This is a genomic window from Solidesulfovibrio alcoholivorans DSM 5433 (assembly GCF_000702665.1).
GTDB classification, from domain to species: Bacteria; Desulfobacterota; Desulfovibrionia; order Desulfovibrionales; family Desulfovibrionaceae; genus Solidesulfovibrio; species Solidesulfovibrio alcoholivorans.
In genome coordinates, this window is sequence record NZ_JNJA01000002.1 from 453,504 (window position 1) to 508,607 (window position 55,104).

Sequence of the window (55,104 nt, forward strand, 5' to 3'; positions counted from 1 at the left end):
CCGGCCCGGGTGGCCTATGTGGCCATGCGACTGGCCCGGGGCGAGGCGGGCAGGCTCGCCGGCGCGGCCGTGCCCGGTTACGAACTCTCCGAAAGCGCCCGCGATGCCCTGGGGCTCTATTCCCTGCGCCCCCTGCGCCCGCAGCCCGGCCCCGACGCCCGGGAAACGACGGGGATGTTCTGGCGTGCCATGTTCGGCTGGCTGTTCGGCGCCTGGGGCGAAGCCCCGGCCCGGGCCGCCTGGGACGCGCTCGTCGCGGCCCAGCCGCGCATGGGGGCGCATTTCGCCCGGGGGCTGGCCTCCCTGGCCGCGACCCTGCGCAAGGACGCCCGCGCCAATGTTGTGCCCGATACCAGCTTCGCCTTGGGGTTCGCGCCCTGCCTGCGGCCCCTGGCCGGATTCTTCGAGCGCGTGCTGCAAAACGGCGACGGTGACGCACCCTCCCGCCTGCGCTGTCTCGCGCTCCTCGAGCGCGTGGCCGCCCTGGCCGTCCACGCCTGATCAGGGCGGAAAAAAACTCCCTGCATTCTGGCAACAATTCTCGCTAACTCGTCGTAATATTGCCGTTTCGTCATTTGGAACGGCTCTTGAAGAATTCCGGGCGTCAGGAGGTCCGGTATGCAGATTCTTCCCCTCGTCACCGCACGCGATGCCTCTTCCGTCAATGGCGGAAGCCTGGACGCCGCGCTGACCAGCCGCAAGTCCGCGATGTTCGCAAGCCTGCTCGATAACGCCCGGGCCAGCGCAGCCACGAACTCCGGCACGTCCGTGACGGACACGGCCTCGGCCGGCAGCCTCGCCGCGACGACGTCGGAAGCGGGCGCGGCGCAGTCGGAAACGCGGGCGACAGGGCAGGATGCGGTTTCCGCCCACAGCGACGACGACCTCATGAACCTGCGCATGACGCGGGAAGATCTTGCCGCCCTGCGCGACGACCTCAAGAACCAGGGTTTCTCCGACGACGAACTGGCCGCCATGGAAACCAAGGTGGACAGCGAATCGGGCATGACCTGGGGCGAGATGATGCAGACCGTGGAAAAGAAGATTTCCAAGACCGAGAAGTCCTCCAAGAAGGAAATTTCCAACGACGACACCGTCCAACTGCTGGGCCTTTTCGGCAAGCTCGGCTTCACCGCCGAGCAGTCCCAGAAGATGATCGATTCCCTGGCAGCCGGCGACACCCAGTCCGTGCTTTCGGCCATAGACGCCAAGGTCGCGGAACATGGCGCAGACACCTCGGTGAGCCTCGGTTCCGACGAAATGAAGGCCCTTGGCCGGGCCATGAATCTCTCCGACGAGGCGCAATCGCGCCTGGCCGCGCTGTTCGACAATTCGAGCGCCTCCTCCGGTCTTTCCGGCCAGGGCCTGACCACGGCGTTCGGCCTGGTCAAAAACGAACTGCTCGCCCAGCTCCACCAGGAAAACCAGGCAATGGCCGAATTCCGCCAGTCCGCCGCCAAGGTCATGGACCAGGCTTGGCTGCGCGAATCGGGCAAGCTCAACGCCGGCCTGCACAACGACGACGTGGCCCGCAAGGCCGCCCAGGCCGTGGCCATGGGCGAAGCGGTGGGCGCGAAGAAGAGCGAAACCCCGACGGCCGCGACCCAGGGCGTCGATGTGCTCGCCGACGTACCCAAGCAGGGCCAGGGCGTCGCATCCAAGGCCGCCGCTTCTTCCGAGAGTGGCACCACGACGGAACTGCATGGTCGGGCCGGGGCCGTGGCCGCCGAACAGGCCGGCCTTGCCGGGCAGGGCGAGAACGCCGCGCAGGCCGGGCAGACCGCCGACGCGGGGCAGGTGCGCCAGGACGCGGGCGGCAAGACCGCCGGCCAGGCGACGCAGCTTGCCTCCGATCAAAACGCCGCCGGCCAGAATGCCGGCCAGAATGCCGGGCAGAGCGGGCAACAGGGCGGCGCGGCAGGCGGCTTCTCCCACCAGACCGGCCAGGAAGGCGCATGGGCCGAACTGGCGGGCAAGATTCGCATGGAAAAGGGCGCGGGAACCGCCGCCGGCGGGACAGCGACCGGCGCGAACGGCCAGACCGCGGCGACCATGGCCGCCATGGACGCGGTCAATGCCCAGACGGCCGGCAAGACCACGGGCAAGGCGTTCGACGCCGCCATGGCCGCCCGCGTGGCGCGCCAGGTCGAGACCGGCATCCTGCGCAACGTCGGCCAGGACGCCAAGCAGCTCACCCTGGAACTGACGCCCGAAGACCTCGGCAAGCTGAGCGTCACACTGACCGTCAAGGACAAGGAAGTCCGTGCCGTCATCGCGGCGGACAAGGCCGACACCGCGGCCATGCTCAACGAGCAGGCGGCCAAGATCAAGCAGACCCTCGAGGACCAGGGCTTCAAGGTGACCAAGCTCGAAGTGCAGACGGGCATCGCCAAGGACAACCAGAACGCCTGGCAAAGCCCCGAACAGCACAACATGGCCCGCGAGCAGCGCGAGTCGGCAGAACGCATGCGTTCCGGCCAGCGGCTGCTCCAGGGCGGCGTGTCCGATTTCACCGGCGACGGCGACGGCTTCGTGCCTCCCACCACCGCCGGCCGTGCCCAGGGCCTCGATCTTTTTGCCTAACGTGGGGAGAACGTCATGAGTTACGTCAGCAGCCTTCTTGGCACCAGCAGCGCATCGAGCTCGTCCGCGTCCAAGTCGAGCGCCAATTCCCTGGGGCAGGACGCCTTCCTGCAACTGCTCGTCACCCAGCTGCAGTACCAGGATCCGCTCAGCCCCATGGACGACAAGGAATTTGTGGCTGAACTCGCCCAGTTCTCGAGCCTTGAGCAGCTCACCGAAATCAACACCGGCATTGAGAACCTCGCCTCCGTCGGCGAGACGCAGCAGCTCATGGGCGCGGTCAACTTCATCGGCAAGGAGATCGAAGCCACGGGTACGGCCGTGGGCCTCACCAAGGGCAAGGCCACCCCCGTGACCTTCACGCTGCCGAGCGACTCGGAAACCTGCCTGGTCAACGTCCTGGACAGCGCGGGACAGACCGTGCGCACCGTGGACCTCGGGGCCACCAAGGCCGGCGAAGTCGAATTCACCTGGGACGGCAAGGACTACGACGGCAACGTCATGGAAGACGGCCAGTACCAGGTGGCGATGACCGCCACCGACGCCGACGGCAACATCTTGAAGACTACCTCGACCATGACCGGTACGGTGACGGGCATCAAGCAGGAAAAGGGTACGTACTACCTCGATATCGGCAACAACAGGTATGTGGCCTTCTCGGACATCACCAATGTCATCAATGAAACGTCGAGCTCAAGCGATACGGGTTCCTGAGCTGCGCCGGGCATAGACGCAAAGGGGGAATACTATGGGAGTCGGACTTGGAACAGCGATGTGGTCGGGTGTTTCCGGCCTGCAGGCGAACTCGACGCGGATGACCACCATCGGCAACAATTTGTCCAATACCAACACGATCGGCTTCAAGGGCGCGCGCGCGGACTTCATGGACCTCATGAGCGCCTCCATCGGCACCGCCGCCGGTGTGGGTCAGGTCGGGCGTGGCGTGCGCGTGGGCGCCATCGTCAACGATTTTTCCCAGGGTGGCTTGGAAACGACCAGCGAAAACCTGGACATGGCCATCAGCGGCAACGGCTTCTTCATGGTCAAGCAGAAGAGTCAGGTCGGGTCCAACGGCAAGATGCTCAACACCGGCAACACTACGACCTATTATACCAGGGCCGGCGACTTCAGCTTCGACAAGAGCGGCTATCTCACTACGCCCACGGGCTTTGCCGTGCAGGGCTGGAAGGTGGACCAGGACAAGATCGATTCCGCCACGGCCTCGGGCACGACGCTCAGCCAGACGCCGGTCGCGGGAGAAATCCAGGACATCGTGCTGGATTCCTACTCCAGTCCGGCCAAGGCCACCACCAACGTCACGGTCATCACCAACCTGGATTCCGACTCTAAGGGCGCCGCCACCCGCGATCCCGCGCAAAACGATTATTTCTACGCCATGAGCGAGAGCTGGGACGGCACGACAAGCCCGGCCATGTCCTCGGACAACTACACCTACCAGACCACGCTCAAGGTGTACGACGCCAACGGCTCGCCCCATGTCCTGACCACGTATTACGACAAGGTCATGCGGGACAACGGCAGCGAGTACTGGGAGTACGCCGTGACCTGCGATCCCTCCGAGGACGGGCGGGTGGACGCCAACGGCGATGCCCTCTATCCGAACTCCAAGGAAGCGGGCCTGCTCATGGTCGGTACCATGACCTTCGATTCCTCGGGGTCCATGACCAACATGAGCTCTTATACGCTGACCAGCACGTACACCAACTCCACGACCTTCAATGCGACCGACTGGGGCGTTGCCCAGACCTCCAACGGCTATCCCACGCTCACGGCGAACTTCAAGGGCGTCTCCAACGCCAGCTTCACCGACCAGAGCAATGCCACCCCGATTACTTTCAACCTGGGCATGCGCAACATGAGTGGCTTCACCGACCCCACGGGCACCGGCAACCTGTCCGGCGTTACGCAAAACGACCCCAGCACCCTGGCCTACTTCGATCCGGCGACGCTCAAGATCAACAGCAACGTCACCACCAACTACGCGACGTCCTCCTCCACCGTGTTCAGCTCGCAAAACGGCTACACGGCGGGTCTGCTCACCAGCGTCTCCGTGGATGCCGACGGCGTGCTTACCGGCAGTTTCTCCAACGGACAGACGCTCCAGCTGTGGGTGCTGGCTCTGTCCAATTTCACCAACCTCCAGGGCCTCAGCCGCGAGGGCAACAACCTCTACAAGGCCACCCTCGATTCGGGGCAGGGCACCACCAACCGGGCTAACACCGGCTCCGTGGGCTCGATCTCCGGCAACACCCTGGAATCGTCCAACGTGGACATGGCCACGGAGATGGTGAACATGATCGTGACCCAGCGCGGTTTCGAAGCCAACAGCAAGACGATCACCACCGTGGACTCCATGCTCTCCGAGGTCATCCAGCTCAAGCGCTAGCGCCGCATTCCCCCGATGCGCCAAGGCCGCCCCCGTAAGGGAGGCGGCCTTTCTGTTTGCGGCTGCGGAAAAGCTTGCAGGCGTGTCCGGCACGGCGTCGCCGTCCGCGGGCGAGAACGCGGGGAGTTTGGCGTTGGGCGCGGTAGATTTTGCCTAAGGGATGCCGTACACGATCCTAATATGCTGATATTTAAAAATAATATTGATTTGGTACGGCTTGTGCTTGGTAAGGGCAAAACCAACAAGGAACGTCTGGTTGCAACAAGGAGGTTTTTATGTCCCTGGTCATCAATCACAACATGATGGCGATGAACGCCTCAAGAAATTTGTCGAATTCGTACGGCGCTCTGGCGACGTCGACCAGACGTCTTTCTTCGGGCCTGCGCATCACCACCGCTGCCGACGATGCGGCGGGTCTGGCCATTCGCGAACTCATGCGGTCGGACATCTCCACGCTCAACCAGGGCGTGCGCAACGCCAACGACGCCATTTCCATGATCCAGACGGCGGACGGCGCGCTCCAGGTCGTGGATGAAAAGCTCATCCGCATGAAGGAACTGGCCGAACAGGCCGCCACCGGCACCTACACCTCGGACCAGCGCCTCATCATCGACTCGGAATACCAGGCGATGGCTTCGGAAATCACCCGAATCGCCATGGCCACGGACTTCAACGGCATCTATCTCCTCAACGGCAACCTTTCGAGCTCCACCCACACCGGCGACACCATGACGCCGTCGGGCAAGCTCAAGGTCCACTTCGGCACGGGCAACTCCAGCGCCGAGGACTACTACTACGTCCAGATCGGCAACTCCACGGCGTCGGCCCTGGGCGTGGGCATGGGCGCGGCCGCAGGCAAGGCCGGCCGCAGCATCTCCACGCAGCAGCAGGCCCAGGAAGCCCTGGACGCCATCACCCAGGCCATCGTGTCCAAGGACAAGATCCGCGCCAACCTGGGCGCCCTGCAGAACCGCCTGGAGAACACCATCTCCAACCTGCAGATCCAGGCCGAGAACCTGCAATCCGCCGAATCGCAGATTTCCGACGTGGACGTGGCCAACGAAATGACCGAATTCGTGCGCCAGCAGATCCTCACCCAGTCGGCCGTGGCCATGCTGTCCCAGGCCAACTCGCTGCCGAAGATGGCCATGCAGCTCATCAGCGGCTAGACGTAAGGCATCGGTGGGTTATGAAAAAGGACCAGGGAGGCGGGGACCGCGATGCCGGTCCCTCCCTGGTCCGAAAGGGTCGCGCCGCACGCGGACAATTTTTTGACAGGGCCCGTCGCGACGCGAAATGGCGCGGGCCGCACCGGATACGTCTTCAGGAAGCGTCGTCGGCGGCGGGGGCAACGTCCGCGAGGCTCTCCAGGGCCATGCGGGCCGCCAGCTGTTCCGCTTTCTTCACGCTCTTGTCCACTGCCGTGAGCTCCCGGCCGTCCGGCAGCGTCAGGCGCACGTGAAAGCGCTTGTCGTGCTCGGGGCCGTCGCTGCCGAGCAGCGCATACACCGGCCGGGCCTTGTGGGTCTTCTGGGTGTGCTCCTGCAACCGGCTCTTGAAATCCTTGCTTTTGGGCGCAAGGGGCCTGTCCGGCCAGACATCGCGGAATGTTTCGGCCACGAAGCGTCTTGCCGCCGCATACCCCCCGTCCAGGAACAGCGCGCCGATCACGGCTTCGAACACGTCGCTGAGCAGGGCCGGCCGCGCCCTGCCTCCCTGGTTTTCCTCCCCCTTGCCCAGCCGGATGTGCTCTTCCAGGCGCAGGGCCTTGGCCATGGCGGCCAGACTGCCCTCGTTGACGAGCTGGGAGCGCAACAGGGTCAGCTCGCCCTCCGGGGATTCGGGATAGCGGGCGAAAATTTCCTCGGACACGCACAACTCGAGCACCGCGTCGCCTAAAAATTCCAGGCGTTCGTTATGGTTGGCGATGTCGCCGCGTTCGTTGGCAAACGAACTGTGCGTCAGCGCCGTGGCCAGGAGCTCCGGACTGGCGAAGGCGTGGCCCAGGGACCGGGAGAGGGTGGCGGTATCATCGGACATGGGGCGTGCTCCAAACGCTTTGCCGTCGGGGGGACGGATCGGTTGCCGGACAGCGCGGCCGGTTTTCGTCCTTTCGGGGCGTGATGGCAAGGGCGCCGCGACCGGGCGGCGGGTTTTTCCCCTGTGCGCCGGCAATTGGCTTGATTATCCCGGCCGGTGCGGGCATTTTATGCCGAGGCCGCCGAAGGCGGCGCAAGGCGTTTCCCGAGCAGCCACAGGAGGAAGGCACCATGGCTGGATTATATATTGGCGCAACAGCCGGATATTCCGGTAAAAACATGGTGGTCATGGGCCTTGGGCTGCGTTTCCAGAAGGAAGGCTACCGCGTGGGCTACTTGAAGCCCGTGGGGGCCATGCCCCGGGAGATCGACGGCCGGTTGTGGGACGACGACGCCTACCACGTCCAGCGCATTCTGCGCACGGACGAGGCGCCGGAAACCCTGACCCCGATCATCGCTTCCCATGATTTCCAGGTCAAGGCCTTCCGCAACCAGACCGGCGACGTGATGGGCATGATCCGCGACGCCTACGAGAAAGTGGCGGCCGGCAAGGACGTCACCCTGGTCGGAGGCTCGGGCGGTATGCACACCGGCAAATACTGCAACGCCGACGGCGTGCGCGTGGTGCGCGAGCTCGGGCTCAAGGCCGTGGTCATCGACCGCTATTCCAAGGAGCTCAACTACGACTACCTGCTCGTGTTGCGCGAGCAGCTCGGCGACCACCTGGCCGGGGTCATCTTAAACGACGTGGCGCAGAACTTCCTGGACGAAACGCACACGCTCATCGCCCCCTTCCTGCGCGACCGGGGCATCCGGGTGCTCGGCATCATCCCCAAGGACCCGCTCATGGCCGCCATCAAGGTGTCCGACCTGGCCGACCGCCTGGGCGGCAAGGTGATTTCCGCCCACCACAAGGCCGACCGCATCGTGGAGAGTTTCCTCATCGGCACCATGCAGGTGGAAAACTTCATGACGCACTTTAGGCGGCAGAAAAATTCCGCCATCATCGTCGGCGGCGACCGCTCCGACGTGCATCTCGTGGCGCTCGAGGGCGACAGCCCGTGTCTGGTGCTCACGGGCAACCTCTATCCCAACGACATCATCCTCACCCGATCCGAGGTGCTGGAGATTCCCATCATCGTGGTGCGCGAGGACACCTATACCGTGGCCAAGAAGATGGAGACGCTTTTAATGCGCCATAAGCTGCGCGACGAGATCAAGATCCGCCAGGGCGCGCAGCTGATCAACGCCAACCTCGATTTCGGCGTGCTCATGGAGCAGCTCGGCCTCGGCCGCTGACGTCCCGCTTCTTCTTTTTGGCTTTTGAAAGCCGCGCCCGGTACGAGGGGCGCGGCTTTTTTATTGGGGGTGGTTTTCTTGACCGGCGGCACGCGATTTCGCGAGCAGAGCTGCCTGGGAAATGTTTGTATAAATTTATATAAGCATATTGATAATTTCGTAGGATCGTATATTGTAGTTCTTAACTAGGACTTATCCAATGTATTTAAAGGGTATTTTCATTCGGTGCCGCCTGCGATGCACCTTCACATGGCGGTAACGCCTCGAAAGAGGTCCCCCGGGGCGTTTGCCTGGGAGAGGTTCGACGTCTGCGTGCGCCGGGGCCGCGATTGCCTGGGTCGTTTGGGCGCGGCTATCCCGACCGAAGCATATGGTGGAGAGGGAACATGAGAAACCGGTCGCAGTGCATAAGGAGGTTCTTTGGGGCGTAGTGCCGTCAAAGCAAACATTCATGGAACATATGGTCTGCTGTAAGAGGAAGATGTATTCGCAGAAGGGGGGGGTATGGAAACAAGAAATTGGAGCGCATGGATTGATGTAATGCCAATGAGCAATCGTACTCTATATGTGACAGGTGAGATGATGCTAAAGCTCATCGGAGTACGGCCCGTGCTGTCAAAAAGAGTTCCACAGGGGATAAATGATACGATTCGTATTCTTGATTTGGCGTTAAAGCCTTTGGGCCCTTCGGCAGAAAACGATGCTCCAAGCGATCGATGGGTGCCGTGTCGCTATGAGGAGGATCTGGAGTCTGCGGAAACGACCTGTAAAGTTGTAAGTATATATTATGAAGACAAGCTGATTGCCGATATTGAAGTCAAAACGGCGCACTGATTTGCGGCTAAGGTGTCTGTCCATTGTAAAAGAACAGTTTTGCCGTGGAGGATGCTATGAGTGGTTGCAATTCTTTGGTGGCTCAGGAAGTCGTCAATTACCTGAAGGGACTCGCGGCAGGCAATGAAGGAAACGCTTGGTGTGAGAAATTCGAAGCCTCGGGGACTGTGGCCAATTTTCTCTTCAAGATAAGATGCCGGCATGTGATTTGCTCTGGTATAGTCCTGTATGATGTTACTGGCGATGTCAAAGGGGACAGCATCGATCTGACGCGGCCTGACTCTTATACCGACGTGAAGATTTGTTTTGAGATCAAGCATGTCGGGAAAATATGCGTCAGCATAAAGGAAATTATTTACATCATCCTTTCCGTTGCGAAGGACGCGCGAGCGTTTGCCCTCGAAATTGACCTGTCTGACGACGATATCGGCAGATTGATAAAGGCCGCGAAGGGCGAGTAGTCAATATTTTTTAATGAAGACGCGGTATTGCAACGTGTTGCAATGCCGCGTCTTCTCTTTTGCAGAAAAAGAACGAATTTGCATTCGAGCCTCGTTGTGGGTGATGCCCTGTGCCGTGAAGGACATGTACAAGCCGGCATCTCGGCCGCATCCTCCCCGCCATTTCTTCCACGTGCCTAATTGAGCCTGTGCTCGTGGCACGAGACGAGAAACAACGCGGCGCGCAGGCGCAGGACTTCGCGGGGGGCGCGGGCCATGAGGGTGTGGCCGGGCATGGGGGACATGGTGGCAAACGCCGTGGCCTCGCGCGCGGCGGCGTCGCCGTAGCGCATGGCGGCAAGTTCCGCCAGCGCGGCCTGCACGGTCAGGCGCTCCCGGGCGAAGGCCTCGCTCAGCTTGGCGGCGTGTTCGGGCTGGCGGATGTCGAGCACGTGGCCGGGGGTTTCCTGGATGCGGGCGATGGCGTTTTTCATGACGTTCTCCTTGCCCGGTTCCTTTCGGCCGCCGCGGCGCTTCCCTTAGAGGGGGCGGCGTTTTTTTCCTGGCACGATTGCTGCTTCATGCTTGCAAACGCAAGGAAGCGACACCGTGATGCGGCATACCATAACAACTTCGGGAAGCGGGGCGTTGCCCCTGCTCCTTGTTCTTCCCCTGGCCCTGGCGCTGTGGCTGGCCGCGCCGGCCGCGCCCGGCTGGAGCGCCGATCCGGCCCAGGCGGCCGTGCGCGCTCCGGACGCCGCGCCCCGCCGGGACGACGGCCCCGCAGTCCGCGACGGCGAGACTTCGGGGTTCCGGGTGGAACTGCGCCAGAGCGCCCCGGCCGGGGGCGCGGTGCGCGTGGGCGGCGCGGCCTCCTTCGAGGCGCATATTTTCGACGGCAACCGCGAACTGGGGCCGGACGGCTACGTGTGCCGCTGGAAGGGCGACGACGGAGCCCGGTTCCTGGAACGGGAAGGGCCTTTTACCAACACGGCCGTCTTTTTGCAGCCGGGCCATCAGCGCGTCTGGGTCGAGGTGGTGCCGCGCGCCGGCCCGTCCAAGGGTTTGGCCGCCGTGTCCGAACCCGTGGACCTCGACGTCGGCAAACCCGCCTTCGCCTTGTCCGTGCAGCCGGCCTCACCGCTCGTGGGCGAGGAGGTCACGGTCTCGATCCGCGATTTTCCGGTCCACGACGGCGTGGAATTCCGCTGGGACCCGCTGCCGGACACGGCCCGGCTCGTGCGCGTGGACGAACGCGCCCTGACATTCTACCCCACCGCGGCCGGGAACGTGCCCGTGCGCGTGACGGCCACGGCCCGACCGGAATCCGGCAGGGAGGCCGACCTCGGCGCGGCTGCCATGAAGGTCGCGGCCAGGCCCTACGCGGTTACCGTGGAGAACAAGGGGCTGCTCGAGGCGCCGGCCACGGTCTGGCGAGAGGGCGAGGGCCCGGTGCCGGCCGACGGCGTGGCCGTGGGGCAAAATGTGCGGCTGCGCGCCGCCGTGTCGCCGCCGCCGCGCCATGCGCCTCTTTCCTACGGCTGGAGCCTGTGTCCGGGAGCGCGCGTGCGGGGCGGCGAGGACGGCCGTGAGATCGCGGTCTCGCGGGAGAGCCTCGGCGCGTGCAAGGCGACCCTGGAAGTGCGCGATTCCCGGGGATTGCTCCTCGGCAAGGGCGAGGGCGGCTTCGAGGTGACCGTGTCCCGGGAGGCACTGGACACCGCAGTGGCCAAGGCCCGGGAGACGGACAGGCTCGTGGCCGCGGCCGGGCAGGCCTGGGCCGAGGGCGACCCGGACCGGGCACTTACGCTCGCCGCCAAGGCGGCCCGGGGCAATCCGAAAAACATTCCGGCCCTGGCCGCGCTGGAGCGCATCGACCGGGACAAGACGCGGCTGGATTCCTGCCTGGCCAAGGCCGGCGCGGCGCTGGCAGCGGACGATTTTTCCGAGGTCGCGGCCATGCTCGGCGAGGCGGCCAAGGTCAACGCCAGGGCCGGGGCAATCGAGGGCCTGCGCCGGGAGGCGGCCGCGCGGCGCGATGTGCTGGACAAGGTGGACAAGCTGCTGGCCCTCTCCCGCGAGCGCTGGGATGCCGGCGCGGTGGACGAAGCCATCGCCAAAACGGGCGAGGCCTTGCGCCTCGATCCCGGCCACGCCGCGGCCCGGGCCGCGCGGGAGCGGCTGGTGGCCGACCGCGAGCGGCTGCTTGCCGCGCTCAAGCAATCCTCCGCCTACCTTGCGGCCAAGCGTTTCGACAGCGCCGCCCTGGCCCTCGACGAGGCCCGCGCCGTGAACCCGCGTTTCGCGGCGACACGCGAACTCGAAACGGCCATTGCCGCGCGCAAGGACAAGGCCTGGCGCATGGACGAACGCCTGGCCCGGGCCAGGGACCAGTGGAACGCCGGCGAGGCCGATGCCTCCCTGGCCACCCTGACCGAGGCACTGGCGCTCGATCCCGAACATTCCGGCGCGTCCCGGGCGCGCGGCGAGATCGCCCAGGCGCGCGAGCGGCTCGTGCACGCCGAGGACAAGGCCGAGGCGGCCATTGCCGCGGGCAAGCCCGACGAGGCGCGAAGCGCCCTGGCCGAGGCCGCGACGATCAGCCCGCGCCATGCCCGGCTGGCCTCCCTGCAAAGCGCCCTGGCGCACCGTCTCGACCGCGACAGGCGGCTGGCGGCCCTGGCGGCCGAAGCCGACAAACGCACCGCCGCCGGCGACCTGGACGGCGCGATCCTGGCCGTCAACGACATGCTGGCGCTGACGCCCGGAAACCCGGCCCTGACCGCCAGACGCGACAAGCTGACGCGCGCCCGTGACGCCGTGACCGAGGCCCTGGCGCGGGCCAGGGACTATCTCGGGGCCAAGCGTTTCGACCTGGCGCTCGACGCCGTGGCCGAGGCCGAGGCCGTGCGTCCGGGACACGCGGCAGTGGCCGGCTGGCGCGAGAAGGTCGTCGGTGCCCGCAAGCAGGCCGAGGCCGCGGTGTTGGCTGGGCTCGACGCCGTGGAGGCGCTGCTGCGCAAAAAGGACGTTTCCGGCGCGGATGCGGCCTACCGCGCCCTGCGGGAAAAGGGACCGCTGCCCGGGGCTCTGGCCGCACGGGCCAGGGATGCGGAGCGGCGCATCGAGGCCGGGCTCGCCGGCCGCGATGCCGCCCGGCGCGAATTGGCCGGACGAGACGCCAGGCCCGATGCGACCGCCACGGCCGAGCGCAAGGCGCGCTGCGAGGCCATCGGCCGGCAGGCGGTTGCGCGCCGCGCCGGCGGCGACCACGCCGGGGCCATCCGCGACTACCAGGACCTGCTCAAACTCTGCCCGGACACCTGCCAGGCCTACAACAACGTGGGCGCGTCGCTTTTCTCCCTGGGCTACGCCGCCGAATCCCTGCCCTGGTTCGACGAGGCGGTCAAATGCGCGCCCGGGGAAAAGCTCTACCGCGACAACGTGGCCCTGACCCGCAAGCGCCTGGCCCAGGCCGGCGGCGTCGCGGGCGCGCGCGCCTCCTGCGCCGCCGCCTTCGACGCGGCCGAGGCCAAGCGCGGCAGCGGCGACCTGCCCGGGGCCATCGAGGTCTACAAGCAGGTCGTGGCCGGCTGCCCGGATTTCTGCGCCGCCTACAACAACATGGGGCTTTCCCTGCACAAGCTCGGCCGCACGGCCGAATCATTGCCACTCTTCGAGCAGGCGCTGCGCTGCAATCCCCAGGAGAACCTCTTCAAGGACAACTACGAGCTCACCGCCAAGCGCCTGCGCACCGCCGATCGTGGCAAGTAGTCGGGGGAGTGGGGAAGAGGAGTAGGGGAAAGAGGGGGAGGGAAGATGCCTCCGGCGGCCGGGAGGGGATGATCCCCTCCCGGACCCTCCTCGATAGGGGCGCGGGGGACGGCGTTGCTTTCGCGGGGCGGTCGGTTATGCTCGCGCCATGGACGAAATACCGGATATGACGGCGCAGGTCGCGGTGGATGCGGCCCAGGCCGGCGAGCGGCTGGACAGGGCCACGGTTTTGCTCTGGCCCGGGATCGGCCTGCGGGGCCGGCGGCGGCTGATCGAGGCCGGGGGCGTGCTTGTGGACGGCCGCACGCGCGGCGCGGCCTACCGGGTGCGGGCAGGGGAAATTCTTGCCGCCGTGCCCGTGGACAGGCCGGAGGCGCACTTTGCCGCCCCGCACGTGCCGCTGCTTTTTCGCGGCGCAGCCTATGCCGCCGTGTCCAAACCGGCGGGGCTCCACAGCGCGGCCATCGCCCACGGCGGCGGCGAGAGCCTGGAGGCGCTGTTGCCGGAGCTTTTCCCCGAAAGCCCGGCGCTGCTTCTCTCGCGCCTGGACAGACTCACGAGCGGCATCGTGTCCGTGGCCTTCGGCGAAACGGCGGCGGCGCGCTACCGGGCGCTCGAAGACGCGGGCGCGGTGGAGAAAACCTACCACTGCGTGGTCCACGGTGTCGTCGCGGCGCCCTTTGTCGTGGATTTCAAGCTGGATACGGCCGATCGCGCCAAGACGCGGGTGCGCTTTCGCACGCAGCCCGATACGCTGCGTCATACGTTTGTTTCACCCCTCTCGCGGGAAGGGAGCCTCAGCCTCGTCGCCTGCCGCATCGCCAAGGGCGCGCGCCATCAGATTCGGGCGCATTTGGCTGCGGCCGGACATCCGCTCGTGGGCGATCCGCTGTACGGGCGCGGCGAGGAAGGGGGGCTTTTCCTGCACTGCGCGGGGCTTGCCTGCCCGGTGCTCGACGTGACGGACGCGCCACCCTGGACCGTGGCCGAAGCCGCGGCGGCAGCGGGTGCGAATGCGAAAAGCGCGGAATAGTCGCGGGACGGCCGGCTATTGGGCGTCGGCGGAGAGGGCGTCGAGAAGGCCTTCGATGATCTCGTAGCGTTGGATGAGGTAGGTTCCCGAATCGACGCGTCGCTTGAGTTCGGCGATGCGGTGGGCGCGCTCTTCGGGGGATTCCTGGCGAACCGGCGAGCCGGGGGGGTGGGTGGACGTATCGGGTACGGTCATGGCGGACATCCTTGTCTGCGCCGCCCCGGCCGATCCATTGATGCCAGGGACGACTTGGTTTGTCGGTGGGCTTATCGGCCGGCTTCGCAGCGTTCTTTAGCGGCAAGGGGAAAAATCCCGTTCGTGCGAAAAGGGCTTGCAAAGCGGGGCGGGATTGTTTATAAGAATAAACATGAGCGGACAACATGATGGTCAGGGTCATGCCGGCGGGGGCTTTGAAGGGTTTTTCGCCCGTGCGGCCAAGGCGACGGGCATCGGCTCCCAGGCCGAACTTGCGGCCCTGCTCGGCGTGCATCGCTCGGCCGTGACCCAGGCCAAGCGCAAGGACGCCGTGCCCAAGGCCTGGGTGCTCGCCGTTTCCCGCAAGGCCCGCGTCGATGCCGACTGGCTGGAATTCGGCCAGGCCGCGCGCCGGGGCGGTGAGAACTCCGCGGAGAACGGGGCGTTCGCGTCCGTGCCTAAGGTGCGGGCGCGCCTGTCCGCCGGCGGCGGCTCCTTCGAAACCGAAGGCGAGGTGGAGGCCCTGTACCCCTTTCGCCGCGAGTGGCTGCGGCGCAAGGGCAACCCGGCGAACATGGTGCTCATGGATGTGGTCGGCAACAGCATGGAGCCGGAGATACGCCACGGCGACATGGTGCTCATCGACCAGGCGCAAACCGCCATCGTCGCCCATGGTATCTACGCCGTGGGCGTGGAGGATACGGTGCTCGTCAAGCGCGTGGAAAAGCGGCCCGGCGAACTGGTCCTTTTAAGCGACAACCGGGACTATGCCCCCATCGTGCTTTCCGGCGACGCCCTCGATGTCTTGCGCGTCATCGGCCGGGTGTTGTGGATCGGGCGGGAAGTGTAATTTTTTTTGTCCGTTGTGTTGATAAGAATAAACTTATGTTGCGCAGGCCGCGCAACGAGGAGGCGCATCATGCAACGACGCTACTGCCGCTGCGGCATGTCCATCCTGGTGGAGTTCCGTCCGACCGGCCCGACCTGGCGGGCGCTGTTTTTCCGGCCCCGGCTCCTTTTTCGGGCGCGGCTGTCGCGTTGCCCCAACTGCGGAGAGTCCCTGGACATCGACCGGTTGTCCTGACGGGCCGCCGGCATGTCCGCGCGTGCGCTCTTTGGCGATGGGCCGTTTCGTTTCCTCGTGGCCAGCCCCCCCTTGCGGCCGCGGCGAACCCCTCCCTGTCGGCCGTCATTGCCGCCCGCCCGCGACGCCGTCCCCGTTCCCCGGCGTCGCGGGCGTTGTTGTCCGCCAATTCCGCTTTTTCCTTTCCTCCGGAAACGATTGGCAGTATCCTAAGGATCGCGCCGCAACGCCCCGGGGGATCGTCGCAATGAACACTTGGACGTTTGTCGTTCTCTATGCCGCGACCGTCAGTGGCATTTCTTCCATCTATGCGCCCCAGCCGCTGCTGCCGATCCTGGCCGACGCCTTCGGCGTGTCCGAAGCCACGGCCTCCCTGGTCACCACAGCCACCATGCTGCCGCTTGGCCTCGCGCCCCTGGCGTATGGTTTTTTCCTCGATGCCGTGCCGGCCAAGCCGCTCATCGGCGCGTCCCTGGCGCTTCTGGCCTGCTGCACGGCGGGGCTGTGCCTGGCCCCGGATTTCGGCTGGTTTCTTTCCATCCGCGTCGTCCAGGGGTTGCTTGTGCCGGCGCTCCTCACGTCGCTCATGACCTATCTGGCCACCTCTGCCTCGGCCGCATCCCTGCGCCGGGTCATGGCCGCCTATATTGCGGTGACGGTGTTCGGCGGCTTTTTCGGCCGTTTTTTCTCCGGCCTTTCAGCCAACGCTCTGGGCTGGAAAGTCCCCTTTTTCGGGCTTGCCGTGGTGCTGGCCCTGTGCGCCGCGGCCTGTCGTTTCCTGCCGCCGGACGGCCGGGCGGCCTTTTCGCCCATCCGCCTGGAGTACGCGCCGCAGGTGCTGCGCAAAAACGGCTTTATCGCCACGTATCTGGTCGTTTCCCTGCTCTTTTTCGTCTTTTCCGGCATGCTCAACCTGCTGCCGTTTCGGCTGGGCAAGCTGGCCGGCGGCTACTCGCCGCTTCGGGCCGGGGCGATGTACGCGGGCTATCTCATGGGCATCATCGCCTGCCTGACCTCCCATCGTTTTTCCCGCCGCCTCGGCGGCCCCACACGGACCATGACCGTGGGCGCGGTCGTGGTCATCGCGGCGGCCGCGGTTTTTTCCCTGCCGTCCCAGGCCGCGATCTTCGCCAGCGTCTTCGTGTTGTGCGCGGGCATGTTCCTGGCCCACTCCGTGGCCCCGGGCGTGCTCAACAGCGCGGAAAGCGAGCATAAGGGTCTGGTCAACGGGCTCTACATTTCTTTTTACTATTCCGGCGGGGCGCTCGGAGCGTATTTGCCCGGGCTCGTTTTCGCCCGGTTCGGCGAACGCGCCGCCGCCGGTTTGCTTCTTTGCGTCGCAATGCTGGCCGCCGTGATCGCGGCCCGTCTTGACGGCAATGCGTTTTCGGGCGAGGCCAAGGCGGGATGAGACGGCTTGGGGTGAACATTTGCGGGGTTGGCGGCGACGCAAGGCGCATGCCCGGGACTCCCGTCGCAGGAAAGATCCTGCGGCGGCGCTGCCGGCTTTTCCCCGTCCTGGCCTTGCTGCTCTGCCTTGCGCTGACCGCATGGCCAGGCAAGGCCGCGGCCCAGGACGAAATCACGGTCAAGGGCGGTAGCGCCGTCTATCCGCTGCTTCGGGTCAATATCTCCGATGGCGGTCGTTTGGCGGAGCTTTATATCGGCTTCGAGGCCCAGTGCCAGGATGCGGAAGGCGCGCAGCTCGCTGCCGCGCCGCAGACGCGCGAAGCCGTCCTGCTTTTTCTGCGCGACAAGTCTGCGGCGCAACTCACCGGCGCCCTGGCGAGGCGCAGGCTCAAGGACGAGCTCATCGCCGTCATGAACAAGGCCATCGGCGCACCCCGGGTCGTGCGCCTGTATTACCTGCAATTCGTCATCCGGTAGCCGCGCCATGCCCCTTGTCCGCCTGATTCGACACGGCCAGAGCGCCTCCAACGCCGGCGAGGCGACCGAGCATCCCGACACCATTCCGTTGACCGCCCTGGGCCATGCCCAGGCCGCCGTGGTGGCTTCCTGTTTTCATAAGCCGCCCGCGCGGGTGGTCTTTTCCCCCTTCGACCGTGCGGCCCAGACGGCCGAGCCTTTGTGCGAGCGCTACCCCGACGTGCCGGTCGCCGTGTGGCCCATCCAGGAGTTCACCTACCTCGCACCGCGCCGCTACCTGGGCACCACGCGCCACGACAGGAGCCAGGCCGTGGTCGATTACTGGGTGCGCCTCGATCCGCGTTTCCGGGACGGGGAGGGGGCCGAGTCGTTCGTGGATTTCTGGGACCGGGTGGAGGCCTTTCTGGAACGGATCGCGCCCCTTGCCGGCTCCTCGGCGGTGTTCTCCCACGGCCAGTTCCTGCGCGGGGTGTTGTTGCGCGTGTTGTGCGGTCCTTTGGGCGTGGAGGAAGCCATGACGCGCTTCCGTTCCTTCCGTACGGCCGTTGCCTACCCGAATGCGGCCATCACCGCCCTGGCCCTGTCTCCTCGCCGGGCCTATCTGGGTCAGGTTTGCGCCGGCCACATGCCCCCTGAAATGCTTTCCACGTGAAAGTGCCTGTTTTTTCTTGAAACGCGTTGAAACCATGCGTTGCCTGCCCTACAAGAAAAGCGTATCGGCGTTCGTCGAACGCGACTCTTTGAGGAGCATGCCCATGGCGCAACGGCGCAGCGACCGCCCGGGACGGTATACGGCCATGGCCTTGTTCGTGGCCGCGGTCCTGTGCTTCCTTGCCCTGGACCCGGCCCAGGGACAGGCCGCCAAGCGCGCGGGCGCCTACTGGGCAAGCCTTTCCCGCGAACAGAAGACCGATCTTGTCCTCGGCATTTTCGACGGCTTCAATCTCAACGAGAACATCCTCGGGATCACCCTCAAAAACGAATACACCATCTGCACGGACATCATGGAAAGCATCATGCGCCAGTCCGACGCCTTTTTCGCCGGCATGCCGGCCGGAAAGATCGTCACGGCCCTGGATGCCTTCTATGCCAACAAGAAAAACAGGAACATTCCCGTTTCCTGGGGCCTGTGGGTGGTGGTGCGGGAAAACCGCAAGGACCCGACCGTCGGGGAATTTCTCGGCGAATTGCGCAACGTGTATCCATAACCGACGCAGGGCCCAACGGAGGCGGCTGCGAGCGGGGGAAGGATGTTTCCCGAAACGCCGCCTTGGCGGTTGGAAATAGCGCCCGCTTGCGGCGTCTTGCTTTTTTGGGAGGCGTGATTAAAAGGGCAACCGCCGGCCGCCGGCACGGCCGCGAGGAGGAAGCATGACGTCTCCGAAAGAGCTTTATTATGCCAAACGGTTGGAGGATGTGGCCGAGGCGCTGCGCAAGAACCACTTCAAGGTCCACGTCGTTCCCGACGCCGCGGCGGCCAAGACTTTGGTTCTGGACGAGGTCCTGCCGGCAACAGGTGCGAAGACCGTCGCCTACGGCGGCTCCATGACCCTTGTCGGCTCCGGCCTGCCGCAGGCCCTGGCCGAAACGCCCGGCGTCGCGGTCCTCGACACCCTGGACAAGACCCTGACCCCGGAGCAGGCCTACGAACGCCGCCGCCAGGCGTTGCTGGTCGATCTCTTTCTCACAGGCACCAACGCCGTCACCGAGGACGGTGTGCTCGTCAACCTCGACATGATCGGCAACAGGGCCTGCGCCATCGCCTTCGGGCCGAAGCATGCCGTGGTGCTGGTCGGGCGCAACAAGATCGTGCCGGACTTGACTTCCGCCATAAGCCGCATCAAGGAATTCGCCGCTCCGGCCAACGCCATGCGCCTGGCCAAGAAGACGCCCTGTACGGCCACCTCCCATTGCGAGGACTGCGGTAGCCCGGAGCGCATCTGTAACGTGTGGACCATCACCGAAAAGTCCTTTCCCAGGGGGCGGATCACGGTGATCTTGATCAATCAGGATTTGGGACTGTAAGAGGCCGTTTGGGGCAAAGCGAGGGGCCGGCTTTGGCTTGGAAGAAGATACCACCCGAGGCGGATTATTTCCACTGCGAACCGGGGACCGACTATTACATCTGTGAGGAAGGCTTCGTCGTCGAAGGGCGCTTCCTTCAGGATGAAAACGCCAATCTCGACAAGGCGATCTGGCCGACCGTGCAGGGCAACCGGGCCTACATCCGGGTGCGCCGCAAGGGCGTGGACAAGAAGTTTCAGCTCGTGCGGATCTTCGCGGAGCTTTTCCCGGAGCTGCTTTCCGGCGAGATCCAGGTGCGCACGCGCAAGGGGCCGTTTAGCCTGCGCGTGGATGCGGAAGCGCGCGAAGAGGAGCCCGCGCCCCGCGCGGCCGCGCCGGCCCGGCCACGCAAGGAAAAACCCGCGCGCCGCGAACGCGAGGAGACCGAGGAGGCCCTGCCCGAGGTCGAGGACGAGCCCGCGCCGGACGAGGACGAGGACGAGGATGCCGCCTCCACGGTGTCCGATGCCCGCATCTGCAAGGTGTGCAACCTGCGCAAACGCGCCTCGGAGTTCAGCCCCCGCGACGACATGTGCATGGATTGCTACATGGGGCGCGACGAACTGCTCAAGGAAATCATCGCGCGGCGGCGGCGCAAGACCAAGTCCGCAACGCCCCGCACGGTCGAGGAGAACGTCGAGGGCGGCAACATGGACGATGGCCTGGACACCTTCGGCCGCATGGATTTCGGCATCAACCTCCCCGAGTAGCCTCCGTCCGGCCGCGCGTCGGCCGTGCCGATTTCGTTCCGGCGTTCGGGAGGGTTCCACGTTGTGGAACGCCGCCCCGGACGCCGGCTTTGTTTTTTCGCAACCAAGCGCGCCGCCGGGCGGTTGCGCGGCTGGCCCGCCGTTTGCTTGGCACCGTCTGCGGCGCGGCCGCCAGCGAGGTTCGCATGACCCGAAACGGCAGCGATCAGGTCCCGGGTGAACCGGCTGTCCCCGAACCCCGCACGGGGCTCAAGGAAGCCGACGTGCTGTTGCCTTTGGCCGTGGCTATCTGCATCGCCCTTGGCTGGTACGTGCTGCTCGATTACGAGCGGGCCGTGGCGGAGTGCGTGGCGGTATTGCCCGGGGCGGGGATGCGGGTCCGCGAACTGCGCCTGATGCTGGGGCTAGCCGGCGTGGGCGGGCTCGGTATGGCCTTTCTCGCGGCACGGGAGGTCCGGCGACGACGTCTGGCAGAGGCGAAACTGCGCCTTGCGGGCGAGGCCCTGGCCCGGCGCGTGGAACGGCGCACCAGGACGCTCGTGCGCCGCACCAGGGATCTGCGCGAATCGCAGCGGCGCGTGGAGCAGGCCGCGGGCGAGGCGGAGGTTGCGTATGCCGCCGGCCAGGGCGAGGCCGCCGACGCCTACCTGCACGGCATGGGCAATGCCTTGTCCTCATTCGAGGCCGAACTGCTGCGCCTGGGGCGCGTCCTGGGCGGGGCCGGCCGTCTGGAGGACGCTTTCGACGGCCTCGCCCGGGCCATCGACGCCGGAGACCACGAGGCGGCCGTGCGCCATACCCGGGCATTGCGCCAGGCCGTGCTCGAACGCGCCGTTCCGCGGCTGGCCGAACGGACGGCTGCTCTTGGCGCGATCAAGGTGCGCATGCTCGGCGAGCTGGAAGCCCGCCGCGAGGCGTTCGAGGGCAAGGGCCGGCCCAGGCCGTTTTTTTCCAGTGTGCGCCTGGACGTGGAACTGGCCGCCATGCTCGCATGCATGCCCCGGGCCGCGGGTTTCGACCCGGTGGCGCGAAGCCTCACGCCTGGGGTGACGGTGCGGCTGCGCAAGCAGCCGTTTCTCGCGGGGCTGGCCGCGCTGTTGCGCCGGAGCCTGGATGCGGCCACGGGCGCGGCTTCGGTGCGCCTGGAAGCCGGGCCGCACGGCGGAGCTGTCATCGTGCTCGAAGGCGTGCCCGAGCCCGGGGCCCTGGAGCCGCCTGTGGCGGCCTTTATCAATTTCCTCAATGAAAATGCCGGTAGCCTGCGGTTTTATCCGGCGAGCGCCGGACAACCTTCCCGCCTCGTGCTCACGGTCGCCGGCGATCCCGACGCAACGCCCGGGCGCGCCGACCTTCCTTGACAGGCAGGTCCAATCCCTTATGATCCCCTGACTCTGGAAGATACGGCGGGAGGCGATGGTCAGGCGCAATGTTTCCGATTTGCGGGCAGGCATGGTGCTGGCCGAGGATGTGCTGACTCCCGGCGGCCGCTTTCTCATGCCCAAGGGAACCACCCTTGATCATGGGCATGTGAAATCCTTGCTCGCCTGGAATCTGCCCGACGTGGGCGTGGTTGAGGGCGAGGGCGGCAGCGTTTCGCCCGTGGCGGTCCCGGACGTGGAAGCCGTCGCGGCCGCGGCCGCGGCGACGGTAGCCGAACGCCTGCGCCTGCTCGATCCCGGCCATCCCCTGACCCCCGTGCTCCACCGCCTGGCCCTTGACCGGGAAGTCCGCCGCCGCAAGGCCGTAGGGGGCGATGCCTCCTCCGCCTCCTCCGGGGGGGAAGCCGCGCGTCCGGCCGAGGACGCGCCGTCCCCCCCGGAATCGCCTGAAGCGCTCCTGCGCGACGAACCCAAGCTCGTTTCTCCGCCCGAGGTCTACCTGCGCATCAGCGAAGTACTGCGCAATCCCGCGAGCACCGTGGACGACGCGGCCGAGAGCATCCGCCACGATCCGAACCTGGCCGCCAAGCTGCTGCGCCTGGTCAACAGCTCGTTCTACGCCCGCACCATGCGCGCCGTGCGCGGCCGGTTTCCGGCCAAGGTGGACAGCCTGTCCCGGGCTGTGATGGTGGTCGGCGGCCGCCAGTTGGCGACGCTGGCCCTGGGCGTTTCCGTACTGCCGCTTTTCCAGGACATCCCGCCGCACTGGGTCAACATGCAGGTGTTCTGGGAGCATAGCGTGGGCTGCGCCGTGGCCGCCCAATCCCTTGCCGGAGCCCTTGGCCGGGAGAACGCCGAAGCCGCCTTCGTGGCCGGGCTGCTCCACGACATCGGCCGCATCGTGCTTTTCAAGCAGGCTTCGACGCACATGGCCGCGGCCATGCGCCAGGCCGTGACCGCGCACGCGCCGCTTTTCGAAACCGAACGCGCGCTGCTCGGCTTCGACCACGCCGCCCTGGGCGGCCAGTTGCTCCAGAAATGGCAGTTTCCGGCCAATCTGGAGAAAATGGTCCGCTACCACCACGACATGGACGAGCCGCTTTTCGTCGAGGAGCCGGCCATCGTGCACCTGGCCGATGGCGTGGCCACGGCCATGGGCTGGGGCGCGAGCGGCAACCGCCATGTCGCGCCCCTGGCTCCGGCGGCCTGGGACGCCCTGGGCCTGACCGCCGCGGGCGTGGCCGCGCTCGTGCCCGCCATGGAGGCGCGTCTGGCCGAAACCATGCACAGTTTTTTCCCGGACAGGGCCGGGCCGCCATGACCTTTGCCGGCCGACTACCCTTGGAGCGCTGATGCCCGACCGCATTCTGGTCATCGAGGACGACGCGGCCTTCGGGGCCATGCTCAGCGAGGCTCTGGCCTCACGCGGCTATGCGCCGGTCCATGTCGGCTCGGCCGAGGAAGGCCTGGCCAAGGCCAAGGCCGAGGCCTTCGACCTCGTCATCACCGACGTCATGCTGCCCGGCATGGACGGCATCGAGGGGCTCTCCAGGCTCAAGGACGCCTGTCCGCAAGCCGAGGTCATTGTCATGACCGGCTACGCCGCCAAGGAAAAGGCCCTGGAGGCCGTGCGACTCGGGGCCTACGACTTTTTCGCCAAACCCTTTTCCCTGGCCGAGATGGAAGTGGTGGTGCGCCGCGCCCTGGAGCGGGGCGCGCTGGTGCGGGAGCTTTCCCGGCTCAAATCCGCCCTGGCCGCCGGACGGGGGCCGGTCATCGTCGGCCAGTCCCCGGTCATGCGGGACGTGGTGGACATGGTGCGCCGGGTCGCGCCGCTCGATTCCACGGTGCTCATCACCGGCGAATCCGGCGCGGGCAAGGAGGTCGTGGCCGATGCCATCCAGGCCTTAAGCCGCCGCAGCCACGCGCCCTTCGTCAAGGTCAACTGCGCCGCCATCCCGGAAAACCTTCTGGAATCCGAGTTGTTCGGCCACGAAAAGGGGGCGTTCACCGGTGCCGTGGCGCTGAAAAAAGGCAAATTCGAACTGGCGTCCGGCGGCACGATCATGCTCGACGAGATCGGCGACATGCCGCTTTTCCTCCAGCCCAAGCTGTTGCGCGCCGTGGAGCAGAAGCAGGTCGAGCGCGTGGGCGGCGCAAAGCCCATCGACATCGACATCCGCATCATCGCCGCGACCAACCAGGACCTCCAGGCCCTGGTCGCGGAAAAGAAGTTCCGGGCCGACCTCTACTACCGCCTGAGCGTCGCCGCCATTCCCCTGCCGCCCTTGCGCGAGCGCAAGGAGGACCTGCCGCTTCTGGCCGCGCATTTTCTGGAGCGCATCAATCCCCGCGTCGGCGTCAACCTGCGGGGCGTGTCCCGGGAGGGCATGCAACTCCTTTACGACTGCGACTGGCCGGGCAATGTCCGCCAGCTGGCCAACACCCTGGAGCGGGCGGCCATCGTCAGTTCCGGCGAGGTGCTCACCGCCGCGGACGTGGCCCGCGCCCTGGACGTTCCGGGCAGGCGCCCGCCCGAGGCTCCCGCGCAGGACGCCCCGGCCCGCGCCGGCAACCTGCGCGACACCCTTCAGGACATGGAGCGCAACATGATCCTTTCGGCCCTGCGCAAGGCAGGCGGCGTGCAGAAGGATGCGGCGCGTCTGCTCGGGGTGAGCCCGAAAAACCTCTGGAACAAGATCCAGAAACACCGCATCGAGACCGCGGAATACGCGGCGACGCCGCCCTCCTGACGCGGGCCGGGGGCCGAGCCTTGCCAAGCCGACGCTTTTGAGGCACTGGCCTCCCACCCCGTCTCAGGAACGATGCCCAAGGAGGTTGCATGGGCGACAGGCGACTGGCCGAAATCATCACCCCCGATGTCATCGCCGTATCTCCGGATACGCCGGTGCGCGCCGGACTCGCCGTCATGCGCGACCGCGGCATCTCCTGTCTGGTCGTGGCCGAGGCGGGAGTGCCCGTGGGCATCGTCACCGAGCGCGACATCGTCTGGGGCGCGGCCCATCGCGGCGAAGCCTTCGCCGACCGCACCATGGGCGAGCTCATGACCTCCCCGGTGGTCACCGTGGACGAGGACACCATGCTCGTCGAGGCCTACCATCTGCTTGCCCGCAAGCGCCTGCGCCACCTGGTGCTGGTGGACGCGGCCGGCAAGGCACGGGGCGTGCTCACCCAGTCCGACCTGATCGAGAGCCTCGGCCACGACGCCCTGACGGAAATGCAGCGGGTGGGGGACATCATGACCCGGGAGGTGGTCACGGCGCCGGGCAACTGCACCGTGCGCGAGGCCGTCTCGCGCATGGCCTCCCGTTCCATTTCCTGCCTCATCGTCGCCCGCGAGGACCGCCCGGCGGGCATCGTCACCGAGCGCGACGTGGTGCGCCTGCTGGCCGAAAGCCCGCACATGGGCAGCCTCAAACTCTACGACATCATGAGCTGCCCGGTGGTGTGCGCCGAGGCCGAGCGCCCGGTGTTCGAGGCCGCGCTGCTCATGAAAAAGCGCCGCGTGCGCCGTCTGGTGGTCGTGGACGACGACAGGCGGGTGCTCGGCCTCGTCACCCAGTCCGACATCGTGCGGGCGCTCGAAAGCCGCTACGTGCGCACGCTCAAATCCGCCCTGGCGGAAAAGGACGCGGCCCTGCGCGAAGTGGGGCGTTCGCTCGTGGCCAAGACCGTTTTTCTGGATAACCTGCTGCGCAGCGCCGAGATGGCGATCGTTGCCGTCGACGAAGACTGGCGCGTGACCTACGTCAATCCGGCTGCCGAGGAGATGTTCGGCCTGCACGCCGAAACGGTCGCCGGGCGCGACCTGCGCGAGGTGCACCAGCGTCCGGGCATCGACCGCGCCGCCTTCCTGCGGGGGCTCGATGCCGTATCTCCCACCCACAGCTACGATTTCACATTGCGCAAGGAACGCGGGGGCACGGCGCACAGCTATGCCGTGCGCGTTTCCGGCATTTACGACAAAGGGGGGTCGCCCTCCGGATTCGTGCTCATGGCCCGCGACGACACCGAACGCCGCCAAGCCGAGGAGAGCCTGGAGCGGCTCACGCGCAACCTCGAACAGCTCGTGGTCGCGCGTACGAGCGACCTCACGGCCCAGGCCAAGGAGCTCGAGGAGGCCAATACCCGGCTGCGCGGCATGGACGAGATCAAGAGCGCCTTCCTTTCGTCGGTTTCCCACGAGCTGCGCACGCCCCTGACCTCGCTGCTCGGGTTTTCCAAGCTCGTCGCCCGGGATTTCGCGCGCCATTTCATGCCCCTTGCCGGCGACGACACCGCGCTCGTTCGACGCGGGGCGCGCATCGGGGAGAACCTGCGTGTGCTCGCCGCCGAGGGCGAACGGCTCGCGCGGCTCCTCAACGACTTTCTCGACCTGTCCCGCATTGAGTCGGGCCGCATGGAATGGCGCGACCGGCCGATTCTCCTCGACGACGTGCTGCGCCGGGCCGTGGCCGCCGTGTCCGGCATGTTCGCCACCCGGCCGGAAGTGGATCTGGAATTGCGCCTGCCCGAAATCTCGCCCGTGGTCGTGGCCGACCCGGACCGCCTGGAACAGGTGCTGCTGAACCTCATCGGCAACGCGGCCAAGTTCACGGCCGTGGGCGCGGTGACCGTGAGCCTGGACGTGCCCGAGCGCAACCTCGCCCGCGTCTGCGTGCGCGACACCGGCCCCGGCATCGCGGCCGAGGACCGGGAACTCATTTTCGACAAGTTCCGCCAGGTGGGCCGCGACCCCGAAGGATCGGGCCCGGCCAAGGGCACGGGGCTGGGGCTTGCCATCTGCCGCGAGATCGTGACCCACTACGGCGGGCGCATCTGGGTCGAGCCCGCGCCCGGACGTGGCGCGGCGTTTGTCTTCGAGCTGCCCACGGCGGACGCGGAGGGGCTCTGCGTGCCCACGGCCCGGGGACCGGCCCCGCGCAAGGACAGGCCGCTGGTGCTGGTCGTGGACGACGACCCGGCCGTGTCCTCGTTCCTCATCCAGTTCCTGGAAGGGGAGGGCTACCGCGTGGCCTCGGCCCACGACGGCGAATCGGCCCTGGCCGCGGCCGAGCGGCTGCGCCCGGGCGTGATCACCATGGACATGGCCATGCCGGGCATGGACGGCCGCGCGGCCATGGAAGCCCTGCGCCGCGATCCGGAGCTTTCCGCCATCCCCATCCTGGTCATCACCGGCCACGGCGACGCGCCCTGCCATGCCGCCGACGCCGTTCTGCCCAAGCCCCTGGACCCTGACCGCCTGCTCGCCGCCATCGAGGAACTGCTCGCCGGCAAGGGCTAGTCGTCTTTACAACCGGGCCGGCGTGCTTATGTTAAATATGCAAGGGGAATGCCTCCCCTTCAGATATGGGAACAACGGCAACGGAGGGACGCGCGAAATAAACGGACAACACCATAACCCGCGCAACGAGGCGCGCCTTTTCCGAGATTCGCCAGGCGTATGAGGAAGAGTTCCCGAAGCAAAGCTTCGGAACCGGCTGTGTAAGCAGCTCCCGCGCCGACGGCGAATCTCTTTTTTTGTGCTGAGGAAGGGCGGACAGGTCAGGAGGACGGGGCTTCGCCGCGGACGCCGCGCCTGACCAGGGCGTCAAGGTCCTCGCCGGGCACGGGGCGCGAGAAATAAAACCCCTGCGCGCTTTCGCAATGCAGGTCGGTGAGCGCCGTACGGTGCTCGTCGAGTTCCACGCCCTCGGCCACCACTTCCAGGCCGAGCTTGTGGGCCATGGCGATGATCGCCCGCACGATCTCCATGTTCTGTTCGGCCTCGTTCATGTTGCCCACGAACGAGCGGTCCACCTTGAGGCTGTCGAAGGGGAAGCGCTGGATGTAGGACAGCGACGAATAGCCCGTGCCGAAGTCGTCGATGACCACCTTGACCGACAGGGCCTTGAGTCGCTTGATCGTGGCCACGGCCTCGTCGGCGTTGTCCATGAGCACGGATTCCGTGAGCTCCAGGCGCACGAGCGACGGATCGATGCCGGTCTCGGCCAGGATGCCCGCCACTTCCTCCACGAAATCGGGGCGCTTGAACTGGCGGCCGGAAATATTGACGGAAAGCGTCAGTTTTGCGGCGTCCGGGTTGGCCTGCCCGAGCGACACCATGCGCCGGCAGGACTCCCGCAGCACCAGGGCGCCCAGGTCGTTGATGAGCCCCGTCTCTTCGGCGATGGGAATGAATTCGCTCGGCACGATGTTGCCCTGGTGGGGATGCTTCCAGCGGGCCAGGGCCTCGACCCCGGTGATCGCCCCGCTCGAAAGGGATACGATGGGCTGGTAGTGCACCGTGATCTCGCCCGATTCCAGGGCGTGGCGCAAGGCCAGCTCCATCTCCATGCGGCGCTGGGTGACCACGCGCATGCCGGCGTCGAAAACCGTGTAATGGTCGCCGCCGTGCTCCTTGGAGCTGTACATCGCGTTGTCCGCGTCGCGCAGCACCTGGTCGGGATGTTCGTAGGCCGCCGAACCGAGCACCACGCCGATGCTGCACGTGACGAAAATTTCCTGCTTCTTCAGGCGAAACGGCGCGGCGAGTTGGCGCAGCACGTTGTCGGCCATGGCGCTTGCGTCCGTGAGGCCGTCCACGTCCTCCACAAGGATGGCGAATTCGTCGCCGCCGAAACGGGCCAGCGTGTCCACGTCGCGCAGCAATTTTTGCAGCCGGTTGGCGATGACCATGAGCAGCCGGTCGCCGGTGACGTGGCCGAAGGTCTTGTTGACCAGCTTGAAACGGTCCATGTCCAGGTACAGTACGGCATAGAGCGCCTGGGGATTGCGCTTGAGCCGTTTTATGGACTGCTCCAGGCGGTTTAAAAAAAGCGCCCGGTTGAAAAGGCCCGTGAGGGTATCGTGGAAGGCGTCGTGGAGGATGTGTTCTTCGAGCTGCTTTTGCCGGCTGATGTCCGCCAGCACGACCAGCGCGCCTCGCGTCGGCCCGGCAAGGGGCGTGGCGCACAGGGCGCGCCAGATGGGGTGCTGCGGTTTGCCGCAGGGCAGGTCCATCTCGTAGCGCTGGGCCGTGCCCGAAAGCACCGAGACCAGACCCTCGCGCACGCCGGCCGCAGCGGCCGGGGAGAGGAGCTTTTCGCAATAGGCTGCGAAAAGACGCCCGATGACCTCGCCTGCTTCGATTTCGCCCAAGAGCGCCCGGCAGGACGCGTTGGCGGCCACGATGACGCCCGCCGCGTCCAGTACGGCGGCATGGGTGGCAAGGGATTCGAGCAGGTCCGCGGATTCTGGCAGCATGGCCCCTGGTCGCTGGTTTCGTGCCGCGATGGCGTCCTTGACCACAAATACTTCAACAAGTGTATGGTTTTTGACCGCAATCGTCAAAGGCCAATTCGACGGACGGGAGCGGCGGCAAGGGATTGGAAAAAATAATTAGAGTATCTAATAGATTGGCTGGAAGCACCGCACCCCCCCGTTCTTGACTTTTCGTTTGCGCCCCGTCATAGACGAACTTCCCGGGCAACGTGCCTTGCCCGGGCATTGCCGCGGCGGCAGTCTGCCGCGCGGACGCGGCCACACGACGCGGCAGTGAGGACGGGCATCTTCCAGGGTGAACGCTCTCCCTGGAGCGGCTGAGGGTTAAGTGGAAACATCCTGGTAACATAGGGTTTCAAAGAGAGTCGGGCGCCGCTCGGGGGCTTGCAGGCAAGCCGGGCAAAGCGGTGTCGGGCCAAACCTTTTAGGAGGACCGGACATGGCCATTGTTATCGACGACGATGCTTGCATGGGTTGCGAAGCTTGCGTGGAAACCTGCCCCGAGGCTTTCGAAATGAACGGCGACGGCGACAAGGCTATGGTGAAAGATCCCGAAGTCGAAGCGGATTGCGTTGACGAAGCCATCGACGCCTGCCCGGCCGAAGCCATCACCAAATCCTGAACCTGATCGTCCCTTCGGGGACACCCCGCGCCGGGAAACCGGCGCGGGTTTTTTTATTTCTTCGCCCGGACCGTCTAAGCCCATGGCGCGATCGGCCGATAAGAAGCGTGAAGGCCTCCCCGAATGGAGGGAGGAGAAGAACAAAAGGAACGCTTCTTGCTTATGAATAAGCGTCAAGGGGCTCCCCCCCGTCCGAGGTGGCATTATGAAGCGTCTGCGCAACTACCTGCAACACCGGCTCAATCCCGTGCACATGTACTGCCGGTTGCTGGATTTCGGCCTGGCCAGCGGCAGCGCCCGCCGTGTCTGCTCCGTGTACGAACGGTTCATCTACAAGGGCCTGCTGTTTCATTAGGAACCGGTTTTCCTTGTAAAGCCCGCCAGTGCGCCGCGGCGCGCCGCACCGCGTCGCGGTCCCGCTGACCCGCCCCCCGCGACTCCCTCGTGTGCAATTTTTTCCCACAGCTGTCTCCTTTTAGGCCATTTTCGTAACCGGCCCCTCCCGCCTTGAGCGCAGGCGCAATTGCGCGTACACATCCCTGCCACGCAGACAAAGGAGGCGGCGATGCCGTTGCGCGCGCTGTGCCTGGACATCGGTTCCGGCACCCAGGACGTCTACTACCACCAGCCCGGTCTGGAACCAGAGAACTGCCCCAAATTCGTGCTCCCCGCCCCGGCCCGGCAGGTTGGCGCGCGACTCGCCGCCCTGACCGCCGCCGGCAAGCCCGTCTACCTCTGCGGGCGCAACATGGGCGGCGGCTTCTTCAAGGCCTTCCGCGCCCACGTCAAGGCCGGCCTGCCCCTGGCCGCACACCCCGACGCCGTCTGGGCCCTCACCGACGATCCCAAACGCCTGCGCGACACCATGGGCGTCGCCGTTACCGAACACCGGCCCGCCGGCTACGTGCCCCTGCACCTGGCCGACTACGACCCGGGCTTCTGGAACGCCTTCCTCGCCGCCGCAGGCCTGCCCGAACCCGAACTCGTCGTCGCCTGCGCCCAGGACCACGGCCTGCATCCAGGTAAAAGCAGCCGCGAAGGCCGCTTCAAACTCTGGGAACGCTTCCTGAGCGAAGCCGACGGCCGTCCCGATGCCCTGGTCTACGATACACCGCCCGTGGAACTCACGCGCCTGGCCACCCTCCAGCAATCCATCGGCGGCGGTCCCGTGGCCGATTCCGCCGCGGCCGCCATTCTTGGGCTGCTCACCGACCCCGCCGTCAAAGCCAAAAACAACGAGACCGGCGTCATGCTCGTCAACGTCGGCAACAGCCATACCGTCGCCGCCCTCGTCTACCGCCAACGCATCCACGGCATCTATGAACACCACACCGGCATGCTCCCCCCCGACGAAGTCTGGAACGACCTCGAACGCTTCCGCCGCGGCCACCTCGCCAACGCCGAAGTCTTCGACAAAGGCGGCCACGGCTGCCTCACCCTCACACTGCCCGTAGCCGCCGGCATCTTCCCCTATACCTCCGTCATCGGACCCAAACGCGCCACGCTCGCCGGCTTCGACGTCGATTTCCCCAGCCCCGGCGGCGATATGATGCTCACCGCCTGCTTCGGCCTCGTCCATTGGCTGCAAGCGCACAAGGAATAGGGATAGGGCGTAGGGTTTTAGAACGGAGCGGGGAAGAGGAGACAAGAGGGAAGATGCCTCCGGCGGCCAGGAGGGGGTGACCCCCTCCTGGACCTCCTCGATGGAGATGTGGGAAGATGGCAAGCGGGTGGTGAGGTGGTCGTTCGCGGGAATGCGTCGGCGAGGCCGGAATTTTCCCGGCGATGCCGTCGCTGCGCTCCAGGCTCGCCGGGAAAATTCCGGCCTCGCAGGCCCGTCGCCCCTGCGGGGCGTGTTTAAAGGAATTTTACCTTGAAAGCCTCTTAAAGACCTTCAGGGAATTTCTTAAAATGCGGCGCTTCGCCGCTGGCGCCCGTGGTCTCGGAAATGGGGCTGCCGTGCTGGCCGGCTTTGCGGCCTGCGGGGCAGCCCCATTTCCGAGACCACAGACCCCGACGCACCGCCCGCCGACCGTCCTTCCACCCGCTCCCAACCTCCCAGCCCAGGGGGTCCGGGGGGGATGATCCCCCCCGGCCGCCGGAGGCATCTTCGCCTTCGCATTTGCCTTTGCTTTTATCCCTCCCTCTCTCTCCTAACCATCCACCTCCGCGAACGCTTCGCGCAGGGCCGTCAGTCCGTTGAGCGCGGCCGGGAAGCCGGCGTAGACGGCCATCTGGATGACGACTTCGGCGAGTTGTTCGCGCGTCATGCCGACGGCGAGGGCGGCTTTGGCGTGGACTTTGAGTTGCGGGGCCATGGTGCCGCGTGCGGTTGCGGCGGCGACCATGGCGATTTCCTTTTGGGCCGGGGTGAGGAAGGTGCGCGAGATGACGTCGCCGTAGGAGAAGTCGAGGATGAAGGCGGCCATGTCGGGGGCGATGTCGGCCAGGGAGTCGAGGACGTGTTGCCCGGCGTTCTGGCTGGTCGCGGCCAGGGCGGCCAGGCCGCGCGCGCGGCGGTCTATGGCGTCCGGGGCATGGGCCGGGGCATGGGAGACGGCGACGCCTTTTTCGGCGAACGCGTCCCGGGCCACGGCAAGCGCGTTGAGGCCGGCGGGGAAGCCGGCAAAGACGGTGGTCACGTAGATGACGTCGACGATCTGGTCCGGGCTGAGGCCTGCGGCAAGGCCGGCTTCGATGTGGAAGCGCAGTTGCGGCGCGGCGTTGCCGAGCGCGGTCAGGGCGGCGATGGTGGCGATCTGGCGCGAGGCCGGGTCGAGGCCCGGGCGGGTGAAGACGTCGCCGTATCCGAATTCGACGACGAAGCGCCCCATGTCCGGCGCGATGTCGGCCAGTCCGTCCTGGACGGCCTGGGCTTTTCCCGGGGCCAGCGCGGTGAGGGCCTTCCAGCCGCGTGCGTAGCGTTCGTTCATGGCTTGTTCTCCGAAAGTGGCGGTTGCGGTCAGGGCCAGGGCCAGGAGGGCCAGGCAGCCGGTGTGCGCGATACGGGTCATGATCGCCTCCCCACGTGGTTTCAGGCAGCATAGGACCGGGCGATCAAGAGGTGAAATACGAATTTACATGCTTATTGATATGTGAAAAATATTGATCATGGAATTGCGTGATTGTGATTGTTTCGTGGCCGTGGCGGAGGAGCTCCATTTCAGCCGGGCGGCGGAACGCCTCGGCATGGCCCAGCCGCCGCTGAGCCAGCGCATCCGGGCGCTGGAGGAGGAGCTTGGGGCGCGGCTTTTTTCGCGCACGAGCCGGTCGGTGGCGTTGACGCCGGCGGGCGAGGCGTTTTTGCGCGAGGCGCGGCTGGTGCTCGGGGCGGCGCGGCGCGCGGGGGAGACGGCGCGCCGGGTGGGGCAGGGCTTGGCAGGGCGGCTGACGGTGGGGTTCGTCAATCCGGCCATGGACGCGTTTCTTTCCGAGGCGTTGGCGAAATTCCGGCGGGATGCTCCGGAGGTGGCGCTGACGCTGCGCGAGATGGGCACGCGGGAGCAGGTGGCGGCCCTGGCGGCGGGGCGGCTGGATGTGGGGTTCGTGCGCCGGGCGGGGCAGGATTTCCCGGGCGTCGTACTGACGGTCGTCGCGCGCGAGCCGTACGTGCTGGCCGTGCCGGCCGGGCATGCGCTCGCGCGGGCGCGGCGCGTGGCGCTGGGGGAGCTTGACGGGCTGCCCATGGTGCTGCCGCCGCGCGAGCAGGCTCCGGCGTTGCTTGCGGCCATCGAGGCGGCGCTTGCGCGGGCCGGGGCGCGGGTTGCGCCGATGCAGGAGGCGGCTTCCAAGTTCACGATGGTGTCGCTGGTGGCCGCCGGGGTGGGGCTGGCGTTTCTGCCGGCTTCGGTGCGGGTGTGGCGGCGGGCGGGCGTGGTTTTTCGCGAGCTCGGGCCGGGGCTTCCGGAAGTGGAGCTTGCGGCGGCCGTGGCGGCGGGCCGGGAGCATGCGGCCGCGGCGAGGCTGGTGCGCCTTGCCGCCGGGGCTCAGTAGACCTTGCGCCGGGAGAAGCCTTCGCCGAGCACGTTGAAGGTGTTTTCCACCACGAAAAAGGCGTTGGGATCATGGCTGAAAACCAGTTCTTCCAGGCGCTTGATCTGCACGGTGTTGGTGATGGTGAGGATCACGCGTTTTGATTTTCCGGTGTAGGCGCCTGCGCCGTGCAGAAAGGTCGCGCCGCGTTTCAGATTGTAAATGATATCGCGGGCGATGGCGTCGGCTTTGTCGGAAATGATGAAAACCATTTTGCGCTGGTTGAAAAGCGACAGAAAATAGTCCATCACCTGGGAGTTGGTATAGGATAAAATGATCGAATACAGCACGAGGGTCGGGTCGTAGAAGGCCAGGCCTGCGGCGAAGACGGCCAGGTTGAAGAAAAAGTTGAACTGGCCGATGCGCATGTTGTATTTCTGGTTGAGCCAGATGGCCAGGATGTCCGTGCCGCCGGCCGAGCCCAGGGAGCGCAGCATGATTCCCGAACCCGCGCCCATGAGCGCGCCGCCGAAGATGGCGGCCAGGAGCGGGTCCTCGATAAGCGTGCGCTGGGGCAGAAGCTGCATGAGGGCGCTGACGCTCCCCATGCCGAACAGGGTGTAGAGGATGAACCGGCGCGACAGGCTGACCCAGCCGAGGATCATCAGCGGCACGTTGCACAGGAAATAGAGCAGGCCCGGGCCGCCGACGCCCGTCAGGTAATAAAGCAGCAGGGCCACGCCCGAGAGGCCGCCGGCCATGAGCCCCTTGCCGACGATGATGGCGTTGACGCTGAAGCTGAAGAGAAGCGCGCCAAAGGCCAGCAGGCCAAGGTTGGCGGCGATGGAACGGGCGCTATTTCGCATGATTTCCTGGTATCCGGATGACGCTGTCTGGGCAAGGGGGGATGTTGCCTGCGGGGCGCGGCGGGTGTAGCGCAGGGGACAGGGGCGCGCAAGGGAAATCGTTGCGAGGGAGGCCGTGCGCGCTGGGACCGGGCCGTTTCCGGCGCTTTCCCGCCCTTTCGGGGCGACGCGAGGGGACGGCGTCCTGCGGTCGAATGGCGCGATGCGCGCCGGGAGGTGGAGCGTGGACGACCTCTGGGGCCATCTGGAAACCGCCTTGTGGGTGTTTCTGGGCAAGGCCGCCGATTTCTGCCTGGGGGTGCTCGCGGCGACCGGACGCAAGGCCGTGGAACTGCTGGCCCTGGCCGCCGGCTGGGTCGAGGCGCTGGCATCGAAGCTCGCCGCCTTGCCCCTGTGGCTCTCCATCCCTTGCGGGCTGCTGTGCGTCGCGGTCCTGGCCGCCTATTTCCTGCGCCAGCGGCTTTATGACCGGCTGCTGGTCTACCACGACGTCCGGCTGACGCGGCGGGGCTACGCCCGGAGGGAGTTCGCCGTGGCACGCGGCGCGGTGCACGAGACGGTCGCGGCCATGGTCCGGGAGGTGCCGCTGCCCGGGCGCATTTGGGAGGCGGCCGTGTACGAGGCCGTGCCCGAGCGTTATCTGGTGGTTTTCGGCCCGGCGGGCGGGGCGGCGCACGACGTGCGGCTCTACCGCCGCGACCTGCGGGCCGGGCTCTTCGCCATGGGCGAGGACCTCATCCGCCATTTCCGGGCGAACGCGCGCATGCAGCACCCGGACGGCGAACTGCGGGCGCTTTTCGCCGCGCTCGATGCCAGGGACGCTGATTTCGCCGTGTGCCGGCCGGCGCTTCCCGGCGAGGCCGCAAAAAAAACGGCCCGGGGAGTGACCCGGGCCGTGTGCGCGTAAGGAGTTTTTCGCCCCGGTTACGGCGTGAGATGGCGCAGCCGTACCCAGCCCTCGTAGGGGGAATCCGGCACGCGCACCAGCGCGAAGGGGCCCTCGTAGGAGAGCACGCGCACGGGTGTGCCGCGCGAGAGCGTGGTCACGGGCGGACAGCCGTCGCCAGGACAGGTGCGCAACGTGACATAGGCCCGCGCCACCTGCTTGAAGCCCGGATCGTAGACCGGCGGCGGCACGTAGACCGGCGGCGGCGCATACGCCGGTGGCGGCGGCATGGGCCGGCAGGCCCCGGCGCTCCAGAAATAGCCGGGCGGACAAACGGGCTGGGCCGCGGCGGCCCCGGCCAGGCCGAGGCACAGCGCCGGGAGCGTCAGCAGGGTAACGACAAGCCGTCTCATGGTGTTTTTCCCTTGTCGGAGGCGCGCTCGCGCTACCGGTTGGCCCTGGCCGTGCAATTGACGAACTGGGCGTTGCACTGGTTGTAGCACATGTTGCGGGCCTGGCCGTAGGTCCGGGCGTTGCAGGTGTTGGTGCAGGCGGCCTGTCGCTGGTTGCAGCGGGCGATGTCGTTGGCGCGGGCCCGTTCGGAGCGGCCGGGGCGCGGCGTCACGGCCGGCGGCGGCACGACCACCGAGCCGGGAGGGGCCACCACGGGCGCGCCCGGCTTGACCACGGCCGGGGCCGGCAGCGGCGCCGGGCCCTTGGGCGCGGGCTGGGCCTTGTAGGGCTTTTTCCCCGGCGGCGGCGTCGGGGTGGCGTTCGGTGGCATGGGCTGGCCAAGCGGCGGGGTCTGGGCCAACAGGACAGGTTCGGCGGCCAGGCCGAGGGCCGGCAGGGCCAGCAGGGCGCAAAGCGCCAGGACGGAAAGAGTGCGTTTCATGGCCTGTTTCACCTCCTCGGGGAACGGGAACGTACGCTCTACGATGCCATGCATACGCCATTGCCGGGTAAAAAAACAGCTGGTTTCTCCGGCCCGTCGCCGGGGAGGGGAGGCGCGTCCGTGACAGATGGCATCAAAAAGGCGGCCGGACTGCTCGCCCGTTCCACCTGCGCCATGGCCCTGACCGGGGCGGGGGTGTCCGTCGCCAGCGGCATTCCGGATTTTCGCAGCCCGGGCGGGCTGTGGGAGCGCTACGACCCCATGGCCGTGGCCACGGCCGAGGCCCTGGCGTCGCGGCCCGGACTCGCCTGGGAATTCCTGCTCGACGCCCTTTCCGTCATCGGGCCGGCCAAGCCGAACGGCGCGCATCTGGCCCTGGCCCGGCTGGAGGCGGCGGGCAAACTCGCCGGAATCGTCACGCAGAACATCGACGGCCTGCACCAGGCCGCGGGCTCGAAAAACGTGGTGGAATTCCACGGCGGCATGGGCCGCTATTTCTGCATGGGCTGCGGGCGCGAGCACGATCCGGCCGGCGCGCGGACGCTCACCGCGGCGGACATTCCCTGGCGCTGCGGCGACTGCGGCGGGGTGGTGCGGCCCGACGTCGTGTTCTTCGGGGAAGCCATTCCTCTTGACGCCCTGGATAAAAGCGGTCAATTGGCCTTGGCCGCTGATTTGATCATCGTGGCCGGAACATCGGGGGAGGTCGCCCCGGCCAACCTTCTGCCCAGGGAGGTCAAGGCCAGGGGTGGGGCTGTGGTGGAAATCAATCTCGTGGAAAGCGCCTACAAGGGCCTGTCCGACGTCACGATCGCCGCTCCTGCGGAGGTCGCCCTGCCGGCCCTGGCCGATCTCGCGCTTTCCCAACCTTCTTAACGTTTCCCTAACAGGTGGGTCGCAATGGACGCGCTTACGCCGCATGGCGGCTTATGGGCCATGATGGCCAATGCCACGCCGACCGTCATATTCGTCCTGTCGATTCTGGCGTTTATGTCGCTTGGCTGCTGGAGCATCATTTTCGTCAAGCTTTTCACCCTGACCGCTGCCAAGCGTGACACGGCGCGCGATTACGCGCGCTTCCAGGAGGCCGACACCCTGCGCGCGGCCATGCATGCGCTCGGGCAGTCGCGCCAGTCCCCGGCGTTCAACGTCGGACGCATGGCCTTCGAGGAGCTCGTGCGCATGGAGCAGGCCGACCTTGACCCGGCGGAAAAGGGCCACATCGCCATGGACAACATCCGCCGGGTGTTGCGCCAGGCCGTGTCCCAGGAACTGGCCAAGCTGTCGAGCTCGCTGTCGTTTCTGGCCACAAGCGCCAACGCGACGCCGTTTATCGGCCTTTTCGGCACGGTTTGGGGCATCATGAACTCCTTCCACGCCATCGGACTCATGCAGTCCGCCGCCCTGGCCGCCGTGGCCCCGGGCATTTCCGAGGCGTTGATCGCCACGGCCATCGGCCTCGCCGTGGCCATCCCCGCGGTCATCTCCTACAACTTCTTCCTGGGCTACGTGACGGCCGTCGAAGGCGAGCTTGTCAACTTCGCCGGCGCGTTTTTGAACCGCATCCAGCGCGAAGTGACCTGGACACCGCGCGAGGCCGCGTCCGAAACGCCCCGCCGCCGCACCGCCGAAGAGAGGTTCTAAGCCATGGGCATGCAGGTCGGCGGTCGCGGCCACGTGTTGGCCGACGTCAACGTCACGCCCTTCGTGGACGTGATGCTGGTGCTTCTGATCATCTTCATGGTCACCGCGCCCATGATGACCCAGGGCTTGCAGGTGGACCTGCCGCAGACGCGCGCGGTGAGCGTGTTGCCCAAGGAAAGCGACGCGGTGGTGCTCACCGTCAAGGCCGACGGCTCGCTTTTTCTGGACAAGTACCAGGTGGAGCTCGGCGAACTGGAGGGCCAGGTGCACCAGCTCGTGACCAACCAGAAAAAGCAGCTCTTTCTTCGGGCCGACAAGGCCGTGCCCTACGGCACCGTGGTTTCGGTCATGGGCGTGGTCAAGGCTGCCGGCGTGGACAAGCTGGGCGTGGTCGCCGAAGAGGAAAAGACCGCCCCGGCCGCTCCCGCCGCCAAAAAGAAATAGGACGGCGCGGGCCGCACGGTCCGCGCCGACGAGTGCCCCATGCGCGTTTTAGGCTGGATATTCTCCGTCTTCCTGCACCTGACCGTGGTGCTGGCCAGTCTCGTTTTCGTCAATATCGAGCCGGTGCGCTTCCAGCTCAACGTGCCCGTCTACGAAGTGGACCTGGTTTCCCTCGGCGCGCCCGGCCTGCCGCCCGGCGAGGCTGGCCTGCCGCCCGGGCCCAAAGGCCCCGGCGACCATCCCGAGCTCGGCCCTCCCGAACCGGCCGGTGGCCCCGATTCCGGGGCCGCCGAAGCCGAACTGCCCGAACCGGCCCAGGCTCCGCCCACCCCGGCCAAACCCGCCGCCCCGGAACCCGTGGCCGCCGTGCCCGTGGCCCCGGAACCCGAGCCCAGCCGCTCCGAGCCGAAAAAGCCGGAGCCCAAGCCGGAACCGAAACCGGAGCCGAAACCGGAACCCAAGGCCACGCCGCTGCCCACGCCCGATTTCAAGAAGCTCGAGGAAGCGACCAAGAAGGCCGAGGAAGCCAAGAAGAAAATTGAGGAAGCCAAAAAGCTGGAAGAAGCCAAGAAAGTCGAAGAGGCCAAGAAAAAGGCCGAGGAAGCGAAAAAGAAAGCGGACGAGGCGAAAAAGGCCGAAGAGAAGAAGAAGGTCGAGGACGCCAAGAAAGCCGAGGACGCCAAGAAGAAGGCCGAAGAGGCCAAGAAGGCCGAGGACGCGAAAAAGGCCGCCGACGCGAAAAAGGCCGAGGACGCCAAGAAGGCCGCCGCGGCCAAGGAGGCGGCCGCCAAGGAAGCCGCGGCCAAAGAGGCCGCCGCAGCCAAGGACACGCTTGCCCAGGCCCTCAAGGACGCCAAGTCCAAGGCCGGAAAGGGCTCGGGCTCCGGCAGCGGTTCCGGCTCGGGCTCCGGCGGCGGCGATCCCCTGTCCAAGGCCCTGGCCGACGCCCGGCGCATGGCCGGCGGCGGCGGTGGCGGCGGCACGCCCGGCGGTACCGGCGGCGGTGGCGGCGGGGGTGTGACCATGGGCGTCTACGCCCAGATCGTCAACCGCGAGGTCAAGAAGAACTGGCGTTTCCCCCAGGGCGCGAAACAGCAGCTCCTTGCCATCGTGGAAGTGCGTATCGACAAGGACGGCCGCATCCAGAACTACCACCTCGTCCAGTCCTCGGGGCAGGCGAATTTCGACGCCTCCACGGTCAAGTCCGTGGCCGAGACCGAAACGCTGCCGCCACCGCCGACCGGGCTCACCATCCTGCAACTGCGCTTCAGCTCCCAGGAGCTCGGCCGGTGATGCGGCGTTTGGGGCGCAAAACGCCCCCAAGCCGGGCGGGGGATCCTCGCCGGAAATTCATGCAACTTTCAGCCGTCGAGAATTGCCCAAGGGCCGGTCTCGGGCTATAGCACTACACACATGGGCCAGCCCGGGCGACCGGGCGGGATTCAACAACGATCAAGCAGACTGCCGTAGGATTTGGACAATGACCATGCGCGCGAAAAAGCGGATCATCGGCGTTTTCGGGGCCATCGCCCTGCTTATGGGGATTTTTGCCGGCACGGCCCGGGCCCAGCAGCAGACCTCCCTGGCCGTGGACATCCAGGGGCCGGGACAGGCCAAAATGAACCTCGTCATGGCCCGGCCTTTCGCCGGCGGCGGCCAGCTTTCCCCGGCCGACAAACTCCAGGACCTCATCAACAAGGACTTGCAGTTCCTGCCCTTCCTGCAACTCGTGCCGCCCTCGAACATCCCCGGGCAGATCGGCGGCCCCACGGCAGAACAGATCGACTTCAAGCCCTTCGCCATGGGCAAGATCGACGTGGTCGTCACCTCCCAGTGGACCCCGGGCGGCAACCTCGGCAACGTGGAACTGCGCGCCTTCGAGGTCTACACGCAGAAAGTGCTCGTGGGCAAAGGCTACGACAGCGTCACCGACGCACAGTTGCCCGATATCGCCGACCGCTTCTGCATGGAGCTCATGATGGCCCTGACCGGCCAGGGCGGCTTTTTCAATTCCCAGATCGCCTTCGTCAAGCCGAGCTCGGGCAAGGGCACGGACATCTGGACCGTGCGGCCCACCGGCCGGGGGCTCACCCGGGTGACCAGCTACAACGACCTGGGCATGGCCGTGAGCCCCGCCTGGTCCTATGACGGCCGGCGCATCTGCTTCACGCTCATCGGCTCGCGCTCCCACTACCTCGGCGTCTGGTCCGGCGGCGGCAAGCCCCAGGTCTACACCCTGCCGAGCACCAACGTGGTCAGCCCGCGCTTTTTGCCAGACGGCCAAATCGCCGTGAGCCTCGCCCTGCACGGCAAGGCCGACATCTACCTGCTCAACTCCGCCTACCAGCCCGGCGGCGCCATCGCGACGAGCCCCGGCATCGACGTCTCCCCGACTTTCGACGCCTCGGGACGCCTCATGGCCTACGTTTCCGACGAAACCGGCAGCCCCAACATCTACACCAAGGACGTCCACGGCGGTTCGCCCCGGCGGCTGACCTCCTCGGGCTACAACACCAACCCGAGCATGAGCCCCGACGGCAAGTTCGTCGCCTTCACCAAGCAGCTCGGCGGCGCGCAGAAGGTGTTCGTCCACGACCTGACCTCGGGGCAGGAGACGCAGGTGACCTCGGGCGGCGGCTCGGACGAGAATCCCTCCTTCTCTCCGGACGGCTACTTCATCGTCTTCTCCTCCACCCGCAGCGGGCAGAAGAAACTTTACGTGACCACGCGCCAGGGTGCGACGCCGGTCATGATCCCCACCGGCGACGGCGCGGCGCAGATGCCGTTCTGGGGGCCGTTGCCCAAGTAGCGCGGTGGATGACTATCCTGTAATAAAGAAGGGGCGGAAAGGCGTATTGCCGTTAATGAGGTCAGGGAGTCGGTTGGTTGGCGCAAGACCGCAAAATGGCCCATAATTCCCTGTTGCATTTTATTGCAGGAGGCGTAATTGGGGGCCGTCCCGTTGGTGCTTCGCCAGCCCATCGAGAACGGCCAGGGGCAAAGCCTCTGGTTACGCAAAGCCCGGGCGGGCTTTATGTGAGGAGGAAGAAGAAATGATGCGTTCGAGGATTGTGATTTTGTCGATGCTGGTGCTCATGCTGTCTCTGGCGGGGTTTGGTTGCGCCAAAAAAGCCGGCGGCCCCGGCGACGGTTCCGGCACCAGTTGGGAAGACCAGGAGCGTGCGCGCCTGGAACAGGAACGCGCCCTGCGCGAGAAGATGGGTCAGGCCGCCAATGAGCTGGCGCAGATGGTCCACTTCGCTTTCAACAGCTCCAACCTGACCGCCGAATCGCGCCAGATCCTGACCCGCAAGGCCGAGATCATGCGCCAGTACCCGCAGATCAAGCTGATCGTCGAAGGCAACTGCGACCAGCGCGGCACGGCTGAGTACAACCTCGCCCTTGGCGAGCGTCGTGCCCAGGCTTCCGCCCAGTACCTGTCCAATCTGGGCATCGCCGCCGACCGCCTGTCCACCGTCAGCTACGGCAAGGAACGTCCCCTGGATCCGGGCCATAGCGAAGCTGCCTACGCCAAGAACCGCCGCGACGAATTCCGCGCCACCTACTAGCAGCTTTCTTCGCCACTACGCCAAAACGGCCGCCGGGATTCCCGGTGGCCGTTTTTTGTTGCCCCCAAAAAAGATTCGCCGTAGTCGCGTCCTGCCGGCAACCGGCGGTATCCCGTCATCCCAGGATCTTTCACGCGCTCAGGCGAATCCATGGGGCGCTCAATCGCCCGGTATGGGAATAATGGTTAACGGGGACTACCCTCCGTTGCCGTGACTGCCGCTCTGCCCGGGACCTTCCAAGGCATTGACGCCCCCATACCGCCCTCCGCCAGCCCCGGGCAAGTGAAATCTGGTTTAGGCGGGGAGAGGCCGCGCGAGAAATGGAGGGGGGGAGGAGAAAGGGAAGGGGGAAGATGCCTCCGGCGGCCAGGAGGGGATGATCCCCTCCTGGACCTCCCCGACGGGGTTTGGGGCAGCGCCCCAGCTTAACCGCGCAGCCAGTGGAAGATGGCGAGGCACAGGCAGGCGTAGATGCCGGCGAGCACGTCGTCGATCATGACGCCGTAGCCGCCGGGCAGCCAGTTCTCGGAGGCGCGCACGGGAGAGGGCTTCAGGATGTCGAAGCCGCGGAAGAGCAGGAAGCCGACGAAGAGTTCCAGGGGGGGGAGCGTGGCGAAGGGCAGGTAGGTGATCCACTGTCCGATGAGTTCATCGAGGACGATGTGGCTGGGGTCTTTGCGGTTGAGGAGTTTTTCGACGCGTGTGCCGGCGACGCCGCCGATCCAGAAGAGCGCGGCGAGGATGACGACGCGCCAGAATCCGGGCAGGGGCAGGAAGAGGGCCGGTGCGGCCAGGGCGGCGGCGGCCGAGCCCCAGGTGCCGGAGGCGTAGGGGATCTTGCCGATGGGGCCGAGGCCGGTGACGAGCAGGGACAGGCGGTCGCCCGTGGTCATGGTCGGAGCCTCCGTGAGCGATGTTTTGGGGCGGGGGTGAAGCTACACCGGGCGTTTGCCTGGGGCAAGGCCTGGTGCCGGTCTTGAATTCGGCCGGGAAGTATGGGAGACAGTGGCTCGCGCCTTTGGCGCGGCATATCCCGGAAGGAAGGTGTCAATGCTCAGCCTGCGCTACTCTCTGCTGCTTTTTGTCGCCTATTTCTCCTTGTTTCTCTTGTATTATAGATTCTATTTCAGACCGCGCGTCTATCTGCTGCTACTGTCGGAACAGTCGTATATGGATCATTATATCGACAGATTGCCACATATGCGTGACCGTCCCGACGAGCGATTGGGCATGATTGAATTCATGCTGGCCAAGCGCAAGATGTTCGTGCGCTGCATGCGCAATTTTGTGTTCACCGTTACGGCCGCCTACGTGGCCCTGCTGATTCTGGGCGCGAGCCTGTAGGGGGCGCGTCCGTGCTTTCCGGCACGGCCCGTCCGGGTCGTGCGTGCCTTTTTTCTTGGCAAGGCAAGGAGTACCCGCCTTGAGAAACCTCTCCATCAGCACGAAGCTCTTGATTTTGTTTGTCGTGTCCGCGCTGTCCGCCGCCGTGATCTTCGGCGTCGGCGTGTATTCCTCGTATCGGCTGGCCGATGCCGGGGCTTGGGAGGCGCAACAGGCCATTCTGGCTGGCGAGAAGGCCAAGATCAAGGTGGCCACGGATAGTCTGGCTGCGGCGCTTGCCGCGGGACTGGCTGCCGTTCCCGATGAAAAGCGCGAGGCCTCTCTGCGGGCGGCCATCAAGGACGCCTTTTTCGAGGAAGACCGGTCGGGATATTTTTTCATCTACACTGATACGACCAACGTGGCCCACCCGGTCAATCCGACGTTGCCCGGCAAGGATCTGTCCGAACTCAAGGGGTCGGACGGCGTGTATTCGGTGCGCGAGCTGGCCAGGGCGGCACAGGCCGGGGGCGGCTTCGTCAAGTTCACCTGGGCCAAGCCCGGAAAGGGCGACATGCCCAAGCTCGGCTATGCGACCATGATTCCCGGCACCCGCTACTGGGTTGGCACTGGCGTTTATGTGGACAACGTGGACGAGGCCCGTGCGGCAATCGCCGACCGCATGCGCGCGCTTGGCAACCGCATGACCTACGTTGACGCGGCGGTGTTCGCGGTCATGTTCCTGCTCGTGCTGCTGCCGCTGAGCCTCATGATCTCCCGGGGTATTTCCCGCCCCGTCCGGGAAACGACCGAGGCGGCCCGGCGTATCGCCGCCGGCGACCTGGACGTGCATTTGAGCGCCCGTGGCGCGGACGAGGTGGGCCAGTTGCAGCAGGCACTGGAAGCCATGGCCGGCGAACTCAAAAGCAACCTCGACGCCATTCGCGACAAGGAGGCCCTGGCCACCCGCGAGGCCGCGCGTTCGGCCCAGGCGGCAAACGAAGCCCTGGAGGCGGCGCAAAAGGTCGAGGCTGCCAACGGGGCCATGCTCGCGGCCGTGAACGGCCTGACCTCCGTCGTCGGCGAAGTGGGCGCGGCCACGCGCGACCTGACGCACCTTGGGCGGGACATCCAGCAGGGAGCCCGCCAGCAGCAGCAACAGCTGGAATCCACGGCCGATGCCATGGGCCAGATGCGCGATGCCGTGACCGATGTGGCCCAGAACGCCGCCGAAGCGTCCACGGCCACCGGTCAGACGCGCGAGATCGCCCTGGAAGGCGAAGCCATCGTCAAGAATACCATGGAAGCCATGGGCCGCCTCAAGAACATGGCAGAAACACTCAAGGCCGACATGGGCCAACTCGGCAAACGCTCCGAAGGCATCGGCGCGGTCGTCCAGGTCATCTCCGACATCGCCGACCAGACGAACCTGCTGGCGCTCAACGCCGCCATCGAGGCGGCCCGCGCCGGCGAGGCCGGGCGCGGGTTCGCCGTGGTCGCCGACGAAGTCAGAAAGCTCGCGGAAAAGACCATGGCCGCAACCGGCGAAGTGACCGCAAACATCAAGTCCATCCAGTCCATGACCCACGAAAACATGGACGGCATGGACAAGACCATGGAAGCCGTGGATGCCACGGCCGGGCTGGCCGAACAGTCCGGGGAAATGCTGCGCCGCATCCTCGGCGCGGCAGACGCCTCGGCGGGACAGGTGCGGGCCATCGCCGCCGCCGCCGAACAACAGGCAGCGTCGGCCCGTTCCATCATGGACAGCATGGACCGTGTCAGCGAAATCGCCCGCGACAACGCCGACCGCGCCCAGGACGCTTCCCAGCATTTCCAGAACCTGGCCGACCAGACCGGCGCGCTCTCGGGGCTTATCCGCGAGCTCGGCCAGACCGAGGGATAGCGGGGAGCCTCCGGCGGGCAGGGCTCTGCCCTGGACCCGCCGGGGCTTTGCCCCGGACCCCACCGGGGGGAGTCACTCCCCCCGGTCGGCGTCGTGGCGCGGGAGGGCTGCGGGCACCGGGAGGATTGGCGTTGGCGGTACGAAGATGGGGCCGTCGCCCCTGACGGGGCGAAGTCTTAGATTTTTTGCTTTGGAAGCTTTCTGAAGAAAGGGGGAGGGTTATGCAAGACAAAACCGGGCCAGGGGGGCCGGGGGGGATGATCCCCCCCGGTGGGTCCAGGGCAACGCCCTGGCCGCCAGAGGCCTTAGCCGCGCATGTCGCGCAGGCGGTGCGGCAGATTGCGGTGCACTATGGCCTGTGGCTGGCCGAGGCGGCGCATCAGTTCGGACCGGAGACGGCCGTGGCCATGGAATCGCGCGTGGGCGACGCATATTTGCCGTTGCTCACGCGGCGCATCGAGCGGGCGCTGGGGCTTGGCGAGGATGTGCAGACGCTTTTGGCCGGCCTTGGGACCGAGCGTTTGGAAGCGCTGCTCGACGCCTTGTCGGTGTCGTGGCTCGCGGCGGACGGCGTGTGGTTTCGCGAGGTGGAAGACGCGCGGGGCATGCACGACGCCAAGCGGGTCAATGACAGTTGCTGGTCGCGGCTGGGGTATTACGAGGCCGTGCGCGCCAGGGCGACGCTGGGGCTGCCCGAGCGCGGGGGGCTGGCCGCGCTCAAGGCGGCGTTCGGCGCGCGGCTCGTCTCGCGCGTCAACGCCTGGGACATCGTCGAGGAGACGGACGATTCCTTCGTGTTTCGCATCGTGCGCTGCCGCGTGCAGTTCTCGCGCACGCGCCAGGGCCTGCCGCCGTATCCGTGCATTTCCGGCGGCACGGTGGAATACACGGCCTTTGCCGCGGGCATCGACCCGGACATCCGTGTCGCCTGCGTCAGCTGCCCGCCCGAGATCACGCGCGAGGACTGCGCCTGCGCCTGGCGCTTCTCCCTGGCGCGCTAACGGCTTTCCCCGTTTAGGGGGTCCGGGGGGGATAATCCCCCCCGGCCGCCGGAGCCTCTTCCCTCTTTCTACTCTTTACTAATCCCCAGCTTCCGCAATCTCGAATCGAACGTGGAGCGGTTGACGCCGGCGGCACGGGCGGCCTTGGTCACGTTCCATTTGAATTTTTCCAGCAGCGCCATGGCGTAGGCGCGTTCCAGCTCTTCCCAGGTGTAGGCGGCCAGGTCGGGGCCGCCGTCCGGGGAGGTTGGGTGCGCATCGGCCGCAGCGGCGCGCACGATACCGATCTCGCTTGCCGGCGGGATGTCGCCGGCTTCGATGACCGTGTCCGGGACCGTGGCGAGCAGGTAGCGCACGAGGTTTTCCATCTCGCGCACGTTGCCGGGGAACGGCCGTCGACGCAGGGCGGCCAGGGCTTCTGCCGAGAGCTTCCTGGGCGCGATGCCCAGGCGCGCGGCGTCGCGGGACAGGAAATAGTCGAGCAGTTCCGGGATGTCCTCGGGCCGTTCGCGCAGGGACGGCAGGTGCAGCGGCAGGACGTTGAGACGGTAGAAGAGGTCTTCGCGGAAGGTCCCTTCGGCGATGGCGCGGGGCAGGTCGCGGTTGGTGGCCGAGATGACGCGCACGTCCACGGTCTGCGTCTTGGCACCGCCCAGCGGCTTGATCTCGTGCTCCTGGAGCACGCGCAGGATGCGCGCCTGGAGCGAGAGCGGCATGTCGCCGATTTCGTCCAGAAAAACCGTGCCGCCGTCCGCGGCCTCGAACAGGCCGACCTTGTCCCGGTCGGCCCCGGTGAACGCCCCTTTCTTGTAGCCGAAGAGCTCCGATTCGAGCAACGCGTCCGGGATGGCGGAGACGTTTTGCACCAGAAACGGCTTGTCCTTGCGGTCGCTTAGGCGGTGGATCTCCCGGGCGAACAATTCCTTGCCCGTGCCGGATTCGCCGGTGATGCACACCGCGAAGTCATTACGGGCATAGTTGCGCGCGGTTTCGAGCGCCGCCTTGAAGGCCTGGCTCTTGCCCACGAGTGGCGTTTCGCCCGTGAGCCCGCCGAGGATCTTGCGCAGCTTCTGCGTCTCGTTTTTCTGGTCGGCAAACGCGAGCGCGTTGCCGAGGGCTATGGAGCCGATGGCGATGAATTCCTCGAGCAGCTCGAGATAGTCCTTGCCGAGGTTGAGGCGGCTGCCGCCGTGGGCGGTGTCGATGATTTCCACCGCGCCGTAGACTTCGCCGTTTTTAAGCGACAGCGGATAGCAGAGAATCAGCGTGGATTTGACGTCGAGCCCGGATTCCGCCTCCTTGAAGTGGCGCTTGTCCTTGCCCGGCTCGGCGATGGTCATCTTGCCGTTTTCGATGACCCAGCCGACGATGCTCGGCTTGTCCTTGGGCACGACGAAGCCCACGAGCTGCTCTTCGCTCGGGCCGCCCGTGGCCTCGATGCACTGGTAGCCGTCCTCGCGCTTGACCCAGAGGGAACCGCGCTCGACGTTCTGGAATTCGAGCAGGGATTCCAGGAAGCGGCGGCGCAACTTGTCGGTGTCGAGCTCCTCGAAGAGGGCTTTGGGAAATTCGGGGATGTGTGGGGCCATGGAGAATTCCGGCTGGATGGTGGTTGCGTCTTGGCTCGCGATTCCCCTTGGCTATCGGGGAAGCAGGAGAAACGCGGGAAGCATGCCGGAAAAGCCGTGGCGGGGCAAGAGAGGGCGGCGTGGCCGGCAGGCGCGCGCCGCCCCGAAAAGACGCCTAATGCGTGGCCTGGGAGAGCTCGCGGATGCGCCAGAAATCCTCGGGGATTTCCAGGTACAGGTCCGTATCGGGCAGGGGGATGACGCAAAGCAGCGTTCCCGTGGCTTCGACCCAGTACATATGGCCGCTTAAGCCGCGCATGACCTCGTCGAAGCTCACGCCCGTCTGGGCCGCGACTTCCTTCATGGCCTTGCGCATGGTGGACATGGCCCCGTGGCCGATTTCCACTTCCAGGACGGAGACATGGTGGATGGCGAGCGATTCGTCGGACAATTCTGGGGGAGCGGTTTTGCGCAGCGTCAGTGCCGATTCCATGGCGACCTCCTCGTCTGGATTCCGTCCGGACCCGCGCCGGGTCCGATCCGGGCTATCGCTAGTAATAAGCAATTGCCGTGCAAAGTACACCAATTTTGTGGAGAAACATGACGACTTTTGTGCAACGGGCTCATTTCATGGGAAAATAATTCTCCGCAAAGAGGGACGATACGACCCATGCCGTCACGCAGTCGTGCCGGAAGCTGCAAAAAGGAAGGAAGAGCAACAAAAATGTCCGAAAAATGACCGTATCGCGTCAATCCGCCTGCGCGGCCAGGTCGGGCAGGTCGGCCAGCAGCGCGTCCCAGGTCGCATGGCGGCGCAGGGCGGCCATGACCACGGGCAGCGGCGCGGCATGGATGCCGGGCAGGTCCGCTTCGCCGGGGTGGACGATGGCGAAGGCCAGGCGCTCCACGGGCGGGGTGAACCGGGCATCCACGCCCGGCTTGTTGCCGCGCGGATCGATGCGGTACCAGCCATGCTCCGGCAGATGGACCGCCGCGAGGCCGTGCAGGCAAAAGCGCGTCAGGTCCGTTGCGGGATCGAGCGTCAGGCGCTGGTAGCACAGCCCGGCCGGGATGCCGTTTGCGCGCAACAGCGCCACGAGCAGATGGGCCTTGGCGTAGCAGTAGCCCGTACCGTGGCGCAGCACTTCCGAGGCGGCGCAGGTGACGGGATTTTGCCGGAAATCGGCGCTGTGGCGGATGGTGTCACGCACGAAGAGAAAGGCGGCCCTGGCCACGGCCAGGGGCGAGGAAACGCCTGCGGCCAGGGCGGCGGCCTGGGCCGCGACGGCGGGTGCGTTCCAATCGATGACCGCGTCGGCTTTCAGGTACGGGGCGAGGGCGGCGTCCGGCATGGCGTTTTCTCCTTTTGCGCGAGGTGCGCCAGGAACAGGGCGGTGTAGGCGCGCGGGCATTCGCGGGTCAGCCCGTGCGCGGCGGCGTAGGCGCGGATGTGCGGCAGGGCGGCCAGGGCCGCTTCGCGCGTTTGCGCCAGGTGTTCGATTTCGACGAACGTCTCTGGCGCGAAATCGACCGTGACCACGGCGATGTCCAGGGCAAGGCCATGGAAGGCGTCGCGGTGGCGGCGCACGCGCTTGGAAAACGCGATGCGCGGCGCATAGCCGAGGCTTTGCAGGATCGCCGCCATGGCCGCGCCGTCGGCCACGACCGTTTCCAGCTCCTCCTTGGAGGCCGTGTCCGTGTCGAAGGGCGGCCGCTTGCAGGTGAGCACGGTCGCTCCGTCGCACGCGCGCAGCCGCAGCTCCCGTCCGGCGGCGGCGAGGACGTCGTCCGGCGTATCGAAATAGACGTCGCGGTAGACCGTCTCCGGGAGCGCCTCCCCGGCCGGGGCAAAGGCCGCGTCGGCCGCGTATTTGATTTCAGCTTCGAACATGTCCGCGGCGCGCCTTGCCTCCGCACGGTTTCCGGTTCATGGTGCCGGGCTGTTAGCGCGTATCGGGCGCGCGGGCAAGCCGGCGGCGTGCGGCGTAAAGGACGGCGGCATGGCGGAGCGGGGACAGGGACGGGCGGCGCTGCTGCTGGCCGTGACGGCGTTTTTGTGGAGCACGGGGGGTGTTGCGATCAAGCTCGCGCCGCTTTCGCCCATGGCGGTCACGGGCGGGCGCAGCCTGCTTGCGGCGCTGACCCTTGCGGCCCTTTTTCGCGGCAGGCTCGATTTCCGGCTCACGCGGCCCTTCGTCTGCGCGGCCCTGGGCTACGCGGGCCTGCTCGTCACCAACGTGGCCGCGACCAAGCTCACCACCGCAGCCAACGCCATCCTGCTCGCCTACACCGCGCCGGTCTACGTGGCGCTTTTCGCGCCCACCGTGCTCAAGGAACCCACGCGGCCCGCGGATTGGGCCTTTGTCGCCGCCACGGTCGGCGGCATGGCGCTTTTCTTCCTGGACAAGCTTTCGCCCCAAGGACTTTGGGGCAACGTGCTGGCCGTGGGCACGGGCATTTCCTATGCCGTTTTCACCCTGGCCATGCGCGCCGGGCGCGACGGGTCCCTGGTTTCGGCGGTCATCGCCGGGCATCTGCTGACGGCGGCGGCCGGGCTGCCGTTTCTCTTCGCCGGCCCGCCGCGCGACGCCGCGGCCTGGCTGGGTCTGGCCTATCTCGGCGTCGTGCAGCAGGGGCTGTCGCTGGCGCTCTATGTCTGGTGCATCAAAAGGTTGCGGGCGCTGACCGCGATCTGCATCATGACGCTCGAACCCGTGCTGAATCCCGTGTTCGTGGCGCTCGGCTGCGGCGAGTTGCCGGGGCGCTTCGCCGTTCTCGGCGGGATCGTGGTCATCGGCGCGGTCACGCTACGGGCGGTCTTCGCGGGCCGGCGCGCGGACGCATGACGCTCCGGCGCGGTCAATACCATTTCGTCTTGTCGAAAAGCCCCCGCATGTTGAGTTCCCGGTTCTTGTAGATGTCGAAATCGAAGTCGCGCGGCAGGCTGCCTTCCCCGGAGCGGAAGACGCCGATGCGGCACAGGCCCGCGACGGCGCAGATGGCGACGCACACGGAAACCCAGATCATGGCCGGTCCTCCTTCGCGGATACCGCTCCTGCCTGTCCCTGGCGAAACGCCGCGACCAGGGCGCGGAAACCCGGGCCTTGGCCGCGCATTTCCACGCCCTGGAAGCCGCATTCCCGGCCTATGTGCCGGCCCAGGCTGTTGACGAGGCAGGCCGCCTCGATCGAAGGCGGGCGCGTGCCCTCGATCCAGAGCACGATGCGTCCCACGCCTTCGCTTAGGGCCCGCACCAGCCTGTCGCCGAGCCGCGCCGCCTGGGCCGCGTCCAGGTCGCAGCGCAGGCGCATGTCGTAGCGCGGCCCCGCGGCCCGCGACGGCGGCGGTCCGGCGAGGTGCTCCCGGCGCGGAAAATTTCGGACCTGGGCCGGAAACCGGACGCTTGGCGGCCCGGCGTCCAGGCGGACGGCGCGCCGGTTCGGGGCGTCCGGTCCGGCAGGGATGGGGTTTTGCGGCGGGGGCAGGCCCGTCTGCGGATGGCTTGTGTCGTCTCGCATCGTCTCCTCGCTTTGTGTTGTCTTTCCCGGCCAGATGTATTCCGGGCCGCGTTTGCTGCAATCGGGCTGCCTCCCGCAGAAATGCGGGAAAATCTCCCGGATTTTCGGGGAGCGTCTCCCGACCATGACGGGAAGATGCCTCTCGACGCATGGGAATTTTCGGCGTTTACGGTTGTCGGCGCGCGCGGGCCGGGCATGATGCTTTTGGCGAAGCGCCCACATCAAACCGAATGAGGAACAGCATGCAGCAGTGGCAAAAAACGAATGACGTGCTGGGGACCGCCAACCGGGGCACGCCGGTGGAATCGGGGTTGTGCAGTCTGTGCCGGGCGGACTGCGCCGGCCGGTGCGAGACGTGGCTGTCGAGCCTGGCCGGGCGCGCCATGCTCTATCCCCGGGATTTCGGCATGATCACCGCCGGCAGCGGCAACGCCTGCGAAACGGGCGTCTCCTACAACGCACTGCGCATCCAGGGCCGTGTCTACGGGGCCGAGGGGCAGGCGGCGCATCTGTCGCAAAACGCGGACGACTGCCTTTTCACCAACGTGGGCCTGGAGACGTCCTTCGGGGCCGCGCAGAAGACCAGGGCCAGGCTGCCGCTCATGACCGGGGCGCTCGGCTCGACCATGATCGCCGCGCGGTACTGGAACTGTCTGGCCGTGGGCTGCGCCCTGGCGGGCGTGCCCATCGTGATCGGGGAAAACGTCGTCGGCATCGACAAGGCGGCGGTCTTCGAGAACGGCCGCGTCGTGCGCGCGCCGGAACTCGACCGGCGCATCGCCATGTACCGGCGCTACGCCGACGACTCCGGCGGCGTCATCGTCCAGCTCAATGTCGAGGACGCCCGCAACGGCGTAGGCCGCTACGTCATCGAGAAATACGGCCCGGACATCGTTATTGAACTCAAATGGGGGCAGGGGGCGAAGAACATCGGCGGCGAGATCAAGGTCAGGGACATCGGCTACGCCCGGTTTCTCAAGGCGCGCGGCTACCTCGTGGATCCCGATCCCGAGGACCCGGCCGTTGTCGAGGCGTTCGCCTCCGGCGCGGTGCGGGAATTCGCCCGCCACAGCCGGCTCGGCTACGTCGAAGCCACGGATGCCGGGGCCGTGGCCGAAGCGTTTCTGGAAACCGTCGCCGCCCTGCGCGGTCTCGGATTCTCCCGCATTTCGCTCAAGACCGGCGCCTACGGCATGGAAGCCCTGGCCCTGGCCATCCGCCTGGCCTGCGACGCCGGCATCGACCTGCTCACCGTGGACGGGGCCGGCGGCGGCACGGGCATGAGCCCCTGGAACATGATGGAGACCTGGGGCGTGCCCGCAATCCTGCTGCATGCCAAGGCTCGGGAATACGCGGCGCTGCTGGCGGCTTCGGGCCGGCGGCCGGCGGACATGGCCTTTGCCGGGGGGCTCGCCCGCGAGGACCACATTTTCAAGGCCCTGGCCCTGGGCGCGCCGTACGTGAAGCTCGTCTGCATGGGCCGGGCGATGATGATCCCGGGGTTCGTCGGCTCCAATATCGAGGGCGTGCTCTACCCCGAACGCCGCGAAACCTTGGGCGGCAACTGGGACGCGTTGCCCAAAAGCGTGGCGGCCCTGGGCGAGCGTCCGGAGCAGCTCTTCGCCGGCTGGCACACGCTCAAGGCGCGGCTCGGGGCGCGCGCCATGGCCGAGATTCCCCTGGGCGCGGTCGCGACCTGCACGCTGCTCGACAAGCTCGGGGCCGGGTTGCAGCAACTGCTGGCCGGGGCGCGGAAATTCCGCGTGGCCGACATCGCCCGCGACGACGTGGTCGCGGCCAACCGCGAAACCGCGCGCGAGACGGGCCTTGAGTTCGTCACCGACGCAGAGGACGCCCTGGCCCGCAAGATCCTGCTCGGCTAGGGCGGCAATCGGGGTGCGCCGGTCCGCCGGAGGACCGGCGCGCCCCGATTCTATTTTTCGAGGCATTCTTGCCTTCGCGCGGGCGGTTTGCCATACGGCCGGGAAGGCGTCGCGCAAGGCGGCGGTTCCGGCAGGCGGAAAGATGGAAAAGACACGGTTGGGAAAGGATGCCGGGGAGGGCATGACGCCCCGGGATGCGGCCTCGCTCGTTGCGGCGCTCACCGAGCGCGTCAAGGAACTGGACTGCCTGTACGAGATCACCCGGCTGGCCCAGCGCGGCGACCTGGGCCTCGGCGAGATCCTGGCCGGTGCCTGCGACGTGCTGACACGGGCCTGGCAGTTTCCGGACATCGCCTGCGCGCGTGTGATTCTCGGAGGCCTCTCGCGCGCCACGGCCAATTACCGTCGCCCGGCGGACAAGCAGGCGAGCCCCGTTACGGTGGACGGCGAGGTGGTGGGCCGGGTGGAGGTGGGTTATCTGGAAAAGATGCCACCCCTGGCCGAAGGGCCGTTTCTGCGCGAGGAGCGCCACCTTCTCGACGCCGTGGCCGACCACCTCGGCCGCATCGCCCAGTCCCGGCGCGACGCGGAACGGTTGCGCGAACTCTCCCGCGAGCTCCTGAAGGCCCAGGAACACGAACGCCAGCGTATCGCCCGGGAACTGCACGACGACGTGGCACAAGCCCTTTCCGCCACCCGCATGCGCCTTGACGGCCTCGTGCCGTTGCTTGCCGCCAAGGACGGCCCAGATGCCACAGGTGCCGCATGCGAGATCGTCATGGACGCTTCCGCACAGCTCGGCACGGCCGTGGCGTCCCTGCGCGACCTGGCCTACGGCCTGTTGCCTCCGGCGCTTGACCAGTTGGGCCTCGTGGGTACGGCCTTTCGCCTGTGCGAGGAATACGGCGCGCGCCACGGCGTGCGCATCGATTTCACCGCCGACGGCATGGAGGCCGTGCGCCTGCCCTTCGAGACGAGCATCAACCTCTACCGCGTGCTTCAGGAATGCCTGTCCAACGCCTGCCGCCACGGCGGGGCGCGGCGCATCGGCGTGCGCCTGATCGCCTCCCATCCGCACTGCCTGCTGCGCGTGGCCGACGACGGCAAGGGTTTCGACGCGGCAAACCGCCTGCCCCGGGCGCTTGCGGAAAAGCGCATGGGCGTGTGGAGCATGCGCGAACGCATGCGGTTGCTCGGCGGCCGGCTGCGGCTTACGTCGCGGCCGGGCAAGGGCACGACGGTCACGGCCGAGGTGCCGATCACGGAGGGGGCGGCATGTCCGAAGCCCTGAAGGTCCTGCTCGTGGACGACCATCCGCTTTTTCGGGAGGGACTGCGCGCGATCCTTGGCCGGGAGCCAGGCTACGTCGTGGTCGGCGAGGCCGGCACGGCGGGCGAGGCCCTGCGCCTGGCCGACGAACTCGTCCCGGATGTCGTGTTGCTCGACATCGCCTTGCCCGACGCCGGCGGCATCGAGGTCATCGGCCAGTTGCGCGCCCTGGCCGCGCCGCCGCAGGTGCTCGTGGTCAGCATGCACGCGCGGCTCGACATCGTGGCCGAGAGCATGCGCGCCGGAGCCATGGGCTACGTGGTCAAGGATTCCGCCGCCGGGAGCCTCATCGCCGGCCTTGCCGCGCTCGCGCGCGGGGAGCGCTACCTCGACGGGGCTATCGCGCCGCAACTGCTCGACCGGCTCGACGCCTACGCCGCGCGCCGGGTGCGCCCCGCCGATCCGGCCTACGAGACGCTCACGCGCCGCGAACAGCAGGTGCTGCGACTGCTCGCCGAAGGCCGCGGCGTGGCCGAGATCGCGGCCGGCCTCTATATTTCCCGCAAGACCGTGGAAAACCATCGCTCCAACATCTTCGGCAAGCTCGGGCTCTCGAACCTGGCCGAACTCGTGCACTACGCCGCCCGCATGGGACTCGTCGATCTGGACGGGGAGGAGGGCTAGGGGCGCTAACGCGTGCGCGTCATGTGCAGCAACGGATAGGGC

At 66.6% G+C, this 55,104-nt stretch carries 55 protein-coding genes (2 of these 55 running past the window's edge); 39 read left to right on the forward strand and 16 right to left on the reverse strand.

The window, feature by feature from the left end:
* From Q368_RS0105260 to Q368_RS0105280, 5 genes are all read left to right on the forward strand, one after another.
* Positions 1–501 carry the 3' end of a glycosyltransferase family 9 protein gene (locus Q368_RS0105260; protein WP_029457890.1) on the forward strand. Its footprint begins 918 nt before the window's first position, so the window shows 501 of its 1,419 coding nt (coding positions 919–1,419); its start codon lies off the left edge, out of view; it ends in the stop codon at positions 499–501.
* A 117-nt stretch (positions 502–618) separates the two neighbouring features.
* Positions 619–2,583 carry a flagellar hook-length control protein FliK gene (locus Q368_RS0105265; protein WP_029457892.1) on the forward strand — a complete coding sequence of 655 codons (1,965 nt, stop codon included), beginning with the start codon at positions 619–621 and terminating at the stop codon, positions 2,581–2,583.
* 15 nt (positions 2,584–2,598) lie between these two features.
* The gene (locus Q368_RS0105270) at positions 2,599–3,297 is read left to right on the forward strand and encodes a flagellar hook assembly protein FlgD (protein WP_029457894.1); all 699 of its coding nucleotides are present in this window, start codon (positions 2,599–2,601) and stop codon (positions 3,295–3,297) included.
* A 34-nt stretch (positions 3,298–3,331) separates the two neighbouring features.
* A complete protein-coding gene (locus Q368_RS0105275; protein WP_029457895.1) occupies positions 3,332–4,990 on the forward strand; it encodes a flagellar hook protein FlgE in 1,659 nt (552 codons plus the stop codon).
* A 275-nt stretch (positions 4,991–5,265) separates the two neighbouring features.
* The gene (locus tag Q368_RS0105280) at positions 5,266–6,159 is read left to right on the forward strand and encodes a flagellin N-terminal helical domain-containing protein (RefSeq protein ID WP_029457897.1); all 894 of its coding nucleotides are present in this window, start codon (positions 5,266–5,268) and stop codon (positions 6,157–6,159) included.
* Positions 6,160–6,313: 154 nt separating this feature from the next.
* On the opposite strand, the gene rnc is transcribed toward Q368_RS0105280, so the two are convergent.
* On the reverse strand, positions 6,314–7,030 hold the full coding sequence (rnc, locus tag Q368_RS0105285) for a ribonuclease III (protein WP_029457899.1): 717 nt from the start codon (positions 7,028–7,030) through the stop codon (positions 6,314–6,316).
* A gap of 230 nt (positions 7,031–7,260) precedes the next feature.
* On the opposite strand from rnc, the gene Q368_RS0105290 reads away from it, so the two are divergent.
* The 3 genes from Q368_RS0105290 (at position 7,261) to Q368_RS0105295 (ending at position 9,623) form a co-directional block, all read left to right on the forward strand.
* Positions 7,261–8,328, forward strand: coding sequence for a phosphotransacetylase family protein (locus tag Q368_RS0105290; RefSeq protein ID WP_029457901.1), 1,068 nt, complete (start codon positions 7,261–7,263; stop codon positions 8,326–8,328).
* A gap of 504 nt (positions 8,329–8,832) precedes the next feature.
* Complete coding sequence (locus tag Q368_RS25525; protein WP_156955637.1) at positions 8,833–9,162, forward strand: hypothetical protein; 330 nt, start codon at positions 8,833–8,835, stop codon at positions 9,160–9,162.
* A 56-nt stretch (positions 9,163–9,218) separates the two neighbouring features.
* Positions 9,219–9,623: a hypothetical protein gene (locus Q368_RS0105295; RefSeq protein ID WP_029457903.1), complete on the forward strand. Its 405-nt coding sequence runs from the start codon at positions 9,219–9,221 to the stop codon at positions 9,621–9,623.
* A gap of 176 nt (positions 9,624–9,799) precedes the next feature.
* Here Q368_RS0105295 and Q368_RS0105300 read toward each other — a convergent pair whose 3' ends face one another.
* Positions 9,800–10,096: a hypothetical protein gene (locus Q368_RS0105300; protein ID WP_029457905.1), complete on the reverse strand. Its 297-nt coding sequence runs from the start codon at positions 10,094–10,096 to the stop codon at positions 9,800–9,802.
* Positions 10,097–10,214: 118 nt separating this feature from the next.
* On the opposite strand from Q368_RS0105300, the gene Q368_RS0105305 reads away from it, so the two are divergent.
* Both Q368_RS0105305 and Q368_RS0105310 read left to right on the forward strand, forming a co-directional pair.
* Positions 10,215–13,376, forward strand: coding sequence for a tetratricopeptide repeat protein (locus Q368_RS0105305; protein ID WP_043785057.1), 3,162 nt, complete (start codon positions 10,215–10,217; stop codon positions 13,374–13,376).
* 166 nt (positions 13,377–13,542) lie between these two features.
* A complete protein-coding gene (locus Q368_RS0105310) occupies positions 13,543–14,409 on the forward strand; it encodes a pseudouridine synthase family protein (protein ID WP_043785059.1) in 867 nt (288 codons plus the stop codon).
* Between the two features lie 15 nt (positions 14,410–14,424).
* Here the strand turns inward: Q368_RS0105310 and Q368_RS0105315 are convergent, their stop codons facing one another.
* Positions 14,425–14,604, reverse strand: coding sequence for a flagellar biosynthesis anti-sigma factor FlgM (locus Q368_RS0105315; RefSeq protein ID WP_029457908.1), 180 nt, complete (start codon positions 14,602–14,604; stop codon positions 14,425–14,427).
* Between the two features lie 172 nt (positions 14,605–14,776).
* Between Q368_RS0105315 and Q368_RS0105320 the strand changes: the two genes are divergently transcribed.
* The 12 genes from Q368_RS0105320 (at position 14,777) to Q368_RS0105375 (ending at position 27,033) form a co-directional block, all read left to right on the forward strand.
* Positions 14,777–15,454 carry a LexA family transcriptional regulator gene (locus Q368_RS0105320; RefSeq protein ID WP_029457909.1) on the forward strand — a complete coding sequence of 226 codons (678 nt, stop codon included), beginning with the start codon at positions 14,777–14,779 and terminating at the stop codon, positions 15,452–15,454.
* A gap of 69 nt (positions 15,455–15,523) precedes the next feature.
* The gene (locus tag Q368_RS26595) at positions 15,524–15,688 is read left to right on the forward strand and encodes a hypothetical protein (RefSeq protein ID WP_169740591.1); all 165 of its coding nucleotides are present in this window, start codon (positions 15,524–15,526) and stop codon (positions 15,686–15,688) included.
* A gap of 247 nt (positions 15,689–15,935) precedes the next feature.
* On the forward strand, positions 15,936–17,099 hold the full coding sequence (locus Q368_RS0105330; RefSeq protein ID WP_029457910.1) for an MFS transporter: 1,164 nt from the start codon (positions 15,936–15,938) through the stop codon (positions 17,097–17,099).
* A 47-nt stretch (positions 17,100–17,146) separates the two neighbouring features.
* Positions 17,147–17,575 (forward strand): flagellar basal body-associated FliL family protein, encoded by a 429-nt coding sequence (locus tag Q368_RS0105335; protein WP_052360034.1) that lies wholly within the window; start codon positions 17,147–17,149, stop codon positions 17,573–17,575.
* A 7-nt stretch (positions 17,576–17,582) separates the two neighbouring features.
* Positions 17,583–18,227 (forward strand): histidine phosphatase family protein, encoded by a 645-nt coding sequence (locus tag Q368_RS0105340; RefSeq protein WP_029457914.1) that lies wholly within the window; start codon positions 17,583–17,585, stop codon positions 18,225–18,227.
* Between the two features lie 103 nt (positions 18,228–18,330).
* Entirely contained in the window at positions 18,331–18,783 is a 453-nt protein-coding gene (locus tag Q368_RS0105345; RefSeq protein ID WP_029457915.1) for a hypothetical protein, read from the forward strand.
* 163 nt (positions 18,784–18,946) lie between these two features.
* Positions 18,947–19,600 carry a lactate utilization protein gene (locus tag Q368_RS0105350; protein ID WP_029457916.1) on the forward strand — a complete coding sequence of 218 codons (654 nt, stop codon included), beginning with the start codon at positions 18,947–18,949 and terminating at the stop codon, positions 19,598–19,600.
* A gap of 32 nt (positions 19,601–19,632) precedes the next feature.
* Positions 19,633–20,349 (forward strand): hypothetical protein, encoded by a 717-nt coding sequence (locus Q368_RS0105355; RefSeq protein WP_029457918.1) that lies wholly within the window; start codon positions 19,633–19,635, stop codon positions 20,347–20,349.
* Positions 20,350–20,534: 185 nt separating this feature from the next.
* Positions 20,535–21,707: a hypothetical protein gene (locus Q368_RS0105360; RefSeq protein WP_029457920.1), complete on the forward strand. Its 1,173-nt coding sequence runs from the start codon at positions 20,535–20,537 to the stop codon at positions 21,705–21,707.
* 55 nt (positions 21,708–21,762) lie between these two features.
* Entirely contained in the window at positions 21,763–23,049 is a 1,287-nt protein-coding gene (locus Q368_RS0105365) for an HDOD domain-containing protein (RefSeq protein ID WP_029457922.1), read from the forward strand.
* A 31-nt stretch (positions 23,050–23,080) separates the two neighbouring features.
* On the forward strand, positions 23,081–24,481 hold the full coding sequence (locus Q368_RS0105370) for a sigma-54-dependent transcriptional regulator (RefSeq protein ID WP_029457923.1): 1,401 nt from the start codon (positions 23,081–23,083) through the stop codon (positions 24,479–24,481).
* An 89-nt stretch (positions 24,482–24,570) separates the two neighbouring features.
* Positions 24,571–27,033: a CBS domain-containing protein gene (locus Q368_RS0105375; RefSeq protein WP_029457925.1), complete on the forward strand. Its 2,463-nt coding sequence runs from the start codon at positions 24,571–24,573 to the stop codon at positions 27,031–27,033.
* 260 nt (positions 27,034–27,293) lie between these two features.
* Here Q368_RS0105375 and Q368_RS0105380 read toward each other — a convergent pair whose 3' ends face one another.
* A complete protein-coding gene (locus Q368_RS0105380; RefSeq protein WP_029457926.1) occupies positions 27,294–28,994 on the reverse strand; it encodes a putative bifunctional diguanylate cyclase/phosphodiesterase in 1,701 nt (566 codons plus the stop codon).
* A 457-nt stretch (positions 28,995–29,451) separates the two neighbouring features.
* Here Q368_RS0105380 and Q368_RS0105385 point away from each other — a divergent pair, with 457 nt between their 5' ends.
* The 3 genes from Q368_RS0105385 (at position 29,452) to Q368_RS0105395 (ending at position 31,237) form a co-directional block, all read left to right on the forward strand.
* A complete protein-coding gene (locus Q368_RS0105385) occupies positions 29,452–29,634 on the forward strand; it encodes a ferredoxin (protein WP_029457928.1) in 183 nt (60 codons plus the stop codon).
* Between the two features lie 205 nt (positions 29,635–29,839).
* On the forward strand, positions 29,840–29,989 hold the full coding sequence (locus Q368_RS26600; protein WP_169740592.1) for a hypothetical protein: 150 nt from the start codon (positions 29,840–29,842) through the stop codon (positions 29,987–29,989).
* Between the two features lie 210 nt (positions 29,990–30,199).
* Entirely contained in the window at positions 30,200–31,237 is a 1,038-nt protein-coding gene (locus Q368_RS0105395) for a DUF1786 domain-containing protein (protein ID WP_029457930.1), read from the forward strand.
* Between the two features lie 550 nt (positions 31,238–31,787).
* Here Q368_RS0105395 and Q368_RS0105400 read toward each other — a convergent pair.
* Positions 31,788–32,648, reverse strand: coding sequence for a carboxymuconolactone decarboxylase family protein (locus tag Q368_RS0105400; protein WP_084158687.1), 861 nt, complete (start codon positions 32,646–32,648; stop codon positions 31,788–31,790).
* A gap of 97 nt (positions 32,649–32,745) precedes the next feature.
* Between Q368_RS0105400 and Q368_RS0105405 the strand changes: the two genes are divergently transcribed.
* On the forward strand, positions 32,746–33,627 hold the full coding sequence (locus Q368_RS0105405; protein WP_029457933.1) for a LysR family transcriptional regulator: 882 nt from the start codon (positions 32,746–32,748) through the stop codon (positions 33,625–33,627).
* Here Q368_RS0105405 and Q368_RS0105410 read toward each other — a convergent pair.
* Positions 33,621–34,472 (reverse strand): YitT family protein, encoded by an 852-nt coding sequence (locus Q368_RS0105410; protein ID WP_029457934.1) that lies wholly within the window; start codon positions 34,470–34,472, stop codon positions 33,621–33,623. The genes Q368_RS0105405 and Q368_RS0105410 overlap by 7 nt on opposite strands.
* 223 nt (positions 34,473–34,695) lie before the next feature.
* Between Q368_RS0105410 and Q368_RS0105415 the strand changes: the two genes are divergently transcribed.
* Positions 34,696–35,379, forward strand: coding sequence for a hypothetical protein (locus Q368_RS0105415; RefSeq protein WP_029457936.1), 684 nt, complete (start codon positions 34,696–34,698; stop codon positions 35,377–35,379).
* Positions 35,380–35,396: 17 nt separating this feature from the next.
* Here the strand turns inward: Q368_RS0105415 and Q368_RS0105420 are convergent, their stop codons facing one another.
* Both Q368_RS0105420 and Q368_RS0105425 read right to left on the reverse strand, forming a co-directional pair.
* Positions 35,397–35,771 carry an SH3 domain-containing protein gene (locus tag Q368_RS0105420; RefSeq protein ID WP_029457937.1) on the reverse strand — a complete coding sequence of 125 codons (375 nt, stop codon included), beginning with the start codon at positions 35,769–35,771 and terminating at the stop codon, positions 35,397–35,399.
* Positions 35,772–35,803: 32 nt separating this feature from the next.
* Positions 35,804–36,253: a hypothetical protein gene (locus Q368_RS0105425; RefSeq protein ID WP_029457938.1), complete on the reverse strand. Its 450-nt coding sequence runs from the start codon at positions 36,251–36,253 to the stop codon at positions 35,804–35,806.
* A 120-nt stretch (positions 36,254–36,373) separates the two neighbouring features.
* Here Q368_RS0105425 and Q368_RS0105430 point away from each other — a divergent pair, with 120 nt between their 5' ends.
* The 6 genes from Q368_RS0105430 (at position 36,374) to pal (ending at position 41,910) form a co-directional block, all read left to right on the forward strand.
* Complete coding sequence (locus Q368_RS0105430) at positions 36,374–37,129, forward strand: SIR2 family NAD-dependent protein deacylase (RefSeq protein ID WP_029457940.1); 756 nt, start codon at positions 36,374–36,376, stop codon at positions 37,127–37,129.
* 24 nt (positions 37,130–37,153) lie between these two features.
* On the forward strand, positions 37,154–37,897 hold the full coding sequence (locus Q368_RS0105435) for a MotA/TolQ/ExbB proton channel family protein (RefSeq protein WP_029457941.1): 744 nt from the start codon (positions 37,154–37,156) through the stop codon (positions 37,895–37,897).
* Between the two features lie 3 nt (positions 37,898–37,900).
* Positions 37,901–38,341, forward strand: coding sequence for a protein TolR (gene tolR / locus Q368_RS0105440; RefSeq protein WP_029457943.1), 441 nt, complete (start codon positions 37,901–37,903; stop codon positions 38,339–38,341).
* Between the two features lie 39 nt (positions 38,342–38,380).
* Complete coding sequence (gene tolA, locus Q368_RS0105445) at positions 38,381–39,634, forward strand: cell envelope integrity protein TolA (protein ID WP_029457945.1); 1,254 nt, start codon at positions 38,381–38,383, stop codon at positions 39,632–39,634.
* Positions 39,635–39,821: 187 nt separating this feature from the next.
* Positions 39,822–41,150 (forward strand): PD40 domain-containing protein, encoded by a 1,329-nt coding sequence (locus tag Q368_RS0105450; protein ID WP_029457946.1) that lies wholly within the window; start codon positions 39,822–39,824, stop codon positions 41,148–41,150.
* Between the two features lie 244 nt (positions 41,151–41,394).
* Positions 41,395–41,910 (forward strand): peptidoglycan-associated lipoprotein Pal, encoded by a 516-nt coding sequence (pal, locus tag Q368_RS0105460; RefSeq protein ID WP_029457948.1) that lies wholly within the window; start codon positions 41,395–41,397, stop codon positions 41,908–41,910.
* A 425-nt stretch (positions 41,911–42,335) separates the two neighbouring features.
* On the opposite strand, the gene Q368_RS0105465 is transcribed toward pal, so the two are convergent.
* Positions 42,336–42,803 (reverse strand): phosphatidylglycerophosphatase A family protein, encoded by a 468-nt coding sequence (locus Q368_RS0105465; protein ID WP_029457949.1) that lies wholly within the window; start codon positions 42,801–42,803, stop codon positions 42,336–42,338.
* Positions 42,804–43,333: 530 nt separating this feature from the next.
* Between Q368_RS0105465 and Q368_RS0105475 the strand changes: the two genes are divergently transcribed.
* Together Q368_RS0105475 and Q368_RS0105480 are read left to right on the forward strand one after the other, a co-directional pair.
* Positions 43,334–45,139 carry a HAMP domain-containing methyl-accepting chemotaxis protein gene (locus Q368_RS0105475; protein ID WP_029457952.1) on the forward strand — a complete coding sequence of 602 codons (1,806 nt, stop codon included), beginning with the start codon at positions 43,334–43,336 and terminating at the stop codon, positions 45,137–45,139.
* 257 nt (positions 45,140–45,396) lie between these two features.
* Complete coding sequence (locus Q368_RS0105480) at positions 45,397–46,140, forward strand: DUF6125 family protein (RefSeq protein ID WP_029457953.1); 744 nt, start codon at positions 45,397–45,399, stop codon at positions 46,138–46,140.
* Between the two features lie 68 nt (positions 46,141–46,208).
* Here Q368_RS0105480 and Q368_RS0105485 read toward each other — a convergent pair whose 3' ends face one another.
* The 4 genes from Q368_RS0105485 to Q368_RS0105500 all read right to left on the reverse strand — a co-directional run bounded on the left by Q368_RS0105485 (position 46,209) and on the right by Q368_RS0105500 (position 49,599).
* Positions 46,209–47,729, reverse strand: coding sequence for a sigma-54-dependent Fis family transcriptional regulator (locus tag Q368_RS0105485; protein WP_029457955.1), 1,521 nt, complete (start codon positions 47,727–47,729; stop codon positions 46,209–46,211).
* Positions 47,730–47,883: 154 nt separating this feature from the next.
* Positions 47,884–48,201 carry a hypothetical protein gene (locus tag Q368_RS0105490; protein WP_029457956.1) on the reverse strand — a complete coding sequence of 106 codons (318 nt, stop codon included), beginning with the start codon at positions 48,199–48,201 and terminating at the stop codon, positions 47,884–47,886.
* Between the two features lie 256 nt (positions 48,202–48,457).
* Positions 48,458–49,060 carry a transglutaminase-like domain-containing protein gene (locus tag Q368_RS0105495; protein WP_029457957.1) on the reverse strand — a complete coding sequence of 201 codons (603 nt, stop codon included), beginning with the start codon at positions 49,058–49,060 and terminating at the stop codon, positions 48,458–48,460.
* Positions 49,030–49,599, reverse strand: a complete 570-nt coding sequence (locus tag Q368_RS0105500) for a class IV adenylate cyclase (protein ID WP_052360035.1) — start codon at positions 49,597–49,599, stop codon at positions 49,030–49,032. The genes Q368_RS0105495 and Q368_RS0105500 overlap by 31 nt, the downstream gene beginning before the upstream one ends.
* Before the next feature lie 109 nt (positions 49,600–49,708).
* Here Q368_RS0105500 and Q368_RS0105505 point away from each other — a divergent pair, with 109 nt between their 5' ends.
* Positions 49,709–50,554: a DMT family transporter gene (locus Q368_RS0105505; protein WP_029457959.1), complete on the forward strand. Its 846-nt coding sequence runs from the start codon at positions 49,709–49,711 to the stop codon at positions 50,552–50,554.
* A gap of 13 nt (positions 50,555–50,567) precedes the next feature.
* On the opposite strand, the gene Q368_RS25530 is transcribed toward Q368_RS0105505, so the two are convergent.
* Both Q368_RS25530 and Q368_RS23755 read right to left on the reverse strand, forming a co-directional pair.
* Positions 50,568–50,735, reverse strand: a complete 168-nt coding sequence (locus Q368_RS25530; RefSeq protein ID WP_156955638.1) for a hypothetical protein — start codon at positions 50,733–50,735, stop codon at positions 50,568–50,570.
* Positions 50,732–51,226 carry a hypothetical protein gene (locus tag Q368_RS23755; protein WP_029457960.1) on the reverse strand — a complete coding sequence of 165 codons (495 nt, stop codon included), beginning with the start codon at positions 51,224–51,226 and terminating at the stop codon, positions 50,732–50,734. The genes Q368_RS25530 and Q368_RS23755 overlap by 4 nt, the downstream gene beginning before the upstream one ends.
* Positions 51,227–51,468: 242 nt before the next feature.
* On the opposite strand from Q368_RS23755, the gene Q368_RS0105520 reads away from it, so the two are divergent.
* The 3 genes from Q368_RS0105520 to Q368_RS0105530 all read left to right on the forward strand — a co-directional run bounded on the left by Q368_RS0105520 (position 51,469) and on the right by Q368_RS0105530 (position 55,062).
* Positions 51,469–53,109 carry a glutamate synthase-related protein gene (locus Q368_RS0105520; RefSeq protein ID WP_029457961.1) on the forward strand — a complete coding sequence of 547 codons (1,641 nt, stop codon included), beginning with the start codon at positions 51,469–51,471 and terminating at the stop codon, positions 53,107–53,109.
* A gap of 142 nt (positions 53,110–53,251) precedes the next feature.
* The gene (locus Q368_RS0105525) at positions 53,252–54,400 is read left to right on the forward strand and encodes a sensor histidine kinase (protein WP_029457962.1); all 1,149 of its coding nucleotides are present in this window, start codon (positions 53,252–53,254) and stop codon (positions 54,398–54,400) included.
* The gene (locus Q368_RS0105530; RefSeq protein WP_029457963.1) at positions 54,385–55,062 is read left to right on the forward strand and encodes a response regulator; all 678 of its coding nucleotides are present in this window, start codon (positions 54,385–54,387) and stop codon (positions 55,060–55,062) included. The genes Q368_RS0105525 and Q368_RS0105530 overlap by 16 nt, the downstream gene beginning before the upstream one ends.
* 5 nt (positions 55,063–55,067) lie before the next feature.
* Here Q368_RS0105530 and Q368_RS0105535 read toward each other — a convergent pair whose 3' ends face one another.
* Positions 55,068–55,104: the end of a GNAT family N-acetyltransferase gene (locus Q368_RS0105535; protein ID WP_029457965.1), read on the reverse strand. The gene runs 407 nt beyond the window's last position; only the last 37 of its 444 coding nucleotides appear in the window; the start codon falls outside the window, past its right edge; its stop codon occupies positions 55,068–55,070.

Bases quoted from the DNA above. Each gene is read 5' to 3' on its own strand.
- Q368_RS0105265 (WP_029457892.1), top strand. From the start codon at position 619: ATGCAGATTCTTCCCCTCGTCACCGCACGCGATGCCTCTTCCGTCAAT.
- Q368_RS0105270 (WP_029457894.1), top strand. From the start codon at position 2,599: ATGAGTTACGTCAGCAGCCTTCTTGGCACCAGCAGCGCATCGAGCTCG.
- Q368_RS0105275 (WP_029457895.1), top strand. From the start codon at position 3,332: ATGGGAGTCGGACTTGGAACAGCGATGTGGTCGGGTGTTTCCGGCCTG.
- Q368_RS0105280 (WP_029457897.1), top strand. From the start codon at position 5,266: ATGTCCCTGGTCATCAATCACAACATGATGGCGATGAACGCCTCAAGA.
- rnc (WP_029457899.1), bottom strand. From the start codon at position 7,030: ATGTCCGATGATACCGCCACCCTCTCCCGGTCCCTGGGCCACGCCTTC.
- Q368_RS0105290 (WP_029457901.1), top strand. From the start codon at position 7,261: ATGGCTGGATTATATATTGGCGCAACAGCCGGATATTCCGGTAAAAAC.
- Q368_RS25525 (WP_156955637.1), top strand. From the start codon at position 8,833: ATGGAAACAAGAAATTGGAGCGCATGGATTGATGTAATGCCAATGAGC.
- Q368_RS0105295 (WP_029457903.1), top strand. From the start codon at position 9,219: ATGAGTGGTTGCAATTCTTTGGTGGCTCAGGAAGTCGTCAATTACCTG.
- Q368_RS0105300 (WP_029457905.1), bottom strand. From the start codon at position 10,096: ATGAAAAACGCCATCGCCCGCATCCAGGAAACCCCCGGCCACGTGCTC.
- Q368_RS0105305 (WP_043785057.1), top strand. From the start codon at position 10,215: ATGCGGCATACCATAACAACTTCGGGAAGCGGGGCGTTGCCCCTGCTC.
- Q368_RS0105310 (WP_043785059.1), top strand. From the start codon at position 13,543: ATGACGGCGCAGGTCGCGGTGGATGCGGCCCAGGCCGGCGAGCGGCTG.
- Q368_RS0105315 (WP_029457908.1), bottom strand. From the start codon at position 14,604: ATGACCGTACCCGATACGTCCACCCACCCCCCCGGCTCGCCGGTTCGC.
- Q368_RS0105320 (WP_029457909.1), top strand. From the start codon at position 14,777: ATGAGCGGACAACATGATGGTCAGGGTCATGCCGGCGGGGGCTTTGAA.
- Q368_RS26595 (WP_169740591.1), top strand. From the start codon at position 15,524: ATGCAACGACGCTACTGCCGCTGCGGCATGTCCATCCTGGTGGAGTTC.
- Q368_RS0105330 (WP_029457910.1), top strand. From the start codon at position 15,936: ATGAACACTTGGACGTTTGTCGTTCTCTATGCCGCGACCGTCAGTGGC.
- Q368_RS0105335 (WP_052360034.1), top strand. From the start codon at position 17,147: ATGCCCGGGACTCCCGTCGCAGGAAAGATCCTGCGGCGGCGCTGCCGG.
- Q368_RS0105340 (WP_029457914.1), top strand. From the start codon at position 17,583: ATGCCCCTTGTCCGCCTGATTCGACACGGCCAGAGCGCCTCCAACGCC.
- Q368_RS0105345 (WP_029457915.1), top strand. From the start codon at position 18,331: ATGGCGCAACGGCGCAGCGACCGCCCGGGACGGTATACGGCCATGGCC.
- Q368_RS0105350 (WP_029457916.1), top strand. From the start codon at position 18,947: ATGACGTCTCCGAAAGAGCTTTATTATGCCAAACGGTTGGAGGATGTG.
- Q368_RS0105360 (WP_029457920.1), top strand. From the start codon at position 20,535: ATGACCCGAAACGGCAGCGATCAGGTCCCGGGTGAACCGGCTGTCCCC.
- Q368_RS0105365 (WP_029457922.1), top strand. From the start codon at position 21,763: ATGGTCAGGCGCAATGTTTCCGATTTGCGGGCAGGCATGGTGCTGGCC.
- Q368_RS0105370 (WP_029457923.1), top strand. From the start codon at position 23,081: ATGCCCGACCGCATTCTGGTCATCGAGGACGACGCGGCCTTCGGGGCC.
- Q368_RS0105375 (WP_029457925.1), top strand. From the start codon at position 24,571: ATGGGCGACAGGCGACTGGCCGAAATCATCACCCCCGATGTCATCGCC.
- Q368_RS0105380 (WP_029457926.1), bottom strand. From the start codon at position 28,994: ATGCTGCCAGAATCCGCGGACCTGCTCGAATCCCTTGCCACCCATGCC.
- Q368_RS0105385 (WP_029457928.1), top strand. From the start codon at position 29,452: ATGGCCATTGTTATCGACGACGATGCTTGCATGGGTTGCGAAGCTTGC.
- Q368_RS26600 (WP_169740592.1), top strand. From the start codon at position 29,840: ATGAAGCGTCTGCGCAACTACCTGCAACACCGGCTCAATCCCGTGCAC.
- Q368_RS0105395 (WP_029457930.1), top strand. From the start codon at position 30,200: ATGCCGTTGCGCGCGCTGTGCCTGGACATCGGTTCCGGCACCCAGGAC.
- Q368_RS0105400 (WP_084158687.1), bottom strand. From the start codon at position 32,648: ATGACCCGTATCGCGCACACCGGCTGCCTGGCCCTCCTGGCCCTGGCC.
- Q368_RS0105405 (WP_029457933.1), top strand. From the start codon at position 32,746: ATGGAATTGCGTGATTGTGATTGTTTCGTGGCCGTGGCGGAGGAGCTC.
- Q368_RS0105410 (WP_029457934.1), bottom strand. From the start codon at position 34,472: ATGCGAAATAGCGCCCGTTCCATCGCCGCCAACCTTGGCCTGCTGGCC.
- Q368_RS0105420 (WP_029457937.1), bottom strand. From the start codon at position 35,771: ATGAGACGGCTTGTCGTTACCCTGCTGACGCTCCCGGCGCTGTGCCTC.
- Q368_RS0105425 (WP_029457938.1), bottom strand. From the start codon at position 36,253: ATGAAACGCACTCTTTCCGTCCTGGCGCTTTGCGCCCTGCTGGCCCTG.
- Q368_RS0105435 (WP_029457941.1), top strand. From the start codon at position 37,154: ATGGACGCGCTTACGCCGCATGGCGGCTTATGGGCCATGATGGCCAAT.
- tolR (WP_029457943.1), top strand. From the start codon at position 37,901: ATGGGCATGCAGGTCGGCGGTCGCGGCCACGTGTTGGCCGACGTCAAC.
- tolA (WP_029457945.1), top strand. From the start codon at position 38,381: ATGCGCGTTTTAGGCTGGATATTCTCCGTCTTCCTGCACCTGACCGTG.
- Q368_RS0105450 (WP_029457946.1), top strand. From the start codon at position 39,822: ATGACCATGCGCGCGAAAAAGCGGATCATCGGCGTTTTCGGGGCCATC.
- pal (WP_029457948.1), top strand. From the start codon at position 41,395: ATGATGCGTTCGAGGATTGTGATTTTGTCGATGCTGGTGCTCATGCTG.
- Q368_RS0105465 (WP_029457949.1), bottom strand. From the start codon at position 42,803: ATGACCACGGGCGACCGCCTGTCCCTGCTCGTCACCGGCCTCGGCCCC.
- Q368_RS0105480 (WP_029457953.1), top strand. From the start codon at position 45,397: ATGATCCCCCCCGGTGGGTCCAGGGCAACGCCCTGGCCGCCAGAGGCC.
- Q368_RS0105485 (WP_029457955.1), bottom strand. From the start codon at position 47,729: ATGGCCCCACACATCCCCGAATTTCCCAAAGCCCTCTTCGAGGAGCTC.
- Q368_RS0105490 (WP_029457956.1), bottom strand. From the start codon at position 48,201: ATGGAATCGGCACTGACGCTGCGCAAAACCGCTCCCCCAGAATTGTCC.
- Q368_RS0105495 (WP_029457957.1), bottom strand. From the start codon at position 49,060: ATGCCGGACGCCGCCCTCGCCCCGTACCTGAAAGCCGACGCGGTCATC.
- Q368_RS0105500 (WP_052360035.1), bottom strand. From the start codon at position 49,599: ATGTTCGAAGCTGAAATCAAATACGCGGCCGACGCGGCCTTTGCCCCG.
- Q368_RS0105505 (WP_029457959.1), top strand. From the start codon at position 49,709: ATGGCGGAGCGGGGACAGGGACGGGCGGCGCTGCTGCTGGCCGTGACG.
- Q368_RS25530 (WP_156955638.1), bottom strand. From the start codon at position 50,735: ATGATCTGGGTTTCCGTGTGCGTCGCCATCTGCGCCGTCGCGGGCCTG.
- Q368_RS23755 (WP_029457960.1), bottom strand. From the start codon at position 51,226: ATGCGAGACGACACAAGCCATCCGCAGACGGGCCTGCCCCCGCCGCAA.
- Q368_RS0105520 (WP_029457961.1), top strand. From the start codon at position 51,469: ATGCAGCAGTGGCAAAAAACGAATGACGTGCTGGGGACCGCCAACCGG.
- Q368_RS0105525 (WP_029457962.1), top strand. From the start codon at position 53,252: ATGGAAAAGACACGGTTGGGAAAGGATGCCGGGGAGGGCATGACGCCC.
- Q368_RS0105530 (WP_029457963.1), top strand. From the start codon at position 54,385: ATGTCCGAAGCCCTGAAGGTCCTGCTCGTGGACGACCATCCGCTTTTT.